Annotated in this window: 51 protein-coding genes (2 of these 51 cut by a window edge); 34 read left to right on the top strand and 17 right to left on the bottom strand. The window is 49.0% G+C overall.

The window, feature by feature from the left end; genetic code table 11:
- From waaF to dnaE, 4 genes are all read right to left on the bottom strand, one after another.
- On the bottom strand, nucleotides 1–305 hold the beginning of the coding sequence (waaF, locus tag H8K38_RS11970; RefSeq protein ID WP_186885067.1) for a lipopolysaccharide heptosyltransferase II. 751 nt of this gene lie to the left of the window's left edge; 305 of the gene's 1,056 nt are visible here — the first part of the coding sequence; its start codon is at nucleotides 303–305; the stop codon falls past the left edge of the window.
- Between the two features lie 158 nt (nucleotides 306–463).
- Entirely contained in the window at nucleotides 464–2,209 is a 1,746-nt protein-coding gene (gene msbA / locus H8K38_RS11965; RefSeq protein WP_186885066.1) for a lipid A export permease/ATP-binding protein MsbA, read from the bottom strand.
- Between the two features lie 169 nt (nucleotides 2,210–2,378).
- On the bottom strand, nucleotides 2,379–3,764 hold the full coding sequence (locus tag H8K38_RS11960; protein ID WP_222610837.1) for an O-antigen ligase: 1,386 nt from the start codon (nucleotides 3,762–3,764) through the stop codon (nucleotides 2,379–2,381).
- The gene (gene dnaE, locus H8K38_RS11955; RefSeq protein ID WP_186885064.1) at nucleotides 3,742–7,260 is read right to left on the bottom strand and encodes a DNA polymerase III subunit alpha; all 3,519 of its coding nucleotides are present in this window, start codon (nucleotides 7,258–7,260) and stop codon (nucleotides 3,742–3,744) included. Before dnaE ends, H8K38_RS11960 begins: the two co-directional genes overlap by 23 nt.
- Before the next feature lie 261 nt (nucleotides 7,261–7,521).
- Between dnaE and H8K38_RS11950 the strand changes: the two genes are divergently transcribed.
- The 7 genes from H8K38_RS11950 (at nucleotide 7,522) to H8K38_RS11925 (ending at nucleotide 16,073) form a co-directional block, all read left to right on the top strand.
- Nucleotides 7,522–9,567 carry a TonB-dependent siderophore receptor gene (locus tag H8K38_RS11950; protein ID WP_186885063.1) on the top strand — a complete coding sequence of 682 codons (2,046 nt, stop codon included), beginning with the start codon at nucleotides 7,522–7,524 and terminating at the stop codon, nucleotides 9,565–9,567.
- Between the two features lie 78 nt (nucleotides 9,568–9,645).
- Entirely contained in the window at nucleotides 9,646–10,554 is a 909-nt protein-coding gene (locus H8K38_RS11945; RefSeq protein ID WP_186885062.1) for an ABC transporter substrate-binding protein, read from the top strand.
- Nucleotides 10,551–11,876 (top strand): GGDEF domain-containing protein, encoded by a 1,326-nt coding sequence (locus H8K38_RS11940; protein WP_186885061.1) that lies wholly within the window; start codon nucleotides 10,551–10,553, stop codon nucleotides 11,874–11,876. Before H8K38_RS11945 ends, H8K38_RS11940 begins: the two co-directional genes overlap by 4 nt.
- A 389-nt stretch (nucleotides 11,877–12,265) precedes the next feature.
- A complete protein-coding gene (locus H8K38_RS11935; RefSeq protein ID WP_186885060.1) occupies nucleotides 12,266–14,011 on the top strand; it encodes a glutamine--tRNA ligase/YqeY domain fusion protein in 1,746 nt (581 codons plus the stop codon).
- The gene (gene dgt / locus H8K38_RS11930) at nucleotides 14,011–15,018 is read left to right on the top strand and encodes a dGTP triphosphohydrolase (protein ID WP_255422944.1); all 1,008 of its coding nucleotides are present in this window, start codon (nucleotides 14,011–14,013) and stop codon (nucleotides 15,016–15,018) included. The genes H8K38_RS11935 and dgt overlap by 1 nt, the downstream gene beginning before the upstream one ends.
- A gap of 39 nt (nucleotides 15,019–15,057) precedes the next feature.
- Nucleotides 15,058–15,507, top strand: a complete 450-nt coding sequence (locus H8K38_RS18470; RefSeq protein ID WP_255422943.1) for a hypothetical protein — start codon at nucleotides 15,058–15,060, stop codon at nucleotides 15,505–15,507.
- Entirely contained in the window at nucleotides 15,504–16,073 is a 570-nt protein-coding gene (locus H8K38_RS11925; protein ID WP_186885059.1) for a hypothetical protein, read from the top strand. Before H8K38_RS18470 ends, H8K38_RS11925 begins: the two co-directional genes overlap by 4 nt.
- A 391-nt stretch (nucleotides 16,074–16,464) precedes the next feature.
- Here the strand turns inward: H8K38_RS11925 and H8K38_RS18700 are convergent, their stop codons facing one another.
- Nucleotides 16,465–17,412, bottom strand: a complete 948-nt coding sequence (locus H8K38_RS18700; protein ID WP_186885058.1) for a M23 family metallopeptidase — start codon at nucleotides 17,410–17,412, stop codon at nucleotides 16,465–16,467.
- Between the two features lie 310 nt (nucleotides 17,413–17,722).
- Here H8K38_RS18700 and H8K38_RS11915 point away from each other — a divergent pair, with 310 nt between their 5' ends.
- The 5 genes from H8K38_RS11915 (at nucleotide 17,723) to H8K38_RS18455 (ending at nucleotide 25,973) form a co-directional block, all read left to right on the top strand.
- Nucleotides 17,723–18,808 (top strand): GGDEF domain-containing protein, encoded by a 1,086-nt coding sequence (locus H8K38_RS11915; RefSeq protein WP_186885057.1) that lies wholly within the window; start codon nucleotides 17,723–17,725, stop codon nucleotides 18,806–18,808.
- A gap of 388 nt (nucleotides 18,809–19,196) precedes the next feature.
- Entirely contained in the window at nucleotides 19,197–20,648 is a 1,452-nt protein-coding gene (locus H8K38_RS18460) for a DUF4157 domain-containing protein (RefSeq protein ID WP_255422942.1), read from the top strand.
- Between the two features lie 4 nt (nucleotides 20,649–20,652).
- On the top strand, nucleotides 20,653–21,132 hold the full coding sequence (locus H8K38_RS11905) for a transposase (RefSeq protein ID WP_186885056.1): 480 nt from the start codon (nucleotides 20,653–20,655) through the stop codon (nucleotides 21,130–21,132).
- Between the two features lie 141 nt (nucleotides 21,133–21,273).
- Nucleotides 21,274–22,869, top strand: coding sequence for a hypothetical protein (locus tag H8K38_RS11900; protein WP_186885055.1), 1,596 nt, complete (start codon nucleotides 21,274–21,276; stop codon nucleotides 22,867–22,869).
- Between the two features lie 407 nt (nucleotides 22,870–23,276).
- On the top strand, nucleotides 23,277–25,973 hold the full coding sequence (locus H8K38_RS18455; RefSeq protein WP_186885054.1) for a DUF4157 domain-containing protein: 2,697 nt from the start codon (nucleotides 23,277–23,279) through the stop codon (nucleotides 25,971–25,973).
- A gap of 44 nt (nucleotides 25,974–26,017) precedes the next feature.
- Here the strand turns inward: H8K38_RS18455 and H8K38_RS11890 are convergent, their stop codons facing one another.
- The gene (locus H8K38_RS11890; protein ID WP_186885053.1) at nucleotides 26,018–28,216 is read right to left on the bottom strand and encodes an OsmC domain/YcaO domain-containing protein; all 2,199 of its coding nucleotides are present in this window, start codon (nucleotides 28,214–28,216) and stop codon (nucleotides 26,018–26,020) included.
- Nucleotides 28,217–28,409: 193 nt separating this feature from the next.
- On the opposite strand from H8K38_RS11890, the gene H8K38_RS11885 reads away from it, so the two are divergent.
- On the top strand, nucleotides 28,410–28,844 hold the full coding sequence (locus H8K38_RS11885) for a hypothetical protein (protein ID WP_186885052.1): 435 nt from the start codon (nucleotides 28,410–28,412) through the stop codon (nucleotides 28,842–28,844).
- 140 nt (nucleotides 28,845–28,984) lie between these two features.
- Here H8K38_RS11885 and H8K38_RS11880 read toward each other — a convergent pair whose 3' ends face one another.
- From H8K38_RS11880 to H8K38_RS11870, 3 genes are all read right to left on the bottom strand, one after another.
- A complete protein-coding gene (locus tag H8K38_RS11880) occupies nucleotides 28,985–29,449 on the bottom strand; it encodes a cache domain-containing protein (RefSeq protein ID WP_255422941.1) in 465 nt (154 codons plus the stop codon).
- A 341-nt stretch (nucleotides 29,450–29,790) separates the two neighbouring features.
- Nucleotides 29,791–30,432, bottom strand: a complete 642-nt coding sequence (locus H8K38_RS11875; RefSeq protein WP_186885051.1) for a hypothetical protein — start codon at nucleotides 30,430–30,432, stop codon at nucleotides 29,791–29,793.
- Between the two features lie 138 nt (nucleotides 30,433–30,570).
- Complete coding sequence (locus H8K38_RS11870; protein WP_186885050.1) at nucleotides 30,571–31,752, bottom strand: GGDEF domain-containing protein; 1,182 nt, start codon at nucleotides 31,750–31,752, stop codon at nucleotides 30,571–30,573.
- 298 nt (nucleotides 31,753–32,050) lie between these two features.
- Here H8K38_RS11870 and H8K38_RS11865 point away from each other — a divergent pair, with 298 nt between their 5' ends.
- Both H8K38_RS11865 and H8K38_RS11860 read left to right on the top strand, forming a co-directional pair.
- Nucleotides 32,051–32,986 carry a phytanoyl-CoA dioxygenase family protein gene (locus H8K38_RS11865; RefSeq protein WP_186885049.1) on the top strand — a complete coding sequence of 312 codons (936 nt, stop codon included), beginning with the start codon at nucleotides 32,051–32,053 and terminating at the stop codon, nucleotides 32,984–32,986.
- A gap of 225 nt (nucleotides 32,987–33,211) precedes the next feature.
- The gene (locus tag H8K38_RS11860) at nucleotides 33,212–35,020 is read left to right on the top strand and encodes an HNH endonuclease (protein WP_186885048.1); all 1,809 of its coding nucleotides are present in this window, start codon (nucleotides 33,212–33,214) and stop codon (nucleotides 35,018–35,020) included.
- A gap of 153 nt (nucleotides 35,021–35,173) precedes the next feature.
- On the opposite strand, the gene H8K38_RS11855 is transcribed toward H8K38_RS11860, so the two are convergent.
- Nucleotides 35,174–35,890: a TonB family protein gene (locus H8K38_RS11855; RefSeq protein WP_186885047.1), complete on the bottom strand. Its 717-nt coding sequence runs from the start codon at nucleotides 35,888–35,890 to the stop codon at nucleotides 35,174–35,176.
- Between the two features lie 245 nt (nucleotides 35,891–36,135).
- Between H8K38_RS11855 and H8K38_RS11850 the strand changes: the two genes are divergently transcribed.
- The 3 genes from H8K38_RS11850 (at nucleotide 36,136) to H8K38_RS11840 (ending at nucleotide 38,765) form a co-directional block, all read left to right on the top strand.
- A complete protein-coding gene (locus H8K38_RS11850; protein WP_186885046.1) occupies nucleotides 36,136–36,828 on the top strand; it encodes an energy transducer TonB in 693 nt (230 codons plus the stop codon).
- Nucleotides 36,829–36,865: 37 nt separating this feature from the next.
- Nucleotides 36,866–37,840 carry a PHB depolymerase family esterase gene (locus H8K38_RS11845; RefSeq protein WP_186885045.1) on the top strand — a complete coding sequence of 325 codons (975 nt, stop codon included), beginning with the start codon at nucleotides 36,866–36,868 and terminating at the stop codon, nucleotides 37,838–37,840.
- A 76-nt stretch (nucleotides 37,841–37,916) separates the two neighbouring features.
- Entirely contained in the window at nucleotides 37,917–38,765 is an 849-nt protein-coding gene (locus tag H8K38_RS11840) for an alpha/beta fold hydrolase (protein WP_186885044.1), read from the top strand.
- 105 nt (nucleotides 38,766–38,870) lie between these two features.
- Here H8K38_RS11840 and H8K38_RS11835 read toward each other — a convergent pair whose 3' ends face one another.
- Entirely contained in the window at nucleotides 38,871–39,473 is a 603-nt protein-coding gene (locus H8K38_RS11835; protein WP_186885043.1) for a LysE/ArgO family amino acid transporter, read from the bottom strand.
- Nucleotides 39,474–39,577: 104 nt separating this feature from the next.
- Here H8K38_RS11835 and argP point away from each other — a divergent pair, with 104 nt between their 5' ends.
- The 6 genes from argP to H8K38_RS11805 all read left to right on the top strand — a co-directional run bounded on the left by argP (nucleotide 39,578) and on the right by H8K38_RS11805 (nucleotide 44,397).
- Nucleotides 39,578–40,465 (top strand): HTH-type transcriptional regulator ArgP, encoded by an 888-nt coding sequence (gene argP / locus H8K38_RS11830; RefSeq protein ID WP_186885042.1) that lies wholly within the window; start codon nucleotides 39,578–39,580, stop codon nucleotides 40,463–40,465.
- Between the two features lie 94 nt (nucleotides 40,466–40,559).
- Entirely contained in the window at nucleotides 40,560–42,020 is a 1,461-nt protein-coding gene (locus H8K38_RS11825; RefSeq protein ID WP_186885041.1) for an aminoacyl-histidine dipeptidase, read from the top strand.
- Nucleotides 42,021–42,420: 400 nt separating this feature from the next.
- Nucleotides 42,421–42,774: a FlxA-like family protein gene (locus tag H8K38_RS11820; protein ID WP_186885040.1), complete on the top strand. Its 354-nt coding sequence runs from the start codon at nucleotides 42,421–42,423 to the stop codon at nucleotides 42,772–42,774.
- Between the two features lie 254 nt (nucleotides 42,775–43,028).
- Entirely contained in the window at nucleotides 43,029–43,403 is a 375-nt protein-coding gene (locus tag H8K38_RS11815) for a glutathione S-transferase N-terminal domain-containing protein (protein ID WP_186885039.1), read from the top strand.
- Between the two features lie 126 nt (nucleotides 43,404–43,529).
- Nucleotides 43,530–43,958, top strand: a complete 429-nt coding sequence (locus H8K38_RS11810) for a YeeE/YedE family protein (RefSeq protein ID WP_186885281.1) — start codon at nucleotides 43,530–43,532, stop codon at nucleotides 43,956–43,958.
- Between the two features lie 13 nt (nucleotides 43,959–43,971).
- Nucleotides 43,972–44,397: a DUF6691 family protein gene (locus H8K38_RS11805; protein WP_186885038.1), complete on the top strand. Its 426-nt coding sequence runs from the start codon at nucleotides 43,972–43,974 to the stop codon at nucleotides 44,395–44,397.
- A 158-nt stretch (nucleotides 44,398–44,555) separates the two neighbouring features.
- Here the strand turns inward: H8K38_RS11805 and H8K38_RS11800 are convergent, their stop codons facing one another.
- Nucleotides 44,556–44,990 (bottom strand): Hsp20/alpha crystallin family protein, encoded by a 435-nt coding sequence (locus tag H8K38_RS11800; protein ID WP_186885037.1) that lies wholly within the window; start codon nucleotides 44,988–44,990, stop codon nucleotides 44,556–44,558.
- A 344-nt stretch (nucleotides 44,991–45,334) separates the two neighbouring features.
- Between H8K38_RS11800 and H8K38_RS11795 the strand changes: the two genes are divergently transcribed.
- Nucleotides 45,335–45,808, top strand: a complete 474-nt coding sequence (locus tag H8K38_RS11795; protein WP_186885036.1) for a hypothetical protein — start codon at nucleotides 45,335–45,337, stop codon at nucleotides 45,806–45,808.
- Nucleotides 45,809–46,057: 249 nt separating this feature from the next.
- Here H8K38_RS11795 and H8K38_RS11790 read toward each other — a convergent pair whose 3' ends face one another.
- Nucleotides 46,058–46,690: a glycine zipper 2TM domain-containing protein gene (locus H8K38_RS11790; protein ID WP_186885035.1), complete on the bottom strand. Its 633-nt coding sequence runs from the start codon at nucleotides 46,688–46,690 to the stop codon at nucleotides 46,058–46,060.
- Between the two features lie 240 nt (nucleotides 46,691–46,930).
- The gene (locus tag H8K38_RS11785) at nucleotides 46,931–47,509 is read right to left on the bottom strand and encodes an outer membrane beta-barrel protein (protein ID WP_186885034.1); all 579 of its coding nucleotides are present in this window, start codon (nucleotides 47,507–47,509) and stop codon (nucleotides 46,931–46,933) included.
- Nucleotides 47,510–47,745: 236 nt separating this feature from the next.
- Here H8K38_RS11785 and H8K38_RS11780 point away from each other — a divergent pair, with 236 nt between their 5' ends.
- Both H8K38_RS11780 and H8K38_RS11775 read left to right on the top strand, forming a co-directional pair.
- Nucleotides 47,746–49,164 carry an MFS transporter gene (locus H8K38_RS11780; protein ID WP_186885033.1) on the top strand — a complete coding sequence of 473 codons (1,419 nt, stop codon included), beginning with the start codon at nucleotides 47,746–47,748 and terminating at the stop codon, nucleotides 49,162–49,164.
- Nucleotides 49,165–49,295: 131 nt separating this feature from the next.
- The gene (locus tag H8K38_RS11775) at nucleotides 49,296–49,766 is read left to right on the top strand and encodes a hypothetical protein (protein ID WP_186885032.1); all 471 of its coding nucleotides are present in this window, start codon (nucleotides 49,296–49,298) and stop codon (nucleotides 49,764–49,766) included.
- A gap of 29 nt (nucleotides 49,767–49,795) precedes the next feature.
- Here the strand turns inward: H8K38_RS11775 and H8K38_RS11770 are convergent, their stop codons facing one another.
- Complete coding sequence (locus H8K38_RS11770) at nucleotides 49,796–50,167, bottom strand: nucleotide pyrophosphohydrolase (protein ID WP_186885031.1); 372 nt, start codon at nucleotides 50,165–50,167, stop codon at nucleotides 49,796–49,798.
- Nucleotides 50,168–50,458: 291 nt separating this feature from the next.
- On the opposite strand from H8K38_RS11770, the gene phaP reads away from it, so the two are divergent.
- The gene (gene phaP / locus H8K38_RS11765) at nucleotides 50,459–51,466 is read left to right on the top strand and encodes a phasin family protein (RefSeq protein WP_186885030.1); all 1,008 of its coding nucleotides are present in this window, start codon (nucleotides 50,459–50,461) and stop codon (nucleotides 51,464–51,466) included.
- Nucleotides 51,467–51,597: 131 nt separating this feature from the next.
- Here phaP and H8K38_RS11760 read toward each other — a convergent pair whose 3' ends face one another.
- On the bottom strand, nucleotides 51,598–52,443 hold the full coding sequence (locus H8K38_RS11760; protein ID WP_186885029.1) for a PA4780 family RIO1-like protein kinase: 846 nt from the start codon (nucleotides 52,441–52,443) through the stop codon (nucleotides 51,598–51,600).
- 16 nt (nucleotides 52,444–52,459) lie between these two features.
- The gene (locus H8K38_RS11755) at nucleotides 52,460–52,705 is read right to left on the bottom strand and encodes a hypothetical protein (RefSeq protein WP_186885280.1); all 246 of its coding nucleotides are present in this window, start codon (nucleotides 52,703–52,705) and stop codon (nucleotides 52,460–52,462) included.
- A 313-nt stretch (nucleotides 52,706–53,018) separates the two neighbouring features.
- Here H8K38_RS11755 and H8K38_RS11750 point away from each other — a divergent pair, with 313 nt between their 5' ends.
- The 6 genes from H8K38_RS11750 to H8K38_RS11725 form a co-directional block, all read left to right on the top strand.
- Entirely contained in the window at nucleotides 53,019–53,864 is an 846-nt protein-coding gene (locus H8K38_RS11750; RefSeq protein ID WP_186885028.1) for a hypothetical protein, read from the top strand.
- Between the two features lie 22 nt (nucleotides 53,865–53,886).
- Nucleotides 53,887–54,816, top strand: coding sequence for a transferase spermidine synthase (locus H8K38_RS11745; RefSeq protein ID WP_186885027.1), 930 nt, complete (start codon nucleotides 53,887–53,889; stop codon nucleotides 54,814–54,816).
- Nucleotides 54,817–54,992: 176 nt separating this feature from the next.
- Nucleotides 54,993–55,364, top strand: a complete 372-nt coding sequence (locus H8K38_RS11740) for a hypothetical protein (protein ID WP_186885026.1) — start codon at nucleotides 54,993–54,995, stop codon at nucleotides 55,362–55,364.
- Nucleotides 55,365–55,647: 283 nt separating this feature from the next.
- Nucleotides 55,648–56,001: a hypothetical protein gene (locus tag H8K38_RS11735; protein WP_186885025.1), complete on the top strand. Its 354-nt coding sequence runs from the start codon at nucleotides 55,648–55,650 to the stop codon at nucleotides 55,999–56,001.
- 33 nt (nucleotides 56,002–56,034) lie between these two features.
- The gene (locus H8K38_RS11730) at nucleotides 56,035–56,730 is read left to right on the top strand and encodes a LiaI-LiaF-like domain-containing protein (RefSeq protein ID WP_186885024.1); all 696 of its coding nucleotides are present in this window, start codon (nucleotides 56,035–56,037) and stop codon (nucleotides 56,728–56,730) included.
- 15 nt (nucleotides 56,731–56,745) lie between these two features.
- Nucleotides 56,746–57,671, top strand: partial view of a sensor histidine kinase gene (locus tag H8K38_RS11725; RefSeq protein ID WP_186885023.1) — the 5' portion only. It continues 148 nt past the right edge of the window; 926 of the gene's 1,074 nt are visible here — the first part of the coding sequence; it begins with the start codon at nucleotides 56,746–56,748; its stop codon lies beyond the right edge, outside the window.

Genomic DNA, 57,671 nt, shown 5'->3' with positions numbered 1-57,671 from the left:
AATTTCAGGGTATTTGGTAACACATAGGCCGCATCATAGCCACGCCTGCACAGTAAGCGGGCAAAACGCCATCGCTCACGTAATTGCAATGCGCCATGTTTAAACGGCGTTTCCAATATAGTGTCAACCTCAGTCATCGCCCGCAGAACCGGTGCCACCCATGTCGGTGCCAACACATCGATTGCATGCTGAGGATATTGCTGCCGGAGTAGTTGCAACAATGGCTGCGCCATTACTGCATCACCTATCCAGTTCGGAGCGATCACCAGTAATCGCGGCGTTGGTGGTGAAACTGATTGCATCATCGTGCTACTTGTTCCATGAAAAAGAGCTCATCATCCGGATTAAAAAAGTTCTACAGCATAGTACACAGTACTGATCGGGTTTACGCAAAACTGATGCCAGCAATACGCAAATACCTTCAGACGCTCAGAATGCTGCTGCAGCAACCGTGTCATCTGGTTTAATCTGCAAATTGCAAACGATACAGGTTTGCATACACGCCGTCTCTGGTCAACAGTTCTGTATGCGTACCGGTCTCGGCAATCCGTCCGTCCACCAGCACCACAATCCGGCTCGCGCGCTCAATTGTGGAAAGCCGGTGTGCAATCACCAGCGTCGTCCGCCCTTGCATCAGTTCATCCAGTGCTTCCTGCACAGCACGCTCGGATTCGCTGTCGAGTGCAGAAGTCGCTTCATCAAGAATCAGGATAGGCGCATCTTTATAGATTGCCCTGGCAATTGCGAGACGCTGACGCTGACCGCCGGATAAGCGATTGCCGTTATCACCGATAGTGGTGTTCAAGCCATCCGGCAAATCACGCACGACATCATTCAGATGTGCCGCCTGTACCGCAGCAGCAATGCGCGCCGGATCGGGCTGCGGATCACCATACGCAATATTGGCAGCGACAGTATCATCAAACAGCACCACATTCTGACTCACCATCGCTATTTGCTGGCGCAGGCTGGTGAGCGAGATTGCGCTCAGTGAACGTCCATCCAGCAAAATATCGCCACTCACAGGCGTATAAAAACGCGGCACCAGATTCACGAGCGAAGTCTTGCCACCGCCCGACATGCCAACCAGCGCAATGGTTTCGCCCGGTTGTATGCTGAGGTTGATATCGTTCAAGGCGCGCTGTTCTTGTCCGGGGTAAGCAAAACTGGTCGCCACGAATTCCAGTTTTCCTTGCGCGCGCGCCATCAGGTTTTCACCACTGTCTGTTTCCGGCGGAGTATCAATCAGACCAAACACCGATTCAGATGCGGCAAGCCCGCGCTGCATGGGACCATTCAAATCCGCCAGACGTTTCAGTGGCGTCAGTAACAGCAGCATCAGGGTGAAAAATTCTGCAAAATTACCAGCCGTGGTCTGATTTGCAGCAGCCTGCGACACCGCGATCATAATCACCACAGCGACAGCAAAAGCAGCTGCCAACTGCGTCAACGGCGTGGTGGAAGCCACCGCCACCGTGGTACGCATCGCATAACCACGGAGTTTTTCATTTTTATCTTCAAAACGCTGTTGCTCGTATTGCTGACCGCCAAAAATGCGGATCACCTGATTCGCACGGGTCGCCTCTTCTATCACTTGCGTCAGTTCATTATTCACACTCAGCTGATTCTGATTCAGCTTACGCAAGCGCTTGCTGACGCCGCGTACCAGTACCGCCATAACCGGGATCAGCACCAACGCGACGATAGTCAGTTGCCAGTTGCGCCACAATAAGGCCAGCAACAGCACCAGCACCGTCAACGAATCGCGGAACAGTGTCGTCATCGAGACTTTCAGCATTTCCACAATCTGTTGCGCTTCAAACATGATAGTGTTGATGATGCGGCTACTGGATTCTGCCTGATAAAAACTGACCGGCACGTTCAGTATGCGATCAAAAATTTTGGCGCGTAATTCGTTCAGCAATTTGGTGGAAATCCAGCTCATCAGATAACTGGTCGTAAAGGTACACAAGCCGCGCACCAGAAAAATACCGATAATCGCGACCGGAATTTTCCATAAAGCCATATGCGATTGTTCACCTTTAAAGCCGTGATCGAGCAGATAACCCAGCACTTTCGGAAACATGACCTCGGTCGCCGCGGTGCCCAGCATCGTCAGCAATGCCAGCAAAATCCGCGAGCGATATGCCTGTACCGATATCCATAGCCGCTGAAATACTGTGATCGTTTCTTTATTAATCAAACTCATATTTTTATAATGTCTTATATTTTATGCGGGTCTTCAGGCATTTTTGACCTGTCAGGCGCAGCAGATATAGGGGATTGTTTTTTAATTCTGAAATATTCCCCATAAAAACTATTCCTGCACAACTTGTGCATTCAAGCCTATCGCCACAATGCAACCGCCACCATTTGCTTCAGGCCTGATTCGCTTTATCTCTGAGCATATTCTGACGCAAACCGGCAAGTGGAATCGCCAGCAGAATCATGAATGCCATACCGAACACCGCATCGCGCAATATCGCATTGAACATCGCCCCTGTCATCATCGCCAAGGTTAACATGCTCAGCAGCATAGCTTTGTCTTTCGTTGAATTATCTTTACTGAGCGCCATTCTTCTGGCGATTCCGAACTGACTGAACCAGATCCACAGCAAGGCCGCGACGCCCGCCATGCCTAACTCTGTTGCATACAGCAAGTAGTCATTATGCGGCGTCGTCATACCGTTACTGCTCAAACCTTGTGAGCGCTGCCGGTAATTCGGCATCCACGATGCAATGCCGTGTCCACTCCACGGTTTTTCCGCAATCATGCCTGTGGTAATCCGGTAAATCTCAGCACGCATGCCGTCATCATCTGATGATTTTTTTCCATGCGCAAAATCGTTCGCTTGTTGTATTGTGCAAACGGCACGTAATTTGGCGATATCCCATGGTGGCAGTTGCACCTGACTCACAACGCAACTCGCCGGACGCGGCAAGTCTGCAACATATTTCAAGCAAGCTGCGATGGTGACTAACAACACCAACGGTAACAACAGGCTGCGTAAATTCCATCGTAGATTGCGCAACAAGATCAGGCCGCCCATCAGGAAAAACATCAGGCTCGCGGTGCGCGTCTTTGACAGCAACACCAAGGCCGCCACCACATACAGCAACGCCAGAATGCGCAACAGATAATGATTTTGTCGCAAACGCAGTTCATGCAGCATCCACCCCGCCGCGATCGCTAACAAGACGCCGAGCAAAATGGATTTATTTCCCTGATACAAAACATAGCTATGGAACAGCGTGTTATCCGGCAAGACATGAAAGAAATTCGCAACGAATAAGGTCGAAGCCATCACGGCACCGGCAAAAAAAACTGATACCGCTTTACGCTGCCAGTCTCCCGCATCAAGCGCCAGAAACGGCAGCAGCAACAGATAAGTCTGGTAATGCATCAGCGCGGGCCAGAACTCTTTTCCCATCTCGGCTGGCCGCTGTTGCGTCAGTGCGATGACGACACTGACTGCCGTCAGCAGCAGCACCGGCATCAACAGTGGGCTCTGCCGGATGTTATCCAGTTTGCGTGATGCTTGTCCCGACAGGATCAGTGCGAGATAGAAAAAAAAGATACCGGCATACATCACACCGACCGGAAAAAACAGAGTCAGCGGCAGACACATCAGTATCTGCTCAGGCAATCGCTGACGCCATTGTCGTTCCAGCGGCACGCTCAGATGTGCGGCTGGAATGACACTGGCAGCAGCGGTAAGGAGATTATCAGTCGGCATGAAATCAGGCGTATTCGATCGTGACATTTTTCGGAGACAACCATTCACCCAGACTCAGACGTAAATTATCGTCAGGATTCACGCGCCATTGATCGGATAAATACAATTCGGCACTCGCCTCCGCATTCTGATAGCTGATCAATACCGGGCAGCCATCCGCGTTCAGATGCGGCTTCAACAATTCCTGCAGTTTTTTGGTATCGGTACTGGCTTGTAAAGTCAGACGTAAGCCCTGAGAAAACTGCACCCTTGCCCGACCGATATCCATGACTTTTTCTGCCGAAATCCGCAAGCCACCTGAGAAGCGATCTTCCGAGACTTTGCCCAGCACAGCCAGAAATTCATCTTCCTTAAACAAGGATTTGAACTCTTCCATGATCTCGCTGTAGACAGTGACTTCGACCACGGCTGTACTGTCATCCAGCGTCACGATCAGCAACTTGCCACGCTGCGTCATCTGCGTGCGGACACCGGTAATGATGCCGCAGATCAGGCGTAAATCACGCGAAGGCTCAACTTTCGCTAACGTCGTCTTGATGAACTGACGCACTTCCGGCGCATACGAATCGAACAAATGGCCGGATAAATAAAATCCCAGTGCCAGTTTTTCTTCTGTTAAACGCTTTTTGTCAGACCAGACAGGAACATCAATGTATTCCGGTGGTGGAATCAGATCATCATCGTCACCGAACAGGCTGACCTGATTTGCCGCAGCCTCTGCCTGATCCGCGGCCTCTATCGCCAGTGATACCGTGGCTAACAACACGGCTCTATCTTTTCCCAGACAGTCCATCGCACCGGCACGAATCAACGACTCTATCGTACGGCGATTCACCTGTCGTTTATCGACCCGCTTACAGAAATCGAACAAATCTTTGAACGGACCACCGGCAGCGCGTACCGCCATGATGTTCTCTATCGCATTCTGCCCCGAGCCTTTGACCGCGCCCAGACCGTAACGTATCTGCGTCGATTTCTTGCCGGGTTCACCGACTGGCATAAAACGGTAATCCGATTGATTGATATCCGGTGGCAGCATTTTCAGCTTACAGATATCCATCGCGTCTTCGACTAAGATTTTCACCTTGTCTGTATCGTCCATGGCGAGCGACATATTGGCTGCCATAAACGCAGCCGGGTGATGAGCCTTCAGGTAAGCGGTGTGATACGACAACAGCGCATAGGCGGCAGCATGGGATTTATTAAAACCATAGCCCGCGAATTTTTCCATCAAGTCGAAGATTTCGTCGGCTTTTTCTTGCGGCAAGCCATCTTTAGCTGCGCCATCGCGGAAAATCTGGCGATGTTCGGCCATCTCTTCAGCTTTCTTTTTACCCATCGCACGGCGCAGCAAATCCGCACCGCCGAGTGAATAACCACCGACCACCTGCGCCATCTGCATCACCTGCTCCTGATACACCATAATGCCGTAGGTTTCAGACAAAATGCCTTCGGTACGCGGATCGGGATAGTCAAACTTCTCGCCGTGCTTACGCTTACAGAAGTCCGGAATCAGATCCATAGGACCCGGACGATACAAAGCCACCAGCGCGATAATGTCTTCAAAGCGATCGGGACGTGCGTCTTTCAACATGCCTTGCATGCCACGGCTTTCCAACTGGAACACGGCGACGGTTTTCGCTTTGGTCAGTAACTCATATGATGCTCTGTCATCCAGCGGCAATTTCGCCAGATCAAAATCTGCCATCGAAGGATCCAGCATTTTGATATAGCGCACCGCCCGATCAAGAATTGTCAGCGTCGTCAAACCCAAAAAGTCGAATTTCACCAAGCCAACGGCTTCAACGTCATCTTTATCGTATTGCGACACCACGCCGGAATCCCCTCCCTGAGTGTAAAGCGGACAGAAATCCGTCAGCTTACCGGGAGCAATCAACACACCACCGGCATGCATACCGATATTGCGGGTAATGCCTTCGACTTGCTGCGCCAGATCGAGCAGAGTTTTGACTTCTTCTTCGTTTTCCTGACGCTCGGCCAGTAAAGGTTCTTCGATAATCGCTTCCGCAATCGTCACCTGCTTACCTGGCTTGAACGGAATCAGTTTCGATACACCATCGCAAAACATATAGCCAAAATCGAGTACACGCCCCACGTCGCGAATTGCTCCTTTTGCCGCCATCGTTCCGAAGGTAGCGATCTGCGACACCGCTTCTTTGCCGTAACGGTCTTTCACGTATTGAATGACGCGGTCTCGGCCTTCCTGACAAAAGTCAATATCAAAGTCGGGCATCGATACCCGCTCAGGATTTAAGAAACGCTCGAACAGCAAATTGTATTGGAGCGGATCAAGATCGGTAATCAGCAGTGAATATGCGACCAGCGAACCGGCACCGGAACCGCGACCAGGGCCAACGGGAACGCCATTATTTTTTGCCCACTGAATAAAGTCGGCAACAATCAGGAAGTAGCCCGGAAAACCCATCTTGACGATGGTATCGGTCTCAAATTTGAGGCGGGCTTCGTAACGGGCACGCTCTTTCTCGCGTTTTTCTTCATTTGGAAACAGATGCTGAAGGCGGAATTCCAGCCCGCGCTTCGCCTCATGCACCAGAAACTCATTAATATCCATACCATCAGGGGTAGGGAAATCTGGCAATTTAGGTTTACCTAGTTCCAGCGTCAGATTGCAGCGTTTGGCAATTTCCACGGAATTTTGCAAAACCGCCGGCATATCGGCAAACAGCGCCTGCATTTCAGCCTGCGTCTTAAAGCATTGCTGGTCGTTGAAGCGACGCACACGCTTACCATTCGCAAGCATGTCTCCTTCCGCGATGCAGACCCGCGCTTCATGCGCCATGTAATCATCTTTGCTCAGGAACTGCACCGGATGCGTCGCCACCACCGGCAGTCGTAATTTCTTTGCCAGAGCCACCGCTTGCCGCACATGATTTTCCATGTTGGCCTGGCCAGCACGTTGTATTTCGATATAGAAATGGTCAGGAAAAATACTTTCCCATCGACGTGCATGCTCCTCGGCCAATGTCAGATTGCCGTTGTCAATGGCGACGCCCACATCACCAAAATGAGCCCCGGACAAGGCGATCAAGCCTCCGCCCTGCCCCTGCTCATGCAATTTCTGCAGCCACTCAAAGCGAATTTCAGCCCGCCCTTTGTTCTGATTCGTCAGCCAGGCCTGCGCCAACAGTTCGCACAGTTGCAAATAACCTTTACGATTTTTGACCAGCAACATCAGACGTGTCGGCTTGTCACGGTCAATTTCATTGGTAATCCAGGCATCACAACCAGCAATCGGTTTAATTCCCTTACCTCGCGCTGCCTTATAAAATTTAACCATGGCAAATAAGTTTGCCAGATCGGTAATTGCCATCGCTGGCTGCATGTCTTTGGCTGCGGCCTTAATCACGTCATCGATACGTACCAGACCATCCACAATCGAATATTCAGAGTGGATACGTAAATGGACAAATTTTGGATCAGATGGCGCAGCGGATGTTGCTTGAGCGTTCGCTTCTGGAGAAAGTGTTAATTCTGTAGTCATCCCGCTATTCTACCGCGAGCCCAGTTCTGTACATCAACTTTACGACAAACCGGAATCAGCTCACTGATGACGATGACGAAACAACATCAGATCAGGCACTCTTTCATCGACCAGGCAAAGAAATTTTCCAGCAAGAAAGACCATTGCATAGTTTTACGAAAAAACACCCCCAGATTGTTCGCAAAGTTGCATTGGTACGACAGCCGTTCGTAAGTGCTGTGTTAAGCTCAAAACAAGTATTGACGCCTTCCGGAGCCTATTTTGCCAACCGTTTTTAGCATGCCGAATGCGGTATTTTCGCGTCGAGTATCAACCCGCAAATACAGACGTTTATTTGCTGTACTGCTTCTTTTTCCTCACCTGAACGCGCACGCCGCATTTTTAGAGGAATCGGCAGAAAGAGGGGAATCTCTTTTTCTGGACGATATTCCCGTCGTTTTGTCAGCATCACGTTTGTCGCAGCCTATCAACGAAGCACCCGCAGCAGTCACAGTCATTGATAAGCAAATGATCAAAGACTCCGGCGCGTGGGATCTGTCCGAAATCTTCCGGCTGGTTCCTGGCATGTATGTGGCCTACCATGCTGATCCGTATTTCTCTGCAGACAGCACCGTTGCCTATCACGGCATGGTGACAACAACAACATCTGATCGCATGCAGGTGCTGATTGATGGCCGCTCAGTCTACTCGGGCTTGTTTGGCGGGGTTAACTGGAGCGATTTACCTATCGTTCTGGCCGATATTGAGCGCATAGAGGTGATACGCGGCCCGGATTCAGCAAGCTATGGTGCAAACTCTTATCTAGGTGTTATTAATATCATTACTCAGCATGCGGCAGAATCCCGCGGAGCATCCGCCTCTTTCTCGTATGGCAACAGCCGCTCGGAAGGCGTATTTCGCTATGGAGCAAAAAGTGGTGATCTCAGCTACCGGCTGACGGCAAGCATACGCAAGGATGACGGGGAAAACACATTTATCCAGCATCCGACCTCGCAGGATAAATACTGGACACTGAATAAATACGATAATAAAACGATGCAGATTTTTAATCTGCGTACGGATTACCAGATCAATGCCAGCGACACGCTGGAATTTCAGTTTGGCTACAATGGCGGCCCGCGCGAGGTCGGCGAATATGACAACGTCTCCGCCGTCACGCGCCGGGCTGAAAATCATTTTGAAATGCTCTACTGGCGCCGCGCTCTTGAATCGGGCGGAGAATTAAGTCTGAAAGCATTTCATACCCAGGAAAGAGTCAACGCCAGGCTGATCGATTCCGATGGTATCAGTGATGGCGACGCGAGATTCAGCCGCTTTGATCTGGAAGCGCAACACACATTTTCACCGTTTAAAAATACCCGCCTGGTATGGGGCGGCAGTGTACGCTACGACAGTACCTATGCTCCGTATTATCTGGGAGTCGGTGACAATCGCTATCTTTACGGTGATTTTCCTTACCATCTGCAAAGATTATTCGGCAATCTGGAATGGCGAATCCGTCCTGATCTGGTGCTGAATGCGGGGGCGATGGCGGAACACAATACCTACACCGGTAGCGACGTCACACCGAGGATTGCACTCAACTGGCATGTCACGCCGGAACACACATTCAGAATCAGTCATTCGCGCGCAACCCGTTCACCATCGGTATATGAAAAGGTCTATGAGAGCTACTGGCGCGGTGCAGATATGTACCCCAGCTTGCCACCATTGCAAACAGAACGCGTCCAATCAACCGAAATTGGCTACATGGGGAAAATCGCTAAAGCCGATGTCGATTTCCGCATTTTTTACGACGACTACAATGAGCTGATCGACGTCCGCAAAGAAAAATCTGCGATAAGCGGCGATCTGAATGCCGGTCGCGCATTAATGCGTGGCTATGAGTTGCAGGTCAAAGCGCCGCTGGGTGACGCCACCCGTATTATTTACGGATTATCCGGCGGCACCGTCAAAAGTGACAACGTCAACGGCGTTATTTACAGCGATTCGTTACCAAAATACAGTCACAGTCTGTTAATCAGCCATAAATTTAATGAGCAATGGCAAGGCAGCCTGGTTGCTTATCAGGTGGCAAAGACAAAATTCAATGCGACCGATTTCAATCCCGTGATGAATCGTGGTTATTACGTTGATGGCAATCGCCGTTTTGACGGACGTCTGGCCTATCAGTTCAAAATGGCGGGGAATCAGGCCGAGCTCGCCTTGATTGTCCAGAACATTGCGAATGCACATTATTTTGAATATCGTCACGACAACGAGTTTCCTGGCCGCTTAACCAGACTGAAACTGAAGGTCGACTTTTAAATCATGGGACACCTACGCCGACTGATCAGCAGAGATTTGCGCCACAAGTGCTACGCCTGCCTGCTCGGGTGGGCACTCATGCTGTTCTCCGGCCTCACCGCCTCCGCCTACACGCTTGACAACATTACTATCGTCCTGAGTGATGAAGGTGGCGCATACGAAGAATTCGCAAATCACCTCAACAGTCTTTTACAGCCGTCAAATAAAACCACAGTCAGGCTGCTCTTGCTGAAAAATATGGCAAATGATGAATTCAGTCGTGTCACTGCCAACCAGCTCGTGATTGCCGTTGGCACACCAGCGATGGTGGCAATGGCGCAAAAACCAGCCACGAACCCAGTGCTGAACGTCCTGGTACCGAGAGCAACCTTCATCAAAACAGCAAAGCAATACAACCGTAACCAAGATCAGCGCCGGTTTTCAGCGGTCTATATGGATCAGTCATGGAGCAGACAATTACGGCTGATACGCGCCACCATGCCGCCGCGCTCCAAAATCGGCATTCTGCTCGGCAGAGAATCGAGCGACTACATTTCCGCCCTGCAAAGCGCAGCAAAAGAAGCCGATCTGGCGGTGAATATCGAATCTGTCACCGATGATGCAGAACTGCTGAACGCATTGCGCCGGCTGTTAAGCAACAGCAATGCAATACTGGCAGTGCCCGACGCGCAGATCTATAACCGTAATAATATTTCCAGCATTTTATTGACCAGCTACCGGCAGCAAGTACCTTTATTCGGTTTTTCCTCTTCTTACGTGAAGGCTGGCGCACTGGCCGCCGTGTATAGCACTCCAGCCCAGATCAGCCAACAGGTTGCAGAAATCATCAGCAACCTGTCCTCGGGCAGCAGCCTGCCAGCACCGCAATATCCACGCTATTTTTCAGTGAATACGAATCCGCAAGTCGCCCGCTCGCTGGGTCTCAGCATCGATTCCGACATTGAAATCCAACGCCATCTCAGGCAAACGTCGGAGCAGGCGCAATGAAAAACTGGCAGCTATCAAAACGCATACTGTTTATCGCCCTGGTGCCGGTATGGGCCATCATGATCTTGCTGACGGTGCTGGTCGTCGTGGTCGGTATTACTGAAATCGATGGTGCGCTCAAAGCACGCGGCGCGCTGATTACACGTCATCTCGCTCCCGCCTGCGAATACGGCGTGTTTTCAGGTAATCGCGAAGTCTTGCAATCAATGGCGCAGGCGATCATGAAAGAAGATGATTCGCAAGCCGTGATTATTACCGACACTGAAAGGCATATCCTTGCCATCAGCGGCAAACCCGATGTGCTCACCGCAGAACACCAGCGAGCAGCCATGGAAGGCCGCATTTCGAAAGGAAAAGGCAGCCTGATTTTCGGCGCGCCGATATATCAGGGCAATACCGAAGGTGACGCATTTGATTTATTCGACAGCACGACCAAAGAAAGGGCAGAAAAATCCAAGCTGCTGGGCTACGTCTATCTGGAACTCAGTACCGCATCCAGCCAGCGCAGCAAAAACCTGTTTGCGATTGTCAGCCTGCTGATCGGCGTCATCGGTACTGCGTTTGCGTCCGTACTGGCGCTGCGTATGAGTAATGATCTGACTCGCCCGCTGTCACGCCTGATTGACGGCGTACATCGCATGGCACAGGGCGAATTCAGCACCCGCATCCTAGCCAATTCCGGTGGGGAGATTCAGGAACTCGAAGATGGCTTTAATAAAATGGCGTCTGAGATTCAGCGCAGTCACGATGAAATGCTGGAGGTCAATGCCAATCTGGAAAAACTGGTCGGTGAACGTACCCGCCAGCTCGAACTGAAAAATCAGGACCTCGAATATCTGTCCAATACCGACCGCCTGACAGGTTTATACAACCGCTTCAAGTTAGAAACCATCCTTGACGAAGAACATTTGCGCAGCCAGCGTTATGGCAGCAATTTTGCGCTGGCCATTATCGACGTTGATAAATTCAAATCCGTCAACGATACGTATGGCCATCAGGTCGGTGATCAGGTGCTGATCGGCATCGGTAAAATCCTGCAAAAAAACGTGCGCAGCAGCGACGCCGTAGGACGCTGGGGAGGCGAAGAATTCATCGTGATCTTCCGCGAAACCACCGCAGAAGACGCGATTGCGGTTGCAGAAGAGCTGCGTGCTGCGATCGAAGCCTACGAATTCGAGACCATAGGCAAACGCACCGCCAGCTTTGGCGTTGCCGCTCACCGCCATCCCGACAACATTTCAGAAATGATACGGCGCGCCGATAACGCTCTGTATACCGCGAAACACAATGGCAGAAACCGCGTCGAATACAAAGAAAACTGATACATCATTGTTGCCAGCAAAGCCAACACAACGCGCCCCGGCCCGGCTCTGTTTCTGCACCCAACCTGCATCCACCCTGCATCAGCCATTTATAAGTGGTGCGCCATACAATGGCGCTCACGCTTGGCACCAGCATTAGCGCCAGCATCCGCACAACAAACCGCCCTCAAACAAATGCGCTTTCTGTGCTGCGCTACGGTAAAATGCTTGTCATCCCATTATGGAAGCACTGAAGCGCACGTTCGCTCACGGGCACAGATGAGGTTGGGCGTCCCTTGCGCATCGCCTGCGCAAAGCAATTCTCCAAAAACCACCTACCATCTGCCTGCCTGACAACGAACCAGCGCGCCGGTCTCGTATCCAATATTTCATTTTTATCGGTTTAATTTATGAGCAACGACAACAAAAATAAGGCAGCAGCAGAAACCGCAGCACCCGTTTCCAATTTTTTACGCGCCATTATCGATAACGACAACGCCGCAGGCACTTACAAGCGCGACGGCATGCCAACCGTCATCACCCGCTTTCCGCCAGAACCAAATGGCTACCTGCACATCGGCCATGCCAAATCGATCTGCCTGAATTTCGGTTTAGCCCGCGATTACAACGGCGTTTGCCATCTGCGCTTTGACGATACCAATCCAGAAAAAGAAGATCAGGAATACGTCGATACCATCATGGACAGCGTTAAATGGCTGGGGTTCGACTGGCAAGCCTCTGCACAAAACGGCGGCGGCAATCACCTGTATTACGCCAGCAATTATTTCGACACTTTCTACGCGATTGCCGAATACCTGATCAATGCCGGTCATGCCTACGTCGATAGCCAAAGCCCTGAAGACATGGCGGCGAATCGTGGTGATTTCTCACGGCCAGGAGTGAACTCGCCTTTCCGCGATCGTACAGCCAGCGAATCGCTGGATTTATTCCGCCGCATGAAAGCCGGTGAATTTGCCGATGGCGCCCACATCCTGCGCGCCAAAATCGACATGGCGTCACCGAATATGAATATGCGCGACCCGGCGATCTACCGCATCCGTCACGCCCATCACCACAACACCGGCGACAAATGGTGCATCTACCCGATGTACGATTACGCACACCCGCTCGAAGACGCAATCGAAAACATCACGCACTCGATTTGTACTTTGGAATTCCAGGATCACCGTCCGTTCTACGACTGGATCATCGCCCGCGCAGCCGAAGGCGGCTTCTTCAAACAACCCGTACCACGCCAATACGAATTCGCGCGCCTGAACTTAACCTACGTCGTCACCAGCAAACGCAAACTGCGCCAACTGGTAGAGCAAAACATCGTCAGCGGTTGGGACGACCCACGCATGCCCACCATCGTCGGCATCCGTCGTCGCGGCTACACACCCGAAGCGATCCAACTGTTCTGCGACCGCATCGGCGTCTCCAAGTCTGATGGCTGGATCGACTACAGCACCTTAGAAGGCGCCCTGCGTGACGACCTCGACCCGAAAGCACCACGCGCCACCGCCGTCTTGCGTCCACTCAAACTGATCATCGACAACTTCCCCGAAGGCGAAAATATTGCCTGCAGCGCCCCCGTTCACCCGCACCACCCGGAACGCGGAAACCGCGAATTCACCATCGGCAAAGAACTGTGGATAGAACAAGAAGACTTCATGGAAGAACCCGTCAAAGGCTACTTCCGCCTGTTCCCCGGCAACAAAGTGCGCCTGCGTTACGGCTACGTCGTTGAATGCACCGGTTGCGATAAAGATGAAAACGGTAACGTGATTGCTGTGCATTGCAACTACTTCGCCGACAGCAAATCCGGCACCGAAGGCAGCGCCAATTACAAAGTCAAAGGCAATATCCACTGGGTCAACGCCGCCGATGCCTTAGAAGCCGAAGTCCGCCTGTACGACCGCCTGTTCACCGATGCGAATCCAGATGCGGGCGGCAAAGACTTCATGGCACTGCTCAATCCCAACGCATTAGAAATCGTCAAAGCCTATGTAGAACCAGACATGAAAGACGTGACACCCGATACGCGTTTGCAGTTTGAACGCCACGGCTATTTTGTCGCGGATCGCGTGGATTCTGTAGTCGGAAAACCAGTGTTTAATCGAGTGACTACTTTGAAGGATAGTTGGGGCAAATAATGTCAGAGCAAACTAATTACTCAACTTTATTGAGCACAAAGCGCTTTAGAGAAAGCGAAATTTCCAATCGTAAAATCATTCTCGAATCTGAAAGTGACAGATCCCGTCTTGTCTTTTCGGCACCATTCCGGCGTTTACAACAAAAAGCACAAGTATTCTCACTGGAATCAAATGCAGCTGTTCGGAGTAGGTTAACTCACTCGCTTGAAGTCGCTCAAGTCGGTCGTTTTTTATCTGAACAAATTGCGATTTGGCTCAAAAATGAGAACAAGGCAACTGACGAAGAATGCAGAGCATTTGTAAACTTTGTAGAAACCGCTTGCCTTATGCATGACCTTGGAAACCCACCATTTGGGCATTTTGGTGAGGCTGCGATTCAAGAGTGGTTTTCACAGAATGGTAGAAATTTGTTAGTTGTTTCGCTCGGCTTACAAAAAGATCCTGAGAACTCACACATTGCAAGCGCACTGGGCGATTTTTTGGAGTTTGACGGTAACTGCCAAGGACTAAGAATTGCAACAAAATTGCAATGGAATCGGGATGAGTTTGGCTTAAACTTAACACATACTACGCTCGCAGCATTTTTGAAGTATCTAAGAAGTCCAAAAGACTCGAATGAAGAAACCAAAGCTAAGCTTTTTCACAAGAAACCCGGTTTTTTTGATACAGAGGCTAACTTAGTAAAGGAAATTTGGAGCACGTTCAATTATACGGAAGGTCCACATCGTTTCCCATTAGCGTATGTTATGGAGGCTGCGGACGATATTGCCTATTGCATCAGTGATTTAGAAGACTCAATTGAAAAAGAATTGATTAGCGAACGATTTCTTTTCCTAGATATTTACACTAAGTGGTCTAAGCAACATATCGAAAACCGTGATTCATGCGATATTACCAAATTACTTTCCGAAGCCAACACCGAAGGCTGTGGAGATAGTTTCACTTTCGTAGATTTTAGAACACGCCTATCTCGATTATTGACTGATCAAGCCGTAAAACATTACTAAGAAAATCACGAAGAAATACTTTCGGGCAAAAGTAAGTCTTTGCTATCTGAAGAATCCAATGGTGGAAAAATATTAGAGGTTCTAAAAAATTATTGCAGAAAAAACGTGTATAGCCATTATACGGTTCAACAAATCGAGCTTTCCGGATACGCAGCCATTCGAGGCTTATTAGAACATTTTGGAATATTACTTTCATGCAGCGAAGAAAGATTCACTGCAGCTTTAAATGATACAAGCAGAAAAGATGCTAACGGAAAGGCAATAATCATTGAAAATAAATTGCTTTCCCTATTCCCACCTAAGCACATAAAAGTATACAAGCATGCAATCAAAGAATTGAAAGATAATCAGACTAACAATAGTGACGAATATCAGTTCATTGAATGGAATCTAAGGGCTCATCTAATAACAGATTTTATTTCAGGAATGACTGATGATTTTGCCATGCAAACCTTTCAAAACTTATCTGGTATCAAAACTCAATTATGATTTTCTCGAAAGATCATCCCTATCAATTTCTAAAGAGTTTTATTGAACGAGAATTCAACATTACTCACATTACTGCTAGTTATTATTTTTATCGGCAGCAGTCTTTGGTCGATGAACGAGTAACTTATTTAGTAGACCGAGAAACATTCTTAGACGAACATGAATTTTCAAAATTTATAGATCAATGCCCTGTTGATTTCGAGGTTGCAATACACTCAGATGTATTAACATCGGATAGTGTCCGGCTACATTTCCCGATGATAGATATGTCGACAAGTGCAACAGCACAATTAAATAAGCTAGAAAATTATATTGGTTCAGAGATATTCAACCAACTTGCATTTTATGATAGTGGTCGATCTTTTCATGTTTATGGTCAAAAACTCCTTAGTGAAAAGGAATGGATTGCTTTCATGGGAACACTACTATTGAGTAATCAAAAAGACTTAAAGCCTTTAGTTGATCCGAGATGGATAGGCCACAGACTGATCGCGGGCTATTCTTCACTTCGATGGACAAAAAATACTTCCCAATACCTCAGCTTTCCAAAACGAGCAAATCCTTAGTAATGAATATATTTCGTTGAATGTTGCATACACTCAGCAAGCGACAAGCGTAGGATGGATACATCCCGAGGGTGCAACATTTCACCGGATATCCTCGATTTTTAAACCATTCGTTTTCCCATCACTGGTACGCACGGCGCACCCTACGCAATATCTGTGCGGCTCGTGGCATGTTTTCGGCCTGCAAGCCACATTTTTATTAGGAGTTCGTTTTTAGGATATTGACGAGTTATCGCATCAAAAGCGTGCTGTGATTTTATTTCTCGCACCGTTCTCATTCCTAAAACCAACGTTCAAATATCGCTGGCGGCACGTATTTTTTCCGTAAATAGCTTTTAGCGCAGACCTATTCTGACCGCCGTATCATTGCCTACAGCCTTATTTCACAAAATTAAGCTTGCTTCATACATTTCAACACCGCGTCGTCAATGATCGCTTCTTTTCTTACACATTCCTTTAATTTTTTTGTAGGCACGATTGTCGTTGAAGTATTTTTTTCAGGGACAAGCCAAGTGTGATAACGGGGTATTATCTTGCCCTTGATTGAATGCCAGAATTCTATTGGCAGAGAAACGATGGTGCCATTTGCATTTTTTTGTAAGTGGAAATGCAAATGTGGTTCCGTAGAAAAGCCGCTATTCCCCGATAGCCCAATGACCATGCCAGCTTCGATTCTTTGCCCCGGAGAGACGTGAGACGAATATTGTTTCAGGTGCGCATAGTCTGCCCAAGTGCCATCGTCATGAAGAATCCGCACAAGGTTTGCCTTGTCCATAAACTCAGGCTTTGCCTGGCCGTTATCTGTGAAATGTTTTATGTTTTCCACGATGTAACCAGATCTGGCCGCAACAATCGGCGTACCAATAGGCATAACGAGATCAATGGCATTTTTATTTGAAACTGCATTGTGAGAAAAAATCGGGCCATCTGGTGCCTGACCGACGAAGACGGGCTGCTCTGAAATAAAAGGCAATCTGTATTTCGCAGTCGGATCATGCTGTGCAACTGGCGAGCCAATCACATAATTAAATTTATAAAAAAACTCGTATCTCTGCTGCTTATTGAAAGCGGAAATTTCGACTAACTCCAGCGTTTGTCCGGGTGCAATATAGCGCACTATCGGCCAGCTCGCGCTGGAAGCGATGTTGCTGGAACGAACTAAATTCAGGCTTAAGGTCAGAGGAATACGACTTCGGTTATTCGCAATCACCAGTGTCGAATTCGCTTTTTTGACACTCTCTACTGACACCAGTGTCGTTTGTGACAAGCAGCAAGAAGACCACAGCCAGGCGACCAACAGCAAGGCTAATTGAAAGTGCAAATTCCGAACTTTTTCCACATTAAGGATTTCCGTTAAAAAAAATCTTGCTGCACGTATTTATTCACTGTGAACAGCTTTCAGCGCAGACCAATTTTTAATGCCGAATTAACACGCGCTGTCTTACCGCAAGCGTAGCATACGCCCTCCTTCCGCAACCCTTTTTTCTACTTGCCACTCTGTTTTTTTTCGCTGGTATTTCGTCAGAAAATGGCAACCAGATGTTGTTGCCAAACACTCCCACTACGCACAGAAATCTGCGCAGTTTGGTCTGTGTCAGGCGTATCATTGACAGTGGTTACTCCTTCAAAATACGGATCACGCAACGTCAATGCATGCACTGAATCATCTTTTATACGGCAATATTGATTTCCTTAAAAATGAGGAATACCGGGCGTTTCAATTCCGGTTTTTATGCATTTTATTGCTGGCAGGTGCCGGGGTGACCGCGCTGTTGCTGGCGGGCGTCGCCAGCGGGGTAAATCATATCGATGCCATCCATGTTGTTTCGATGACGTGTTTTACGCTCATCAGTCTGGTGATCTGGCTGGTCTTGCGCGGGCAACCGCAACGCTTTGTGGCGGTGGCGTGGATATACGAGTGCTTATGCCTGCTGGAGTTTGTTTCTGCGCTGTATTTTGTTTCGGAAGATGAAATGCGGGTGATCTGGTTTTTTACCAATATTCCGGGCATCTATATTTTGCTTGGTCAGCGTGCGGGCATGTTGATTACCATAGGTACGATCGTTGGTCTGGCAGTGGGCAATGCATTTTTGCCGCAGCCTTATTCAACAAATGCGATCGCCACCTTGCTCGCAGCGTTGATGTATCTGGGCGCTTTTTTTCATGTCTATGGTGCGCGCTCGGTGTCTTACTTCATCCGTATGCGCGAGTCTAACCGTCAGTTGCGTCATATCGCCAGCCACGACCCACTAACCGATCTGCTGAACGCGGGCGCATATTATGCGACCTGCGATCAGTTGATTCATCTGGCAAACCGCCACCAGCAGCCGTTCGCGGTGCTGTTTGTCGATCTCGACCACTTCAAAAAAATTAACGATACCTTTGGCCATGAAGCTGGTGACATCGTGCTGAAAACTGTCGCTAAACAACTGCAGGAATCAGTCCGGCAAAGTGATGCGGTTGGCCGTATCGGTGGCGAAGAATTTTCCGTTTTTCTGCCGGACACCGATTTAAGCGGCGCAGCCAAACTGGCCGAAAACATGCGCAGCGGCATTGAAGCCCTGATGCCGCAAATCGGCCAGCAACGCATCAAAGTCACCGCCAGCATCGGTGTCGCCAGCGGCGAACGCAGCGAAACCAATATCGCAGCCATTCAGCGCCGCGCCGATCAGGCAATGTACGACGCCAAACAGCAAGGCCGCAATCGGGTATCTTGTTTTACGCAAGCCGCCTGAGCAACCTTTGCCATTTTCCACGCGCATCGCATCTGCAAGCCAGTGTACGCAGCTACCGCTGCTGGCACCATCCACTACACATCACCAGCACTTCAAAATGTTAAGCAGAGCGTTTTCATTATTTGCTCATAGCCCCCTTAATATGTATGCGGCTTGTGGCGTGTTTTCATTCCACGGGGCGCATGTTGATTGGGTGGTATTTTTTTTGTGAGTGTTGCGACTGATCAGCTCGCTTCGTCTGTCAATTCATAGCTCAATCTGCGCCTTCCCGTCAGCACCTTTATTTTTTTGACATTGTTAAATTTTCACCAAAATAAGAAAAGGTCATCCGTTTTGCCGTTAGAATAGTCCTTCCTTCTGATGGCATTTCACTTACGCGAGGCGAGTCATGAGTTCATCCGCAACGATGCAGCATGCGAAGACCGACGCAACACAACCTGCGCAACGCAGCAGCCAATTGGCAACGCAACACCAGCAAAGAAATTCGAGTGCCGCTCAAAGCGAATGGTCTGACCTTCGCCCGCAAGTCACCGCACAACGCCAGCTACAAGACGCGGCCAACAACAGCCCGCAAAGCCATCAGCTCAACACCTTTCAACAGATGGCACAAAACAGCACGCGTTCCACACAACTCAAAGCCATGAGCGCGATGATGAATACGTCTGCTGTGCAACGGGTGGAAGAAGATGATGAGCCGCTGCAAGCCAAATCAGTAACCGAAACAGCTCAGCGTGAAGCCGCAGACGCCGCCGAAACGCCTAAGCCAAATAACACTGGCCTGCCCGACAATCTCAAATCCGGTATCGAATCGCTGTCAGGCATGAGCATGGATCACGTCAAGGTCCACTACAATTCCGCACAACCCGCCCAATTGAATGCCCACGCTTACGCACAAGGCAGCGAGATTCATGTCGCTCCAGGGCAAGAGCGCCATTTGCCGCACGAGGCCTGGCACGTCGTGCAGCAGGCGCAGGGACGCGTGCAACCGACGATGCAGATGAAGGCTGGAGTGCCAGTAAATGATGATGCGGGGTTGGAGAGCGAAGCGGATGTGATGGGGGCGAAGGCACTTCAGTTAAAAAAACATAACAATCCGATTCAATTCATAAAGAATGCAGGGTCCGCGTTTCATCTAAGCAGTCAAACTGTGGCTCAAAGAGCAGCTACCAAAATCAATTATACAACCGGTAATTTTACATACACTGATACCAATGGGGATGAACAAGAACAGGAAGTGGGGATTGGCATGACCGCACACCTTAACCCTGCACAGGCACGCGAGGGTACTTCTCCGGGCGGCATGGACGACCTGATGACAGCGTTGGGTGATGAATATTCACACCAGAGAATGATACGGGGTCACTTGCTCAATGGAAATCTGGGAGGCTTAGGAATTCCAGAAAATTTATTTCCGATAACGAATAGGGCAAACCGCCTACATGAAACACAGGTAGAAAATCATGTCAAGAAGGAAATTGAAGACGGTAACGAAACCGATTATCGTGTAACCGTTATTAACGCTGCGATGACACAAGATGATCCCGATGCCACATTTCATTGCGAAGCATGGCAGGCAGATGGCACTAAAATTATTGACAAAGAAATAAATTCCATCCCGTCAGCCAATCGAAGAAATAGTGCCAGCGTTGACGATAACCAAGAAGATGAAATGGACAATAAAGCCGGAGGAATCAGATATAGAAACGTCGACCTCCCGCAAGGATGGGGAGAAAGAGGAAGCGGCAGGCGTGGAGAAATAGACTATGAACATGTAACAGGAAACAAATACAACCTGCAAGACAATACAGATAACTCCCTTAACGCAACCATTAACAAATAAAAAAATGGGGTCAAGTCTTGACATAACGCATTTCCAAACTAGGCTATTCCCCGTGTCCAGACCACTACGCCTAAGTTTTCTTGGAGCTATTTATCACCTCACCTCGTGCGGTAATGAGCGGGCGGCGATTTATCTTGATGATGAGGATAAGCAGTTGTTTCTCAATTTACTGACAAGCTGCATAGAAAAATTCCATTGGCTTTGTCATGCTTACTGCCCGATGGACAATCATTATCACCTTCTGATTAAAACGCCGGATGCGAATTTGCAGGCAGCGATGCGGCAACTCAATAGCGTATGTACCCGGCAATTTATCGCATGCACAGCAGAGTCTTACGTGTTTTTTGAGGGTGCTACAAAGCGATTTTGGTCGACAAAGAAAGTGATTTACTTCTTCCGAATTACTAAAAACTCCACTAGCATACGCAAATCAATCAGCGCTATTTGCCAGACGATTTTACGGTTTCAACGTGGAAATTCCTAACTGCTCTATGCCAATCACATCATGCGATATTTACCCTTTTAATATTCTTTGCATTTATTTTAAGTTTTATCGCTAGTATAGTTACTTCTTCTCTGATGGCATTTCCCACACGCGAGGCGAGTCATGAGTTCAGCCGCAACGATGCAGCAAGCGAAAACTGAGGTAGCACAACCTGCGCAACGCAGCAGCCAATTGGCAACGCAACACCAGCAAAGAAATTCGAGTGCTGCTCAAAGCGAATTGTCTGACCTTCGCCTGCAAGCCACCGCACAGCGCCAGCTACAAGACACCGCCAACAACAGCCCGCAAAGCCATCAGCTCAACACCTTTCATCAGATGGCACAAAACAGCGCGCGTTCCACACAACTCAAAGCCATGAGCGCGATAATGAATGCGCCTGCCGTGCAACGGGTGGAAGAAGACGAGCCGCTTAGCAGCGCTCCTGAAAAAAAAGATGACAATATTGCCGATGGCATCGGCAAGCGACAAGGCGAGCAATTCGAAGCTCGCGGTGAGCAGCATACGTTGTGGGTGGAGTCAGTCGGCGGGATGCGTTTGATCATGATTGCCAGCAACCCGGTGCCGGTCGTAACTCGTTTGCGCAAATGGCAGTCCGCCGCGAAGAAGGTGAAGGACGTGGCTTTAAAAAACAGCATGGATCGTCTGCTGGATTTGGCTTGGAAAAAATACGGTGCCTTACAAAACGCGTCTGCGATCGAGGACGGTGACGAGCGCGCACGGGCAATTCGGCTGGCACAACAACAATTAAGCTCCGATTTGGGTCAATTATTCCGCGTTTTCGGTGAATTGTTCGAAGCGCCGCCGGGTGCGGTCGCAGTGTATCGAGGACTGCATTTCACCACCGACTGGAACGCCAAGCGCGGCCACACAGTGGGTCAGGAAAATGCGCGCTCCTTCGAAGATGTCAAAGCCGAAGGTAGTTATTCCACCGCCTCTTGGGAACTTGCCACCACGGCAGCAAAGGGCGGCAAAATTACCCCGGAACTATTGGAAGCGGCGAACAAAATCGTAATGGAAACCATGGAAGGCTGGAAATCCAACACCGACTTCACCCGAACTGACAGCTCCGATCCGGGCAAGAAAGCCAAGCAAAGTCGCGAAGGCCTTCCGGGGCAAATCATCCATGCCCACGGCCAAGGCAATGTGCCCTTGGAAACCGCCTTGACATCTCGACTGGAGGGGTTGAAAAATTCGTTCACCCAAGGTGGCCATGTCTATGGCAACCAATACAATGCGGCCTTGTCACGATATATCGACAGCCAGAAAATTTTCGAGAAAGAAATGGGGAAAGGGTCAAAAGGCGGATATCAAAATATTTCGTTTAAATCTATTCCATTTATTTCAACATCTAAAAATGCAAAAGAAGCGGTCAAATACGGTATGGGAAAATTGGCGAAGGATGACGTCAAAAATACCGCCGGGATAGTCGGACGAGTACTGGTGTATGTGGCACCGCTGACTGCCATGCTGGAGGCTGGCGGGATCGATGTGTGGGATGGTTTGCGCAACGGCACGCTTAACTTCACAAATTACCGGAAAAACGAAAACGAAATCACTTTCCCCGGCTCGATACCGGACAATTTCTTGCGTGCGATGACTCCTATCGATGCAGCCAAGAGCGAGGGCGACAACGCCCAACCTCCCGAGCAAGAAGCCGCCAAGGAAGCTGTGCCGATGGGTGGATTGAATCCGCTACCGATGAATGAAGACCTCTGAGCCCTTAGAATCGTCCTACCGCCTTCGGGTGGTACAGGCTCACTTCAGTGTCTTGCACCACACACAAGCTCGACGGAATCGCCAGCTACGTACTGACGGATTTGGTGCATGCATTTTTGTTATGAGCACATTTGCGATAACAGAATGGACAATACCTATGTGGCTTGTGGCGTGTTTTCGTGCCACGAGGCTCATTTTTATTGGGGATATCTTTTCCGGATGTTGCGATTTGTGGCCTCACTTGCCCTGTTCACTCATCACTCATCACTCAGCCTGAACCTTTCAGTCGTCTTCTTTCTTTGCATTTTCAGACGTTATTAAATTTTCACGTCATCAAGAAAAGCCGTCGATTTTGCCATTAAAATGATCTCTTCTTCTGATGGCATTTCCCGTAAACGAGACGATTCATGAGTTCAGCAGCACCGATGCAGCACGAGAAAACTGACGCAACACCAACTGCGCAACGCAGTAACCAACCAAGCAGCCAATTGGCAACGCAACGTCAGCAAAGCGATACTACTATTCAAAGTGAATTTATAGACCAGCGCCCGCAAGCTACCACACAACGCCAACTGCAAAACGCTGCCAACAACAGCCCACAAAGTCGCCAACTCCATGCTTTTCAGCAAATGGCACAAAACAGCGCTCGCGCCACTCAGTTCAAAGCTATGAGCGCGATAATGAATGCGCCTGCCGTGCAACGGCAAGAAGAAGGTGATGAGCCGCTGCAAGTCAAATCGGCGGGAGAACCCCTCCAGCGTGAAGCCACGGCAGACGCAGCTGACGCGCCTAAGCAAAATAACACCGGGCTGCCCGACCATCTTAAATCAGGCATTGAATCGCTTTCCGGCATGAGCATGGATCGTGTGAAAGTGCACTATAACTCTTCACAACCAGCGCAATTGAACGCCCATGCCTATGCGCAGGGTAGCGAGATTCATGTGGGTCCGGGACAGGAGCAGCATTTGCCACACGAAGCCTGGCACGTCGTGCAGCAAGCGCAGGGGCGAGTGCAACCGACGATGCAGATGAAGGCTGGGGTGCCGGTAAATGATGATGTGGGGTTGGAGGCTGAGGCAGATGTGATGGGAGAGATAGCGATGCATTCACTCCCCAAAAATACTGATCTGCTGCAAGTTAAATCTAAATTTCCATCAAATTCCGTCGTACCTTTAACCATTCAAAGAAGGGGCTTTTCATACGAAGGCGGGACTGAAACTACAGAGGCTTATCCGCCAAAGTCGCTGAAAGATGGTGATCGCACCGATGGAACAAATAAGTTCACTACTGTCGATTATGAGGCAAATTTACCTACGCCAAGGGAGGTTTTATTAAAGGCATACAAAGATAATTTCATTCAGAATTCGTTGTCAGTTAAGGAAATGAATTTTGACAGACCCAAAAAAGTAGAGGCTGTAATTAATAGCAAGGGAAGTGAAAGAAAAAATGACCCAATAGAGACAAAAATAGGTCATCTCGGTGGCGATGAATGGAAAATCCGGGGAACAAAAACTACAGTTGCTAAATTTGTGGGGGGACATCTAATCGGCAATCAGATTATCGGCGGGGGGGTGGCTGATAAGGCATGGAATATTGCTCCGCAAGATGAAAAAAATAATAGCCCTTCATATAATCACACTATTGAGCAAATGGTACGCGGCGCTAATATCGAGAGCGGCGGGTTCATTAATTATGAAGTAGAGCTTTTTTATAAACTGGAAAATTATCAAGTCAACACACAAACCTTAATTGACCGAAAATTTGTAAAAAACTCCGGGCTTAAAACGTCCATGCCTGCGGCTGTTCAGATACCAACCAGAATTCCAAGTCATTGGAAAGCCAAGGCGTCAGTTAATAGAAAAGCTAAATTTGCTGCGCCGACCAAAAAAAAGAATCCTGGAAATAACGAAGATGAAGGAAAAACATACTTGCAGTATGTTGATGAAGATCCATTTAAAAAATCGATGTCAGAGAGTAATAACAACGACAAAGAATATTCGAACGCAAACTTTCATTTGAATTTTAAAATTTCGGATTCTAAGGATGTATCGTTGGACGCTGAAGAGCTAAATGCCGCCGATATTCAAGAAGTCAGCTACCACATGGTACAAGAGCATATTTCCACTTTTGAAGATACAGATACGGTACTCGCGAGCGGTACATTCGGTTCTGCTACGAACTATGCTACTGCTGAGAGCTCGAAAGGCAAATTGCCTTCCGAAATAGATTACGAAGAAGAGTTTGAAAAACTAAAAGAGAAATTCAATGGAATAGAATTAGCCAATATTCAGAGTAAATACGAAAAGTGCAAAATAAATCTTGATCGACTGGAAAACAATCAACTTTACAACGAATGGTCTGAGTTTTGGGAGCGAGCAATCAAGAGCGTTAAGTCCGAAAATTCTGGCGCGTCCAATTCTTCAGGAACAAATTATAAGAAAAAGAATACTAGCGCTCAAAAAACAAAGGGTGATTCTGTTGATTTGAAGAAGCGTAAGCGAGCTGACACATTAGAATCATCAGAATCAAAAGTTAAAAAAGTAAAACACGACGAAACTCTACTCTTTGATCCAACTGTACATAGAGATAAAAAGGATGAGGTAGAAAATTTTAAAACGCAGTTAAATACTTTCGTAGACAAAAGCAAAAAAAACAAACAATCAGATCCAGATATTACGCCCCAAGCGCTAAATGAATATTTAAAATGCATTTCAATGACAGAAAGCATGACCCGTAACGGCATCGATATACGTGGATTAAAAAAATATATCGAAGCTATAGACCAACTTCAGGATTATGAAAATGTCAAAATTGCTGTAACACTTGAAATGAAAAAACTGTCTGAGTCTGAGCCAAATATAGAGACAATCAATACCCTTGATAAATTATATAAGCAATGGCAGAATTTTTCGGCTCATATTGAGAACGCGACCAAATTGTGGAGCGTTAACTTTGAACATTTTTTTCAAGGTCCAAGCATTACAGCATTTGTAATAAACAAAAGCGCCCCCTCCAAAAACAAAAGAGCTGCTTCATTACCATTTACAACATTCCAAAAATATTATGAAGAAAATTTTGACAATCAAAATCGAAGTCAAAAATAACAACATTACCAAGGCGCACTAGCATCTCCGATGCGTCGCACATACTATTCTTGCTGAGATTTCGTCCGAGCCACGTGTAATTTTTTGTAGCTGTCAATCAAACGCTGGTGTCTGTCCAATCCCTCCAGTTTCATGCTCGTCGGCGTTAAACCGTAGAAGCGTACGCTGCCATTGACCGATCCGATGGCCGCATCCATGCGCTCGTTGCCAAACATACGGCGGAAATTGGCTTCGTAATCGTTCAACTCTAATTCATCGTCCAGTGTGACTTCCAGCACTACGTTGAGCGCTTGATAAAACAAGCCGCGTTCGACGCTGTTGTCGTTGTATTGCAGGAAGGCTTGCGTTAAATCCTGTGCATCGTCGAGTTGCGCTAAGGCGAGATGAATCAGCAGTTTTAATTCCAGCACGGTGAGTTGTCCCCACACTGTATTTTCATCAAACTCAATGCCGATCAGGGTGGCGATATCGCTGTAATCATCGAGCTCGTTGTTATCTAAACGATCCAGCAAGTCTTCCAGTGCATCATCATCCAGCTGATGCAGATTCAGAATATCGTTACGGAACAATAAGGCTTTGTTGGTGTTATCCCAGATCAGATCTTCGACTGGATACACTTCTGAATAACCCGGCACCAGGATGCGGCAAGCCGTCGCGCCTAACTGGTCGTACACCGCCAAGTAGGATTCTTTGCCCATATCTGCGAGGATGCCGAATAAGGTGGCAGCTTCGTCGGCATTGGAGTTTTCACCTTGACCAGAGAAATCCCATTCCACAAATTCGTAGTCAGATTTGGCACTGAAAAAACGCCATGACACAACGCCGCTGGAATCGATGAAATGCTCAACGAAATTATTCGGTTCAGTCACAGCCTGACTGACGAAAGTTGGTTGCGGTAAATCATTCAGGCCTTCAAAGCTACGGCCTTGCAGCAATTCTGTCAGGCTGCGTTCCAACGCCACTTCAAAGCTTGGGTGTGCACCAAACGAAGCGAACACGCCACCAGTGCGCGGGTTCATCAGGGTGACGCACATGACCGGATATTGTCCACCTAGCGAAGCATCTTTGACCAGCACCGGAAAGCCTTGTTCTTCCAAGCCCTGTATGCCAGCCAGGATGCCGGGATACTTTGCCAGCACGTCTTGCGGCACATCAGGCAAGGCGATTTCGCCTTCGAGAATTTCGCGTTTGACTGCGCGTTCAAAAATCTCGGACAGACATTGCACCTGCGCTTCGACCAGCGTATTACCGGCGCTCATGCCATTGCTGGCAAACAGGTTTTCAATCAGGTTCGATGGGAAATAAACGGTCGCGCCATCGGATTCGCGTACGAATGGTAATGAGCAGATACCACGTTCTGCGTTACCAGAATTGGTGTCGATCAGATGCGAGCCGCGCAGCTCTTTATCGGGGTTGTAAATCGCCAGGCTATATGCATCCAGTATCTCTTTTGGCAGCGCATCTTTTTTACCCGGCTTGAACCATTTTTCATTCGGGTAATGCACAAACTCTGCATTGGCGATGTCTTCACCCCAAAACGAACCAGCGTAAAAATGATTATTACTCAGGCGCTCAATGTACTCGCCCAGCGCCGACGCCAAAGCGCTTTCTTTGGTCGCGCCTTTGCCATTGGTAAAGCACATCGGTGAATGCGCATCGCGGATATGCAGCGACCACACATTCGGAATGATATTGCGCCACGATGCAATTTCGATTTTGATGCCAAGACCCGCGAGTAAGCCTGACATATTCGCGATGGTTTGCTCTAACGGTAAGTCTTTACCGAGGATATAGGTCGCTGCATCCGCATCTGGATTCAGGGTCAGCAAGGCTTGCGCATCGGCATCGAGACTTTCGACTTCTTCGATCACAAATTGCGGGCCTTCCTGCACGACTTTTTTGACCGTGCAACGTTCAATCGAGCGCAAAATACCCTGGCGATCTTTATCGGAAATATCGGCAGGCAATTCGACCTGAATCTTGAAAATTTGCGCGTAACGGTTTTCCGGGTCAACAATATTGTTTTGCGACAGACGGATATTCTCAGTAGGAATATCGCGCGTATTGCAATACAACTTCACGAAGTACGCCGCGCACAATGCCGATGAAGCCAGGAAGTAATCGAAAGGCCCGGGCGCTGAGCCGTCGCCCTTATAGCGTATAGGCTGATCAGCGATCACAGTGAAATCATCGAACTTGGCTTCGAGGCGAAGCTTATCGAGAAAGTTGACTTTAATTTCCATGAGGAGTGTTCCAAAAAAGCGGCCAAAAGCGCGTTAAAAGTAAATCAGGTGCCATTATCCGTTCTTTTAGGTGTGTGCGCACTGTGTACGCATCAATCGCTTTGCACCTCTGATGCATGAAAGCAAACGATATGTGCACACAGGTTTCCCGGTGCTGAAAAATTCACAAGTAAAATAGGCCAACTTATTCGGCATGCGTACCGCTATTAATCCCTTTAAAACCTATGTTCAGGTAGTTCACAATATGAAGTTAATTCTTAGCCTGCTTCTCAGTTACTGCCTGACAGCACCGGCGTTAGCGGCGGACGTTGAAACAATGCGGGCGCAGTTGAACGATAGTGAAAGCATGACGGCGAGGACGCCGCTACTTACGCAGGTGAGTCAAATAAGAAATGTCTTGATTGTCGATGCTGTACGAGAAAATGATCGATGGTTCAATCCAGAAAAAAAGATGAAAGAATCGTCTCTCGCAAAAGCAATTGCGGATGCGCACAAAAAAAACGTCGCTGAGAATACGATCCAAGCTTATACCAAAGTATTAAGGCAATGCCAGCGTGAAACCTCACAACTACAGACAGTGCCGTTTATGCGCAGTGAGAGTCAGCAAGCACATTGCTACCGTTACTGATGCTGCTGTCATCAGGTAACTAAGTAAGAAACGAGCATCGTTCCGCTCGATTCTCACTGTTTTAATAACCGTCAGAAATACAGTAAGCAGAGTGGTAGTCTCTTTTATCGCAGGACAGCGAAAAAGGGACTAGCGATTTTTTATTTTTTGTAAATGCCAACACCAAGCAGGTAGTTGTCGACTTTTTCTATGTACGTCGTTTTTTGATCCAGCAATTTAGTGATGGGATTAGGCCAGCGATATTCGACCCAGCCTGAGCCCTTCGTTTTTGCGACCTGCAGCATTTCTTTGGTCACCAGTTTGCCGTCGCCATCTTTAAAATCCATCAACGGTTTTCCGACCAGTTTGGTATTCGCCGATGCGAGCATGGTGCCTTCCATATCGAATGCGATGACATACAGATCGCGATCATGGAATTGTTTGTTGGAAGGATCGTTGAAATCTGCCAGCGCCTTGTCTTTGCCATTGGCTTTAAAGTGGGCAATCGCTTTTTTTACCATTGCTGTCGCCTGTTCAGCAGTGCCATGATCCTCTGCTGCTGAAGACACGCCGCATACGGCAACAGTCATCAGAAATGCCAGTATCAGTGATCCGATTTTTTTCATGTCAGTCTCCCTATTTTTGGTATACATATTGGCTCCCGCTGCTGTCGAGTCGTGACGAGTACGATCATGACAGGCCGGATTGCTGCCCAGTATAGGGTTAGTGAAAAATTCTTATTGCAAGAAATTGTTGAATCGGTTTAAGCAAGATCAGAACAGCGGTAAGCTGCAACCCTTGCCCTGCACCACGCTGCCGCACATGTGTCTTAGCACGATGTATATAAACAACGGAATCGCACGGCACTGAAATCGGAAAGCCCGGTTTACCTCACGCATGCGCAAGCGCAGCGAAACAAAGTAATACACCGGGGATGGCATCTGTTGACGCTGCTTATAGATGACGCTTATTGATGGCGGAGAATTTGATAATCGGTGCGTAATTTGAGACTGATTTCTTTTCCCATCACCGAGACATCGGTTTCTACCATTTCGGACTTCACCAGATTATCCCCGTTTACCTGTTTTTCATATTCAGTGACGGCAACAATGCGGTTCATTTTGAGGATGATCTTGACGCGAAAGGCTTCAGTATTACTGTATTCCACTCTTTGCAAATCGCCCTTTTCGTTGAGTGTGATAATGCCTGCAATTTTGTCAGGAGGCACTCCTCGTAAATCAGCGTCTTTACGCATGTGAAAACGCCAGCGTCTGAGATTATTGCCAGCGTCTATCGCCTGCAAGGATTTCTCATCGACCTGTGCGCTCAGCATTTCCTGCTCGGCACTTTCCATTTTTTCGAGAAATTTTCTGGTTTCTTTTTCTGTCGGCGCTCTTCCTTCAAATGACTCCAACAACCATTGCTGCTTTTTCTCTTTGGCCGGATCAAACACACCTACGCTTTTGAGCTTATCATTTTCATGGGATGTCACACGATAATGCCATGTGCTGGCTTTACTCTGATCTGCAACTTTCAGCGCATCCATGACAACATGCGCACTGGCGCTTGAGGAAAACGCCAGACACATCAGTAATCCACGTAACAACATTCTTTTCCTTTCTGCTTTCGTTCGGAATGACGCAAAAAAGTGATGGCTATTTCGGACATATCTTCCCTATGTTTTTGCTTTGCGTTTTCGTCCTTGCCCCGCCTCTGATAAGGTCAGATGCAACAGCACATTCTGGGTTTATTTAGCGACAGGTGTCTCACTGCCTGACTGTGTTGCATGATCTGTTTCGATACCGTTACGCCCGTTATTCTTTGCACGATATAAAGCAGCATCGGCTCGCTGCAGCAAATGATCAAAATCGTCATCCGCGCTGGCATTACTGGCAATGCCAACGCTGAGAGTACAGAGCGGTAAATCCGTTTGCGCATTTTTCAGCGATGCCTGAATCCTGGCGGCGACCAATCGCGCTTCTGCCACCGTTGTTCCAGGCAACACCACAACAAACTCTTCACCGCCGAAACGTGCGATCTGATCACATTCACGTAACAACTGACGGATTTTTTTCGCTACGAATACAAGCACTTGATCCCCTACTGCATGACCATGCAGATCATTGACACATTTAAAGTGATCCAGATCTATCGCCAGCAGCGCCAGCGGAAAATCAGCCTGGCGGGCATGCAATTGCAGTCGTTCATAGTAAGCGCCACAACCTCGGCGATTGAGCACACCAGTCAGAGGATCCTCAACCGCACGCTGCTCAAGCACAGCCTTTAAGCGACGCGATGCCATCACCAGGAAAACGACGCTTAACAACTGCACCAGTATTGTCGATGTTGCGAGATAGGTTGTGGCCAGATTATTGCCCTTCGCCAGATTCACACTCGTTTCATCCAACGTCAGTGCAACGCCGCCGCGCAACAAATTCAGGCCAGCGTGCACTAATAACAGCACCATGAAAAAATAACTGCTGAAATGTTTCTCGCCATGACGCCAGACCAAGCGGATCAGCGCACAATACATCCCAAAAGTGGTCAGTGAATAAATCGCCACGCGCATGCTGAAATCAGGAGTCACCACCAGCCACCACATCAAACCAGCGATGGTAAGACCCCAGATAAACAAAAACAAACGCCAGCTCGGCTTCTGCCCATAAAACAATTGGGTGCCGATCAGAGTCATGCCCTGCCCCCACAACATCGCGCCATTAAATCCGGGAATCGCAACGTATTCACTCAATATTCCTTGCGTCGCGAGTATGGGCAACGCCAGCAATGTCATTAACTGCGCCCATGCCCAATGCCCCACACCCTTCACTTCTGACTTAAAAGTGCGATGCACCGAAAACATGATGACGCTCATGCCGATACAAATAAATGCATTCATGAAGACTAAGGTGTAGATATCAAGTGGCTTCATCGTGCTTTTATAATGGAAACAGGCTCGGGTTTTCGTGCGTGCAATTATAGTGGATTACACTCTGAAATTTCCTCAATGCAATTTTCATGATAATGAAAGATGGTGTGCTTACGCACCGATACCATCAGCTTGGATGCACGAACATCAGATTGATCATTTCGTAGCTCTCCTGAAATAAGCTGCTGATCCATCAGCGTTTTTTGCACAGTCGTCCATAGCGACTTACACTACGTTCTGCGGCATCCATGACATACGAAAGCTACGTTAAAACAGCAAAAAATCACGATAGAGGAAATCCATGCAAGACTGGCCTGTTTTAAAAACGCTATGGCAGCGTCATTGTGACCCGGCTTATCAAGCCTGTGCACGCGCATCGAAGGAATGGGAACAACAGATACAAGCCTTGTATGCCAATCAAATTGCGCACCCTGCCGCACTCAGATTTTTGCTACAAAAACGCCCGACTCTGGAAGAATTTCAAGACTGGATCGCGAGTACCAGCGCACAGTATGTGGTAGCTGAGCACGAGCCGGAGACCGATGATGACAGCTATCGTCTTTCGGCGGAACAAATCGCCTTCTGGCAAGAAAATGGCTATCTTGTTTTGCATAATGTTATTGATGCCGCTACATGTGCGGCCAGTTGCGATGCGATCTGGCAATACACTGGCGCAACGCTGCAAGAGCCATCGAGCTGGTATCAGCCACAGTGTATTCAGCACGGTCTGATGCTGCCTTTGTACAATCATCCGCAATTGAACAGCAACCGTGCATCAAGACGTATTCGCGCTGCCTATGCGCAGCTCTACGGTAGTGAGGCAATTTACAAGACGATCGATCACGTCAGTTTCAACCCACCGGAAACGGCCCATTTTTCTTTTCGCGGCAGTGCCCTTCACTGGGATGTCAGCATCGCGCAACCGATACCGGAACGCTACCAGGGTTTGCTGTATTTAACTGACTGCGCCGACAGCGATGGCACCTTTCATTGCGTCCCCGGTTTCCATCGCCAGATCGCCGACTGGCTCAAGCAATTCAAGCCAGAAGACAACATCCGGCACATTGCAGCAGAAACACTGGCAACGCGCGCCGTACCGGGCAATGCAGGTGACTTTATCATCTGGCATCAGGCACTGCCCCACTGCGCAACTCCGAATCACGGTCAGACCCCGCGCATGGTGCAGTATCTGACTTATATTCCGACGAATCATGTGGAACACAGCGTGTGGATCTGAGGTTGGGCGATTTTTAATTTTGTTCAGCCTCTAGTTCTTCGAAGACCGATTACAGCATGCGCCCAAGCTAATCGGAACATTCAGGCGCAATGGCTTTGATGCACTATCCATTCGAAGTGCAATGTAGCCTGAATTAGCGAACAACCGAAAGTATTTACAATTAAGCCAACTTTTTCGCTAATATGATTACTTTCCGCATAGCCTTTCCACTACGCGAGGTCGATCATGAGTTCAGCAGCGCCATTGCAGCAAGCGACAGCCAATTCACACTCCGAAGCAAGGAATACCCCTCGCCAACTCAGGCAAAACTCTGCGCGATCTGCCAGCGAAAAGCAAAATAGCTTTGCTGACTCACGGCCACAAACGACTATACAACGTCGCCTGCGAGAAACAGCAGCCGATAGTCCGCAAACTACTCAATTACTAGCCTTGCAGCGCATGGCGGCGGCAAGTGAACACGCTAACCAACTCAAGGCAATGAAAGCAACAGCGAGCGCCGCTGCACTGCAAAGAGTCGAAGACGAAGAACCGTTGCAAGCGAAGTTCTCCGCCATACAGCGGGTAGAGGACGAAGAACCTCTGCAAGGCAAGTTCAGCACCGCACAGCGGGTGGAAGAAGACGAGCCCCTGCAAAATAAGCTGATGACCGCGCAAAGAACCGAAGACGAAGAACTGTTGCAGGGGAAATTCGCGCCTGTGCAACGCGTGGAGGAAGACGAACTGCTGCAAGGAAAATTCGATACTGTACAAAGACAAGAACAAATCGCCGCCAGGCCCAATAATACCGGTCTGCCAAATCAACTCAAATCCGGTATCGAATCCCTTTCCGGCATGAGCATGGATCATGTGAAGGTGCATTACAACTCATCCCAACCGGCACAACTCAACGCACTCGCTTACGCACAAGGCAGCGATATTCACGTCGCGCCGGGACAAGAACAACACTTACCGCATGAGGCCTGGCATGTTGTTCAGCAAGCGCAGGGGCGAGTGAAGCCGACAATGCAGATGAAAGGCGGCGTGCCGGTCAATGATGATGCGTGGCTGGAGACGGAAGCGGATGTGATGGGGGAAAAGTCTTTGAGACAAGGCGCTGTGCAAATGCAAAATTTCCAAAAAACAAAGGTCCTCGGAAAAGCCATTACGCAACGTTCTGAACGCCAATCCCCTGTTTTACAACGTCAGGCTGAAACACGGATACTCTATGACTCATTCAAGCGTATTTGTCTTGACGAGGGGTACATTGCTGGTGCCATCTACTTACTCGATCATGCCGAGATAGAGTACGCCAGCGACAACCTGACAACCGCTACATTACTTACCAAAAAATTTCCAATATGTGCTGAATTTGCCGCGACCCAAATTGGTATTGGATTATTTATTGGAAATATATGTACTGCGCTATATAAGTTAAATCCAGGAAATGAAGAGTCTGGAGAAGAATTCGCACCCGAAGACCTGGATGTAATTGAGGATGGAGCAGATTATGACAACATTGATCATGGATCTGAAGGTGGTGATTTTGAAGATTTAGACTCAGAGGCACAAAGCAGAGTCGATTCCCACAGTGGTTATGGCATGATCGAGCGCTTCGAGGATGCAGGCGGTAGTGTTCAGCTTCAGGCAGCAAGCAACAAATTAGGCGATAAAAAGAAACATGGAAAATATACCGTTTCCTACAAGACTACGGCAGCGGGCTCGATCAATTTTAATTCGCCACAAACGCTGACTCCACAAAGTGGCTTTAACTCTTGGATTCATAAAACTGGTAGTACGGTAAATATCTTAAAGGGAAAAGCCATAAACTATGTTGCACAAGGTGGGAAAGTTTATAAATGGAATGAAAAGAAAAATGATCGAGGCCTGCATTTTGCTGCAGCAAATTACATTTATAACGGAAGCAAAGCGCGACGTTCTCCAGACGGATGGACTTGGCACCATCTCGAAAGCCCTGTCGGGGGCATGGTTCTAGTGCGTAGAGAAGTGCATTCGAAACATCACCACAATGGAGGAGTCTTTCTGTGGAACCCTTAAAACTTTACATTCCTTGATTTGTTAATTTTCCATGGTTGATACAAATTCCCCCAATAAAACCGCGGCTCCCGGCACATTTTCATGCCAGCAGCCGCATTTTCATTAGGGGTTGCGGTGACGTACTCGTCTTCAAAATGCGTCACCTGAATTGCACTACTTCGCAACGAAGCGCAGTGACCCAGCGTTACGAATACGCTTGCCGCTGCGTTCGGCAGGCATGAATTCACATGATCGGGCGATGCGCAGGCTTTCCTGATCGAGTTGTTCATCATCGCTGCCCCACTGCACTTTGGCATCCAGCACTTTTCCTGTCTCAGACGTATAAATACCGACGACGATACCCGCATCTTTATTTTTATTATCTCTGTCATCGGCGATGCGCAATTTGTCAGAGGACTTGCAAGTCTTCGCTTCCAGCACTGCCGGGCTGGTGTAGCCCTGATCAAACTTCCACCTATAGGCGGTATAAGTTTCACTCGGCACCCAGCGCCCCTCGGGCAATATCTGGCAGCCAATGATGGCGTTCATCACGGTCAGATCAAGCATTTTCCAGCCGCTGCTGCGGACTAACTGAAACGCCTTGATTTTGCCGCTCTCATCAATCATCAGCTTCAGCACAGTGTCGCCTTGCATACCATAGCGAAGGGCAGCTTCGGGATACGTGGGAATCGCGCACGCAGTGGCAATATCAATTTTCATATCATTGATTTTCGGCGTCACAGAATCTGCGTTGACGCTGGTCGCGGACGCTGCAACTGGTGCCGACACTACGGACGGTTCTGCCGGTACCGCATCTCTGGCTATCGCGGCAGGCGACATCAGAGTTTGCAACAGCATCCACAACAAAACTGCTCCGGAAAATTGACGCATGCGATACCTTTTCAAAAAGAAGTAGATGAGTGGCGCAACATCTCTACAGCGTCGTTGCTGTCGCGGTGTGAACCAAATGTGCGGACATTAAAAACACAAATCGTGTCGCGAGATTGTAATTAGATTAATATCTTTCAATCAAGCAATTTAGATAAATATTGAATACAATCGTAGCGCTTGATGCGTATCACAACCAAGACGGCACATATTTGCCCCATCCCCTTTTCTGACAGGTCTGTACTGATATGAAAAAAATCGCGCTGCTTTTTAGTCTGCTGCTGACATTCGCAAGCCTGTCTTTCGCTACGCCACCTGCGCAGGAAAACCCGATCAGTGCTTCGCCGGCGGACACCCCCCCTGACAGCCAGTCTTACCCGCTGCTGTTTCTTCGTTGCGGACCAATCAACTATCCCAAATATGCGCTGCGCTATGAGTTGCAGGGCGACACCACGATTTCCGCTATTGCCGATGCCGATGGCAAAGTCATCTCTGCAGAAATCGCCCACAGCAGCGGCTGGCGCATACTGGATGACGCCGTGCTGCAAGCCGTACAGAACTGCAAGGTATTGGATCAGCCTGATATGGAAAAAACGCCTCTGAAAGGCACATTCAAATGGCGTATCAGTGGCATTGATTACCAGCAGCCGCAATTGATTGCCGCCAGTTGTGCGACCTCGGATGCGGTACATATTGCCTCTGACGAAGAAAAAGAACGCGGCATAGTAATCGGTGTTTATCTGGATAAAAAAGGAGTGGTCAAAAAAATGACTCTGGAATGGAGCAGCGGTACCGCTTCGGATATGGAGGCAATCCGTCTGCTCAAGAGCTGTCAGTTCTTACCCGCACAGGACGCAAAAAAGACGCTGGAATCTGCGATTTCCATACGCCTGATCGCTGATGTGAAGTCCAAAATACATCGCGACTATTCACAATTCTGAGGCGAATTGAGAACATCACCACCGGATATAGTGAAGTATGTCAAACGAAAACAAATCGCTGCAAATGCGACAGCGTCCCGGGCAAGCAGTGATCACCGCTCACACGATTGCCACTGCCGACGGTCCGCGTCATTACCTGATGGCGACACCGCGGAAACAAAATGCGAACTTGCGTCCACTGGTGATTATTCTGCATGGAGCGGGGGCTTCTGCGGCACAAGTAATGGGACTGGCATTTCCGGTATCGCCCTTATCCGTCTGGTTAGAAATTGCTGAACGCGAACAATTGTTGGTTGTTGCACCGGATGGCAGCAAAAAAGGCTGGAATGATAGCTTTGCCCATGTCAGAAATAAGCCAGAGACCGATGATACGGGCATGATTCGTAACCTCATCGCACACATGATACAAACGCATCAGGCCGACCCGCAGCGCATTTATGTGATTGGCGTTTCCAAAGGCGGCATGATGGCTTACCGTTTGGCGACGGAGTTGGGATCGATGTTGGCGGCGTTTGCCAGCGTCCTGGCTAATATGCCGCAGCAAAGCGTGTGCGCGGCTCCCGTGACGCCGATATCCGCTCTGATCGTCGCCAGCACCCGCGATCCGCTGGTACCTTATGGCGGTGGTAAATATTTTTACACGCCGCTGCTAAGCCCGATGAAAAGCATCAACGACACCGTCGATATCTGGCGCACGCTGGCGAACCTGCCCGCAACCGGAAAGAGCGTTGATATTCCGAAATCTACCGCAAGCAATCCGACCTCATGCACACGAATCACCTGGGGCGACAATCCAGAACAACTTCAAGTCGTTTTACTCAGAATCAATGGCGGCGGCCATGCGGAACCCAGCCAGAGTCAGTTTTACCCGTGGTTTCTGAGCAGACTGGTCGGCGCACAAAATACAGATATTGATATTGCCGAGGAAGCATGGGCGTTTTTCAAAGACAAACGCTGCAAAGATGCTGGCGGCAACAGCTTGCCTGAAACAGCATCCGGTAAAAACAAATGAATTCATTTCGCAAAACCAACTCTGCCATCTGCAACACAACTCCTACTAACAGATGTACTCGATGATGAAAGATCGCATGAATAAATATAGCCTCACCACACCGCGTTTGCTATTACTTGCGTCGGCGCTGTTTCTCAGCGCCTGCACGACGGTCAATTACACCGCACAGCAATTCGTGCCGAAAGACCCGGGGAAAATCAGCTTGTTGCCCAGTGTTGCGCCTGCGTACCAGCTTGAGAATCTCGAATACAAGCAAGCCGATGGTGCGATCAGCCGTGGCGTTTACATCCACAAACCTGGCGCTGATTTTACGGTGCTGTATTTCATGGGCAGCGGTGTCCGCGTGGATGCCAACGGTACGAGTTTTGCAAAAGCATTTACCGAACTGAACGCCAATGTGATCAGCTTTGATTATCGTGGTTTTGGTCGCAGTGATTCAAACGGCAAGCCGCATAGTCTGATCGAGCTGGAGAGTGATGCGCTCGCGCTGTATGACTATGCCCGCAAAATGGTACCTGGCCGACTGGTCGTACACGGTCATTCTTTTGGCAGCTTTGTCGCAGCAAGACTGGCGAGCAAACGCGCCGTCGATGCGCTGGTACTGGAAGGCACAGGCACCACCGCTCTCGCCTATTCCGACAATATGGTGCCGTGGTTTGCAAAACCTTTCGTCAAAATCAATCTTGATGAAGAGTTGACTGCCGTCGATAATCGCGCTGCCTTGCGTAACTACGCTGGCCCGGTGCTGATCATTAACGGTGTCAACGATGTACAGACCCCGGCAGCCACCGCGCGCGAATTATTTGCCAGTATTCCGCGCAGCAATAAGCGTTATGAAGAAGTTGCCAATGCCGGTCATATGAATGCGATGAGTAAACCGGAAACACTGAAAGCGTATCGTGATTTCTTAAACGGTCAGTTCTGATCTGACTAGCAAGCACCGCCGTCAGGTATTCGCATAGTCTGCGGCGGTGATCAACTCAAACTGACATCCCCGTCAAGCCAACACGGCCTCAGCGAATTCTCTTCATCACATCAGCAATTGAATCGCCAATGCCCACATCATGACGGCAATGGCGGCATCGAGAATACGCCATGCCAGAGGACGGGCAAATAAGGGAGCGAGCAATCTGGCGCCGTAGCCGAGCAAGCCGTACCACAGCGCGGCATTACATAAAGCGCCGAGCCCGAACCAGAATTTTCCTTGTCCAGGTTGCTGCGCCCCCACAGCGCCCAGCAACACCAGTAAATCCAGATAGACGTGCGGGTTGAGCAGCGTCACCGCCAGCACTGCCGCCAGCGCAGGTCGCCAATTCATGGCTTGTTCGCCGCCGCTCACCCGCATACTGTGTGACTGCATCGCCCAACGCATGGCTCGCACGCCATACCAGAACAGAAAAGCAGCGCCGCCCCAACTGGCGATACGCATCCACAGCGGATTATTGCTGAGCAAAGTTCCCATACCCAGAATGCCAATGGCGATCAGCACCGCTTCACAGACCACGCAAGCCAGCACCGTCAAAGCGACATGTTCGCGCCGCAAGCCCATGCGCAGCACATGTGCATTTTGCGAGCCAATGGCCATAATCAGGCTGGCACTGAGCCCCATGCCTTTCAAGAAAAACGTGAACATCTTTAGCGCTCCTGCTGCAATGAATAAGCTTGCATAATGCGGCGCTTCACGGCTAAGCTGAAGTAAATTTAATTTATTTACGATTACATTAAAATTTCTTCATAATGAAATTCGATACCCGCCAATGTGCAGCGCTGATGAGTGTGATCGACAACGGTAGTTTTGAAGCCGCAGCGCAACAGCTGAGCCTGACCGCATCAGCGCTGTCGCAAAGAATCCGCGCCCTCGAAACACAACTGGGAACCACACTGATTATTCGTAGCCGCCCTTGCCGTGCCACGCCTGCCGGACAGCGATTCTTGCAGCACCTGCGGCGCGTCGCGGAAATGGAGCAGGATTTATCCGATACGTTTTCCGATCCGCCGCATGCCCCCGTCAGCATTGCGCTGGCGGTCAACGCGGATAGTCTGGACAGTTGGGTTTTACCTGCGCTGGCGGATTTTCTGATCAAAGAAAATATCTTGCTGGATCTGTGCATTGACGATCAGGAGCACACCCATACGTTGCTGGAAAGCGGCATGGTGCTTGGTTGTATATCGGCACAGCAAGCAGCGATGCGGGGTTGCGAGGCAGAAGTGCTGGGCAACATGCGTTATCAGGCGGTTGCCAGCAAAGCGTTTTGCACACGCTGGTTTCCACAGGGAATGCAACGTGACAGCGCCCGCCTCGCCCCTGTGCTGACATTCAATCGTAAAGATCAATTGCAATCGCAGTTTTTGCTTGAACATTTCGGTTTATCTGACAACGCGTTTCCCCGTCACTACATTCCCGCCACCTCGCCGTATAACCATGCCATTGTGCTGGGACTGGGCTGGGGTATGATTCCCGAGCTGATGTTGAAACAAATGCCGGGCGAATCCGGACTCGTCAGGCTGGCACCGGCCCACCCGGTTGATGTCACCCTGTACTGGCATCGCTGGAAAGTACAATCGCCACGTCTGGCGCGCTTGTCTGCGAAGCTGGTCGAAACAGCACGACATGCCTTGCGCTGAAGAACATAACGCCGGTATCGGGTCGGAATGATGCCTGTGTTAAACTTTTGCCCTCAGCCGCGCTTACCAGCGCACATGGCTACACAGGACAATCATGACAACCGCAATTCATCAACTTTTCCCTCAGCCTTTATGGCAATGGTTTGAACAAATCTGTGCAATTCCGCACCCATCCAAGCACGAAGCAGCACTCAGCGAATTTATCCAGCAATGGGCAAAACAGCGCGCTCTGCCAGTGGTCGTCGATCATGTCGGCAACCTCATCATCCGCAAACCAGCCACCGCTGGTATGGAAGACCGTAAAACGGTCGTGATACAAGCGCATCTGGATATGGTGCCGCAGAAGAATGCCGATAAAGTGCATGACTTCACGACCGATCCTATCCAGCCATGGATCGATGGCGAATGGGTCAAAGCGACTGGCACCACACTGGGTGCCGACAACGGTATCGGTATGTCATCCGCGTTGGCGATTCTGGGTTCTGACGATATTCGCCACGGCCCGCTGGAAGTGTTGCTGACAGTCGATGAAGAAGCTGGCATGACAGGCGCGTTCGGTTTGCAGGCAGGCATGTTGGATGCTGAAATCCTGATCAATACCGACTCCGAACAGGAAGGCGAAATCTACATGGGTTGCGCCGGTGGTGTCGATGCCGAAATCAGCGTCGCTTTGCAATGGCAGCCAGCGCCAGCAGATCAGCAAGCGTTTACGCTCAGCATCGCAGGTCTGAAAGGTGGCCACTCCGGTGTGAATATTCATCTGGGACGCGGCAATGCTAACAAGCTGATTGCCCGCTTCCTTGCCGGGCATGCGCAAGAACTCGGATTATCGTTATCCGACATCAAAGGCGGCTCGCTGCGTAATGCGATTCCACGCGAAGCGCAGTGCAGCTTTACGATCGCCGCTGCACAAACTGCATTGTTAGCGCAACGCATCGCGCAATATCAGGCGATATTGCAAACCGAGCTGGCCGTCGTGGAACCCGCGTTAACACTGAGTCTGCAAAGTACGCCATTGCCTGCGCAGGTGTTGCAGGCAGCAACGCAGACCACATTGATCAATCTGATCAACAGTTGTCCGAACGGCGTGATCCGCATGAGTGATGAAATCACCGGCGTCACCGAAAGTTCGCTGAATGTCGGCGTCGTCAATACCTCGCAAGACAAAGTGAGCATCCTGTGCCTGATCCGTTCGCTGATCGATACTGGTCGTGAAAACATCGAAAGCACGCTGCAATCGCTGAGCGACCTGGCAGGTGCACAGATCGCGTTTTCCGGTTGCTATCCGGGCTGGAAGCCGGACACCAGCTCTGCGGTGATGGCGATCGTCAAAGATACCTATCAAAGTATTTATCACAAAGAACCGGTGATCATGGTGATTCATGCGGGGTTGGAATGTGGTCTGTTCAAAAAGCATTATCCTGAACTGGATATGGTCTCCATCGGTCCGACCATCCGTTATCCGCACGGCCCTGACGAAATGGTGAATATCGAAACTGTCGGTCAATACTGGACGTTGTTGCTGGCGGTACTGGAACGCATCCCGGCAAAATAATCTGCCGCAAATCTGCCGCAACAGACGCATGCGATCCACCCGGCATGCGTCTGCGTTAACTGGCATCGGATCGTTTTTCTCACCTCCTTATTGATTGTGGCTTGCAGCCGGTTTTCAGGCCAGAAGCCGCATCAAATATCGAAGACGGAGACATATCCCATCGCTATGCCACATATATCCCGCTTATCTCCCACAGACCAACCTTCCACGATCCCGCAAATCAGCCAAGCTGTTCGCCTGCGGTGTTGTTTTTTTGATTATTTTTCTCTTTCCCCTGAGGTTGAGGCTTTTTGTGCCGTTAATGTCATTAAGCGGATAGCCGATGGTTTGCGAACCGACTCTGCAATCAACCAGCAACGCGCGTAAATCGAAATACAGTTCAATCTCGCCGGAGGGATATATGCCTGTCAATCCAGTCGATGCCGCCACCGCCGTCGGCAGCACCTCAGCCATCAGCGCAGCCAGTCATGCGCAAATCGCCGCACTGCAAAGACAACTTGCAACACTACAAAAAGAGTTGACCGACGCAGAAAAAACGGCGACGACCGAAGCCTCGCAACGACAAATGCTGCAACTCAGGCTGCAAATTGCTGAAGTTGAACAAAAAATAGCCCGTCTGAAATTGGAACAGTCGCAAGCCATCAATGAGGCGGCAAGCAACAATGCCACGGCCAATATTCAGGATAACCAGAATGCGACACCTGCCGTACATCCGACGGAAACGCTGGGCAACCGTATCGATCAGTACATTTAATCTGCCCACAGTCGATTAAAACGATGTAGTAAGAGATCATTGCAACTACCGGCGCTGTGTCAGCGCATTTGTCTGTGCCGGATGATTCACTGCCTTAAATTTGTTGCATCGACCGCATTCCACACTGCTATTCCCCGTAAAAGTCAGTATCCAACTCACTCTTTCAGCCTGTAAGCGTCAGCAGATACCTGCCGTTCTGACATACAATGGCGCTCTTCTTGCTGCATGCCAGCAAACCGTCACGGAAAGAACTAATGAAGCTTTTTTTCAGATTATTGCGGGCCATACTCGGCCCTTTCATGCTGCTCAAAGAACATCTGAGCAGACCGCAAGGCATCGTCCGCGCTCCGGAAGATCAGGCGAAAGTCGATGCAGCCTGCCAGAAACTGGCCTTGTATCAATTCACGACCTGCCCGTTTTGTATCAAGGTTCGTCAGGAAATGCGGCGACTATCGCTCACAGTGGAATTTCGCGATGCACAAAAATCAGCACAACACCGTCAGGCTTTACTGACACAGGGCGGCAGCCCGAAAGTACCGTGTCTGCAAATCACCGATGACAAGGGCAAGGTCCGCTGGCTGTATGAATCGGGCGATATCATCCGTTATCTGCAACAGCAATTTGCCTGATTTTCCTGATGCGGCGAGCGACAGGTATAAAGTCTCAATACAGATAAGCCTTTCCAGCGATTTTGCTGCCAGCAAGCGCATAAATAAAGGGACTCCGTTTGAACCTCAGAGATGGAAAGAATAGTGATGCAGATTGCGTGGAATGAATTTACCCCGATAACGTCCTTAGCCGGCGGCGTACTGATAGGCCTGGCAGCGGTCATGCTGATGGCCGGACTGGGGCGCATTGCCGGTATCACTGGTATCGTTGCTGGCCTGTTCAGTCCGGTACGTGGCGACTGGGCATGGCGTGCCTTGTTCACGCTGGGAATGATCGCCGCACCGCTGACCTATAGCCAATTTTCGGCGCTGCCTGAAATCACCCTCGACACGGGCTGGCTCACATTGCTGATCGCCGGTCTGCTGGTCGGCATCGGTACCCGCCTCGGCTCAGGTTGTACCAGCGGTCACGGTGTCTGCGGTCTGGCACGCATGTCGCCGCGTTCTATCGTTGCGACAGTCGCATTTATGAGCAGCGGTTTTCTGACCGTGTATGTCATACGCCACCTGTTCTGAGAGAGATGACAACATGAAAAAACTGATCACCGCCGCATTCTGCGGCCTGATATTTGGTCTGGGTCTGATCGTCGCGGGAATGGCCAACCCGGCAAAGGTGCTCGCATTTCTTGATCTGGCCGGCGCCTGGAATCCTTCTCTGGCCTTCGTCATGGGCGGTGCCATCGGCATCGCCATCATCCCGTTCACGCTGTTACGCCGGCGTACTCTTTCATTGCTGGGAGAGCCCATGCAATTCCCGACGATCTCGGTGATCGATCTGCGTCTGGTCGGTGGCAGCCTGCTGTTTGGTATAGGCTGGGGCATGGCAGGTATTTGTCCGGGTCCAGCAGTTGTGTTGCTGGGAGCGGGCATCGCCAAAGGCGCTGCATTTTTACTGGCGATGATCGTTGGTATGTTACTGGTTGACCGTTTCGATAAGAATAGAAAAGCGGACTGACAGTAAGCAGTCTGCTGAACGTAGTATCACTTTTACGCTGAATATTTCATATAAAAATAAAAAGCCTGCAAATTTGTGCAGGCTTTTATGGCACTCAGGCTAACTAGCCATTACTGGTAAAAGCGTAATGCCACATACGCGTGCCACCGTTAGCGAAACTATTCGATTTTGAGTTTCTGCACACCACCTGCGGGACGCTTCTTAGGTAAAGTCAGACTCAACACGCCGTTATCATATTTTGCGCTCGCCGATGCGGTATCAATTTCGACAGGCAATTGAAAACTCCGTGACACTTCGCCGAAATAGCGTTCGCTACGCAGCACTTTGTCGTCTTTCCGGCTGCTGTCTTCTTGCTTAATTTCAGCGCGCAAGGTAACGACATTGCCGTCCAGAGCAACATGGATATCGTCCTTAGGAACGCCGGGTACTTCCGCCTGCACAGTGTAAGCGCCCTCATTTTCCTGTACGTCAATCTTGATTTGCGCCGGGCTGGGAAGTGGATCACCGTGCAGAGGTTTGACATAAAAAGCCGGACTCAGATCACGAAAAAAATCATCAAAGAAACCACTACCACGCGGTGTTAGTGCACCCATTTTTCTCTCCTTATCATGCCGTTGCAATCGTCTTTATAAACATATCTGACACGCATGCACCTGATGCAGATTCAGGCAACACGCACCCTGATTCCATTCATAAGATAGGAATAAACTGCCCAAAAAACAAGCCCGTTTTTTTCAGATTTGATCTTCGTCAAACGTCAAATCACGGCGAGATAGCATGCGCCTTTGCTCAGGTTTTTCGGCTCAGAAACGGCATCAGATCTGCCACGTTGCCGCTATGCGTGTAGGATGTCGTCTGTATTTGCTTTTACAGAGAATTTCTTTTGCAACACACTCATCTAAACACCGGCGATCACTTCGATGACATTGAAGAGACTATGCCAGAACAAGACCAACCGATTTTTGAAGCTCGCCTGTGGCGCGACAAAGGCTGGACAGCCAAAGTCATCAAAAACGATGACGATGAAGGCTGGGCAGTCGCAATGCTGAAAGATGGTGAACCTGAACCGGCATTGGTTGGCCCCTGGACGATGGGGCGGGACAAAAAAAATCCTAAACCTTTAGATGCCAACGCGTTCGGTACGCTGGTCAAAACTGCGTCAGAAGTGATCCGCCGTCATGAACAACAATTACACGCGTTGTTGCACAAGAATCTGCTGATCAGCACGGATGAGGCTGACTATAAAATCATGTTGGATATTGTGCCGGATGACGATGATCCGTATGCGTATCTGAGCGCCTGCGATGCAGATGGTGCAGAACTGGCAAAAGTGAAAGTTGCTGCGAACTATAAGCTGGACAGAAAAAACGCCTTGCGGTGGATAGAGAATGAGTTTCGCCGCCCGGATTGAACGGGGCCCCAAGGAGTCCCCCCCCAAAAAAAAGCGACGACAAGCCGATGTTGATTTTTTTGCTGCTACGCTGACGTGAATCTGCGCAGCAAATCTCTGGCCGGAATTTATACTGAAAATTTGTACTGAGAATTTCCGCAGTCAAATTCCATGCAATCTCTCATATCTGATGCGCCTGCCAGAGCATTTCTATGCTGGCAAGCGCATGTATATTGAGAGATGAAAACTGAATTCAACTGATCGATGGTCTTATGCCGACTGCAAACTACCATTGACAATTCTGACGCGATCACCGGATTGCCATCCTGGTTGAGCCGAAGGATGGAAAGTGCGTACATGGCCATTTTCCATTTTCACTCGCACCTCATAAACGGTCGTGGTACGGGTACGTTTCTCGATAGCATTACCGGCAAAACCACCGCCAACAGCGCCCGCCACGGTTGCCAGTTTGCGGCCATCGCCACCGCCAACCTGATTACCCAAGACACCACCAAGTAAAGCCCCGGCAACAGCGCCAACACCGCTGCCCTGTGAAGCCTGCTGCTCAATCGCACGCACCGATTCAACGACACCGCAATTATCGCAAACAGCCGGCTTACGTTCCGCTGTCGTTGTCGCGCCCGGATTATCGTAACCTCCAGAACGGTAACCCTGTTTAGCTGTGTTTTGCACAGGCTCATTTGATGGTGAGAAGGAAGTCTGGTTATTGACAGCGGCATCTTTCGTCGCCACGGCATTGGCGTTGTCCGGTACGGTCTTGCTATTAGAGTTAGGTAATACCCCGGTCATCGCAGCAACACCAATCAGGCTGACCAGCATTACTGATACCGCCGCACCTGCAACAAGCGGATGAATACGTTTATTTGTTTGATTATCTGACATAGCTCGGATCCATTAAAAAATTAAAACAGAAGTATGGATATCTCAACGAAACATGTGTTCATCAAGTTGACCCGACTGCCGTATTAATCGTAAGTACATGTAACAACAGCGGGTCAGTTACGTCAAAACAAAGATCAGGATAATTTCAGTTTTCCTGCTAACGGGCAGCAACATCGCAAAGAATGTACGCCCCTTTTTCCTGACAGCAGTGCATTACGGCACAGTTGTCAGGTTCAATAATTAAAACGAATATTGCAAGCCTACAGAAACGTTATTGACAGCCTCTTTGTCACCGCTGAATTTGATTTTGCGGGTTTCAAATTCACCACGTAAGGCAAGCTCTTTCGTCAGTTTGTAGCTCGCACCAAAACCAAAGACAGGTTGAGTTGATGTAGTGCTGTCGTTGTAGGCGCCCACGCCTGCAACCGCGCCGCTGCCTTCAGCCTTGATACTCGCCAGACCCAATTTAGCAAACCCGCTCAGTTCAGGGGTGAATTCATATTTATATAAACCGGAGACTTCAAAGCCCTTGCCTTTCATATCAGCAGATACGTTCGTACCGCCAACATTGCCGGTTGCAGAAATGGTTCCCAGAGAAAAATAACTCGCTTCAACTGCAAAGTTTTTGTCGATGTTATAACCGCCTAATAACTTGTAGGTGTTTGAACTGGTACTGCATGAAACGACATTTTTGCAATCGTCATTCCAATGTGCTTTACCGACAGTCGCGCCAACATACACTTGCGCAGATGCTGCCGCACTCAGCATAAAACCAGCAGTAGCAATCATTCCAACAACCAATTTTTTATTCAACATCATGTGACTCCTCAGGTTATCCAACGTCATACAATTCATTGCTACACAATGACTATGTAGCTCAGCCTCAGCACGACAAGTTGTGCTTAAAGTGTGGAAACAGTCTGGCAGTGGGAAATTCTTTTTGAAATAAAAATTCTGATAGTCTCCCGTGATGAAACAGCAGGTACCGGAATCTGCGACCTTTCAATTCGTTACAAAAGGCCGGGAGAGCGACATCATCGCGACGACTTCTGGCAATGAAATCCGGCATATTCAAGCCAGTCGCAGCGTACAATAACGGCTTTGGCGGGCATCAAAATAACCGATGCCACGCATTCCGCACTTCTGCAGATATCTGCCTCAACCCGGTAAAAAAACCATTCATCAAAGCTGCGGCTTTTAGTATGCACAACAAGAAATTTAACTCGCTGTCAAATTCATATTTGATCTACATCGGTGTTGCCATTGCTTCCGGCGGCGTCGCTTTGTACACGCCACTCATCGTCTCTGAAACAGGTAAAAATTTTTCTGGTTTCTGGGCTGCGTCTATCCTTTTCGGATTAAATCTGGGTCGCGTTATTGGTTCATTTGCAGGTAGCCGATTTTCACGTGCAGTCAATCATCCGCTCATGGTTTGCGGGAATATTTTTCTCGAAGGAATTGCGCTGTATTGCATGGCATTTCTGCAGCAGGCATGGGCGCTCGCGCTGTTTGCTGTTCTCGCTGGCTTCGGTAGCGGGTTGTCATTTCCGGGCTTAAAAAATTATCTGCTGAAACTCCGCGATCTAGATCAGTCTGCATTATTCAGTCGCCTGGCGTTTGCTATACGGATGGGGTTGGTCAGCGGTTATCTGATGGCTAGCTGGGTGCCGCATGAAAGCCTGCGCCTGGTATTTCTGATCGTCCTCGTTACCTTCATTGCGTATGGCATTTTTATGTTGATCGCCATGCGGGCAATTTCTGAACATGAAAAACAATATCTGGCCTTGCATACGACATTGGCGCAACAGGAAAAACAGACATCAACACGACAGACAAATTCAGCCAGCCAAGACATCGCTGAAACTGGACAAAGAACGACCGAATTGCCCATCCTTTTCTATCTGTCCAACGCGATGTTCTGGTGTTTTGCCATACAGCCGATGATAGGATTCAGTCTGCACATTCCTAAGTTCACACCAGATATTCCGGTATCGACACCATTCTGGATATCCGCACTGGTGATCATCTTTTTTCAGATTCCGATTTCTAAACGTGCGATCAGAATCAGAGATCATTTCCGTTTTCTACAAATCGGTTATGGCTGTCTTTTCCTGAGTTTTTTACTCATGCTTGTATTTACGCACTCTGCCACCGCCGTTATCGTTTCTGCGGTATTGCTCTCGTTCGGACAAGTATTTTATGGCCCATCCTTAGACGTGCTGACCGCGCGTTTTGCGGACAAAACTTGTGCCGATACCGGAAAACTGATGTCGAAACAAATGCTGTATCAAAGCATGGGGAATATGGTGGGCAGTCTTGCCGGCGGAATACTTTTCGATCTCTCGCAGCATTTCGACAGCCCCCGCCTCAACTGGTTGTTGTTGGCACTTGCCAGTGTCGTCATGGTGATTCTGAGTAAAAATAAAATTCCTCAACTCTATCGGCAAGCCGGAAATATGCCATCAGCACATTGAAATCACCTTGAATGTGATTGGAATAAGGGAAATGCTGTTTTTATTTTTCACATTTACCTTACTTAACGATTGTTTTCGTTCTGTGAACTCAATTCAATATTAAAATTCCAGCTGGCTTTACAGGTGAAATAATGAAGATACACGGCGAGTGGGAAGTGAGTCAGGTACGTAACGTGGTTGTACGCGCTTTTGCAGGCAATTTTAATGAACAGGGTGTCAGAGCCATGTTTGAAGACTATAAAGCAATCGCTCCGACCGGCGTGGCATGGGCAAGTCTGGCGCAAGGCGAATATTGGGAAATGGCTCCCACCGCCGCTTTAAAAGCTTATACGTCGATGCGTGACTGGGCCATTGCCCATGGCTGTCAATGCATCGCTTTCGTGTGCCCAAGCAGGTTTCATCTGGATATTGTGCAACGTAACTCCGGTGTTGTTCCAGGTGATGATTTTTATGTCTGCACGACCACAGAAGAAGCTTGCGCATGGCTGACGGCCAAAGGTTTCCCATTTTCCATACAAGATTTTCAGCACACGGCATTTTTAGAAAAAGCCAAAAGAACGCTGGAAAATGATCCACTGAGTAGCTTCTTCAGAGTTGCTTAAGTCCTACTGCACCTGACGACGCAATCGGATCACTCATACTCGTTGTACTTGCGAGCATCTCCACGAACGATATCACTCGGGTACTTCCGCGCATTCAGCTGAATTTTTTCATTCGTCGCAGCAATCAGGTCGATGTTTAACTGATCTGCCAGCATGATCAGGTATGCCATAACATCGGCCATTTCATGCCGCACCGCCTGTAATTTTTCGGCACCGAGTTCATCGGCCTTGCCATTGTTCAGCCACTGAAAAGGTTCCAGTAATTCAGCCGCTTCTACAATCAGGGCGCTCGCCAGATTTTTTGGGGTATGAAACTGTTCCCACTGGCGTTCAGCGGTAAATTGACGCAATTGCGCACGTAAATCATTCAGGCTGTCTGTCGTTGCGAATTCATTCGCCATGTCATTTTCCATAAAACGTAAAAAAGATGTTTTATTGCACTGCAATATTTTTAATGGCAGGGACGTACATCCAAGGTTAAAATGCGGATTGCGGCATTGCGCCATTTTTAAAGAACTACCGGATCAAGGGTAATGCGCAAAGCTAAGGTAAACAGAAACTGTTGTTCCTGCTGCGTTGTTAACGATCAGTTTTACCGATCATTTCAAGATTCATTTGTGCAATCACTTTACCAGGCGTTCCTGATCAAAATTAACGCTTGAAACGTCTTATCCACCTTTAAGGAGAGATTCATGCCTTTGATTCAAACACAAATTTCCGTCGTTGCGCAAGAGCAGCTGAGCAAACAGCTGGAACTTTTACAATCATTCTCAAACACCGCCTTTCAAGGTCTTGAAAAAATGATTGCGCTCAACTTCGCCACCATCAAAGACACCGTGGAGAAAGTCACCGCGAGTTCCCGTCAGGTATTAGCAAGCAGCGGACCTCAAGAATTATTAGCGTTAGCACAAACGCAGCGACAACCTCAGATCGACAGCTTGCTCGCCTATGGCAAAGAACTGGCGACCATCTCCAGCGCTACGCGCGAAGCATTTCTGCATCTTGCCAACGCAGGTAAAAATAATCTGATTTCGGTGAAAATCACAAATACCGAGGCTTTACCAGTCATCGCAGAGAAATCCCTGAACGCAAGCCCGGTCAGTAAAAAAACGGTATCTCCAGTAAAAATCAAAAGCAGCACCAGCGCTAAGCAAATTTCACTTTTACCTGAGCCGGATGTGAAAATCAGTGCCACCAAAAAGACGGTCAGCCTGCCGCCAGCAGAAACAAAAAAAACATCGGCAGCGACCAGCAAAACTAAAACGGTAGCAAAAGTGGCGGCAAAATCGGTCAGTACAAAGATCGTTCCAGCGACGCCGGCAAAAACTGCTGTTCCGGCAACAAAAGCGCCAGCTCCTAAAGCACCCAAAAAAACAGTAGCGACAAAAGTGACCACGGCTCAGGCTGAAGCAAAATCAGCCAAGGCAGAAGTACAGAAAACAAGCCCAGCCACCGCGCCTGCTGCATCTACAACGCCGGTACAAATAAAGGAAGTAGCGGCAGTAAATACGGTAAATACAGCAGCGGAGGCATCCCCAAAGACCGCAGTTCCGGAAAAAAAATCAGCGGTGAAATTTCCTTTCCCACCGACTAAAAATCTGCAAGGCGATAAACCTGCATTTCCACAAGCAGGTGGCAGACCCGCATACAAAGGTAAAGCCAGCCCTGCAACCGGCGCGAAAAAACGTGTACGCCAATAACAGCAACCTGCAACCCCTTTGAAATAAAAAAATCCCGATTTCTATCGGGATTTTTTTTATTCCATTTATTCCGCCGTTGTCAGGCGTACGGAAGCATTGTGAATCTTTGCAATCAGACTAAGCGCCTGTTTTTACATTTCAGCCAGGCGTCTTAATCTTTCCTGCTCTTCGAGGATGGCCGACTCAATTTCACGCATAACTTCCCCTACATTCACCGGACGCGTATCGGCGGCGACATGTCCTGTCAACAGCGTTTCTGGTGTCAGCTGACCTGCAACATACAACTTCCAGATTTCTTTGCCATATTGGGTGTCATTCAACTGCGGTGCAAACTGCCCGAAATACGCTGCCAGATTCGCCACGTCACGCTCCAGCATCACTGCCGCTTCGGTATTGCTGGCAGCATCAATCGCCTGCGGCAAATCGATGATGACAGGGCCATCGCCATCGACCAGAATATTGAACTCTGATAAATCACCATGAATAACACCTGCACACAGCATCAGCACCACCTGATGTAATAATTGTGCGTGATATTGCAATGCCAACTCAGCCGACAAGGCAATATCATTCAACCTTGGAGCGGCATTGCCATCAGCGTCCGTCACCAGTTCCATCAGCAACACGCCTTCAAAACAAATATAAGGCGTTGGGACTTTCACACCGGCGGCAGCTAACTTATACAGGGCATCGACTTCGGCGTTTTGCCAGACTTCTTCCTGCATCTTACGGCCATAGCGCGTGCCTTTTTCCATCGCCCTTGCCTGACGGCTGTTTTTTACCTTACGCCCTTCCTGATAAGAGGCCGCCTGTTTAAAACTGCGCTGGCTCGCCTCTTTGTAGACTTTTGCACAGCGAATATCTTCGCCGCTACGAACAACATAGACAGTGGCTTCTTTGCCACTCATCAACTGCCGCAGCACTTCATCGATCAGCCCCTCTTCGATCAGAGGCTGTAGTCTTTTTGGTGTTTTCATGCCATCGCTGTCATGTTCACTTACGCGGTTTGCCGGTACGTTGCGACGGCGTATGCGGACGTGATTTGTTGCGCTGATCGTAAATGGTCTGAGCGTCCTGTTCCGCGCGTTCCAGCGTCCGCATTTCAGGATGATCGTCGTGCAGCGTAAAAAAATCATTCGCCTGCGCGCGCATCACGTGCTTAATCGCAGCTTCATCAGTGAGATCAAATTTTTCTGTCATCAGCGTAGTGACTTCATCCAGATATTCTTCATAGGTCATCATAAGGGTACCCTTGGGAAAAGCGCTTATCGCGCGATGTATATTATTTATATTTATTGAATGTCACCCAGTGCACTGATGTACAGCGCCAGACATCAGCGTCAGCAGTGAGTCAGCACACGATCAGGATCACCGCAGGATTAACGCGCATCTGCCCGGATGCAGAGCCACATCTGAGTGGCAACTGTTTCAGACCGCATTGTACACGTGAGGCCGCACAAACATTCGCCAGAACTCGCGATCGACAAGCGGAAATCAATGCTTTTTCTCGGCTACAATGCGACCTTTCCCGAAACACTGCAAGGCTGGTTTTATGAGCATTATTATTCACGAAGGGCTGCGCGCCTATATTGACCCTCTGACTGAACACGAATATGCAGCGCTGGAACGCAGCATACTCACCGAAGGCTGCCGCGATGCACTGGTGCTTTGGGGCGAGGTTCTGATTGACGGACACAATCGTTATGCGATCTGCCAGCGCCACAACATTCCGTTCAAAACGATACAAAACGATCATTTTAAAGATATCGAAGATGTACAGTTATGGATGATCGATAATCATCTGGCTCGCCGCAGCGTTTCCGATTTTCAGCGCGGCATGTTAGCGCTGCGGAAAAAAGAAATTATTTCTATGCGCATCAAAGCACAAGATGAAAGCGACACATCAGGAAATGAAGAAACAGACGTCGCTATTCCCGTAGTTAAACCTACGCAAAGTCGTCAGGAAATCGCGCGGGTCGCCGGTATCAGCAGCAACGCTGTTTTACAAATAGAAAAAATTCAGCGTGCGGCAGCGCCGGAACTGGTCCAGGCTGTGCGCGATGGCACTATCTCCATCAGCGCTGCGGCTGCCGTCGCGACACTGCCAAGCGATGAGCAAGCTGCCGCGGTCGCCGGGGGACGTAAAGAATTACAACAAGCCGCCAAACAGGTCCGCGAAAAAATACGCGAGCAAAAATCGCCGGCAAAAATGAACAAGGTTCCTGAATCTCAAGAGATGGAAAATCCGCCTGATACCGCTAACGGAGCGATGGATCAAGTCAGCGAATCTGTCATTCTTCAGCAAAGGATTAAAGCACTCCAAGCCGAAAACGCGGCGCTCATAGAAAAGATTACACAGTTGAATGCAGCCTTGTCGGCAGCGACAACGACGAACTAATACAGAGAGTTTCAGGATAATCATGTCGAAGCCTCGTCAGAGCTTGTCCCGCCTTTTTCTGAATAAGCCACCGGCGGATGAAGTGATCCATCGCAAGCGTTTGCAAGCACTTTCAGATCAGCATCAAGGTAAACCGTTTATTCTCGATGATGACGGTCTGCGCATGATGTATCTGACACCGACGTGTATGCAAAGCGCGATGAAGCTGAATGAACCGCATCGCTTACTCTGTGCTTATTCCCGAATCATGATGGGGTTTCTGCTGTTCAATCCGGCACCGAAACATATTATTCTGATCGGTCTTGGCGGCGGCTCACTGGTCAAATACTGCTACCACCATCTGCCGGATTGCCGCATTACTGCTATCGAAATCAACGCCGACGTGATCGCGATGCGGGAACAATTTTTTGTGCCGCCCGATGATGAGCGCCTGACGGTGATTCATGCGGATGCGGCTGAATGGTTACCGCAGCAAACCGAACAGGCCGATGTGATTTTTCTGGATGCCTACGACACCGAAGGCCTGGTACCAGCCTTGAATAACGCCGCATTTTACGCACACTGTTACCGGAATTTACATGCGTGCGGTGTACTCATTGCCAATGTATGGGGAAAGCCAAGCACGCTATCGCCAATGCTGGAAATGCTGTACACCCAGTTTTCCCATCAGTTACGTTGGCTGAAATCCTACGACAGCTACAACCTGATTGTATTCGCCAGCAAACAACAGACCGGACAGGATCAACTGATCACCAACGCCAAAAAGCTGAACGGCGCGCATGAAAGTCTGAGGCTAACAAAGATTCCCCTTCACTGGCATCTGATAACGCCGTCAGCGCCTGGCTGTGAGGACATGATCGACGCCATCAAACAAAGCCTGCGCGGGATCCTGGTCACCGATCCAAATGTGCCGCAAAGCTATGCAGAATGGAAATTATCTGTGCAGGCGTGACCGCATGAACATGTCGCTTGCACCGACGATATAGACAGAGAAATAACTTCTGAGATACATCATAGGTTGCTGCTTTTTTATTCTGTGCAGATTGTAAAAACAGGGGATTTCTGGCAAGCTTTGAATATCACTTCTGAGAAGAACAAGTACAGAACATCGGTTCAGGGAGAGTTGCTATGTATGATGAAAATGATTTTTCCGCGATTTCCAAATTTCTGAAATTAGGAATTAAAATCACCTTCACCAATCCCATGGGGCAAAACCCGTCCTTTGTGACCAGTTTTCCGACGCCCAAAGGCGCCAAAGTATCGCTCAATGAGAGAAGCCTGTACGATGTCGAGCGCAAACTGCGGGCATTGCTGGGCGACGATTCTCCGGTAAAGACCAAGCTTGCTCCCTTCGCCTACTTAGGAACTAATTTTCGCGGCTTAATGTACTGTACCCGGGGATCGAACGAATACGTTGTCGAGGAAACCCACAATATATTCGGCACCGCATCCCGACGCGTCGTCAGAAAAGCCGACGACTTCAACCAACTGCTCAGTTAAGTCGCTACACCTTTCAGTATTCCCGCTCCATCTGCGTTACTTTGCCTTCTCTTTCTGGCGCTGCTCTGCGTATGGCAACCAATGAACGGCAATGACTCAGGTATTGCGCTAAGCATCAACGATAGATACTGCGCCCTCTCTACTCTGCCTGCTATTGACGATATAAAATCTGAAGATCGTCGTTCACCGACAAAGCAGCGCTATTCACCGATAAATATGCGAGAAGCATCGTTATACGGTTTATCTTTACTCTGTCTAAAGAAATATTGATCAAGGAGCTGAGATGAGCCGACAACATGAAGAGCCTCAAACGCGACACAGAAAAAACTTTTTGCTTGGTACCGTACTGGTCACGATAGGCGTTCTGTTTCTTGCAGAAAAAATGCGTGTTTCTGATCTGGCTGATTATTGGTACATCATGCCAGCACTGATGGGATGCTTTGGTCTAATTGAAATACTTAGCTCACGCCAGCCCCAGAATATTGCGAATGGTTGCTGCACCGTGATTCTGGCTTTCTGGATATACGCATCGGTAGAAAATCTGTGGGGCTGGACATTCTCCTCTAGCTGGCCAGTTGTTTTGATTGCCGTTGGTATCAAAAGTATCGTCGCCGGTCTGCTTTCGACACGTCAGTAATTTTATTATTCGTTCATCTGTGGAGTTCACATCATGAGTAAGCGACAACCGCAAACCCAGGTATTCTTTGGCGTTCTGTTATTAATTTTCGGTGCATTAGCACTAGTAGATAATTTAGACATTTTCAGTACACGTCAGTTTTTCCAATTCTGGCCCATGGTATTCATTCTGGTTGGCATGCTCAAAATTTCCCGCAGTCAGAATACCTCTGGTCGTCTTATCGGTGCAGGTTTCGTTGCCTTAGGCGCGCTGCTGACGCTGCAACATCTGGGTATCGTTTACTTCAGAATGCGTGACTGGTGGCCAGTTTTTATTATCGCTGCAGGTCTGATGATTATTTTCAAGGATAAGATGAATAGCAGTACATCTTATTCCAATCCGACTACAGGAAGCGGCAATCAGCAAGCGGAAAGCAATATCTCCGCAATTATGAGCGGCGCAAAAATGCAGAACTCAACGCCGGACTTCCGCGGTGGCGAGCTGACCGCGGTGATGGGTGGTATCGAACTTGATCTGCGTAATGCCGGTTTGCAAAACGAAGCGACCTTAAATGTCTTTGCAATGTGGGGAGGAATAGAATTAAAAATTCCTCACGACTGGACAGTCATTTCTCAGGGAGTACCCATTCTGGGTGGGTTCGAAGATAAGACCGTACCGCCGATGGTACGCGATAAAAAATTATACCTGCAAGGATATGCGATCATGGGCGGCGTCGAAGTGAAGAACTGACGTTCGAGAACTCGCATGCATCCGATTCTGTCCGATTTCCGCCGGTTTATCTGGTATGTCGCAATCTGGCTGTTAGCAGGTGCTTTATTTTCCAGGCTCCTGGTTTCCGCTGGATTGTGCCAATGGATTTATGCCCTGACTTTTGCTCTGCCAGTGTCACTGATTTTCGGTTTTGTGGCGACGTCATCGTATTACATTTGCCGGACACTTCCTTTATCCAGACGTTCTGTTTTCCTGACGTTTCTGATGTTCGGCAGCAGTGCGATGGTTTCAGGCCTCCTGCTGTTAGGAATATGCGAAATCTGGAATATGGCTCTCATTTCCGTGACTGGTCAGGAAGTGGTACTCGTTATATCGAATCAGCTCGCAGCGATTATTCTCGCCACCGGATTCGCACTGTATTTACTTGCTCTGCTGGCTTACGATGTGCTTATTAGCTTTGATAATTTACGAGCAGCGGAACGTCGTGAGGCTGCTTCCCGCCTGTTTGCCCGTGATGCAGAATTACAGCTTTTACGTACACAAATTGATCCTCACTTTTTATTCAACAGCCTCAACTCCATCAGTGCACTGACAAGCATTGATCCTGCTGGCGCCAGAAACATGGCAATTTCGCTGGCAGATTTTTTCAGAAAAACGCTGGCCTTGTCTGAGCATACAACAATCACTGTCAGAGAAGAACTTGATCTGTGCGGGCATTTTCTGGCGGTAGAAAAAATCCGTTACGGCCAGAAATTACAAGTCAATATACAAGTTGATCATACTGATCTTGCATTAATACCGCCTATGAGTTTGCAACCTTTATTTGAAAATGCGATCAAACATGGCGTACGGCAATTACCCAAAGGCGGCTTGATTAGCGTCAGCATCTGCGCCCAAGACGGATGGCTACATATCCGGGTAGAAAATCCCGTTTCAGATAAAGTCATCTCGGATAACGG

It is taken from the genome of Undibacterium sp. FT79W, assembly GCF_014284215.1.
GTDB classification, from domain to species: domain Bacteria; phylum Pseudomonadota; class Gammaproteobacteria; order Burkholderiales; family Burkholderiaceae_D; genus Undibacterium; species Undibacterium aquatile.
This window is presented reverse-complemented; position numbering and strand designations above follow the sequence as displayed.

Bases quoted from the DNA above. Each gene is read 5' to 3' on its own strand.
- msbA (WP_186885066.1), bottom strand. From the start codon at position 2,209: ATGAGTTTGATTAATAAAGAAACGATCACAGTATTTCAGCGGCTATGG.
- H8K38_RS11960 (WP_222610837.1), bottom strand. From the start codon at position 3,764: ATGTCACGATCGAATACGCCTGATTTCATGCCGACTGATAATCTCCTT.
- dnaE (WP_186885064.1), bottom strand. From the start codon at position 7,260: ATGACTACAGAATTAACACTTTCTCCAGAAGCGAACGCTCAAGCAACA.
- H8K38_RS11945 (WP_186885062.1), top strand. From the start codon at position 9,646: ATGCTGTTCTCCGGCCTCACCGCCTCCGCCTACACGCTTGACAACATT.
- H8K38_RS11940 (WP_186885061.1), top strand. From the start codon at position 10,551: ATGAAAAACTGGCAGCTATCAAAACGCATACTGTTTATCGCCCTGGTG.
- H8K38_RS11935 (WP_186885060.1), top strand. From the start codon at position 12,266: ATGAGCAACGACAACAAAAATAAGGCAGCAGCAGAAACCGCAGCACCC.
- dgt (WP_255422944.1), top strand. From the start codon at position 14,011: ATGTCAGAGCAAACTAATTACTCAACTTTATTGAGCACAAAGCGCTTT.
- H8K38_RS11925 (WP_186885059.1), top strand. From the start codon at position 15,504: ATGATTTTCTCGAAAGATCATCCCTATCAATTTCTAAAGAGTTTTATT.
- H8K38_RS11915 (WP_186885057.1), top strand. From the start codon at position 17,723: ATGCATGCACTGAATCATCTTTTATACGGCAATATTGATTTCCTTAAA.
- H8K38_RS18460 (WP_255422942.1), top strand. From the start codon at position 19,197: ATGAGTTCATCCGCAACGATGCAGCATGCGAAGACCGACGCAACACAA.
- H8K38_RS11905 (WP_186885056.1), top strand. From the start codon at position 20,653: ATGGGGTCAAGTCTTGACATAACGCATTTCCAAACTAGGCTATTCCCC.
- H8K38_RS11900 (WP_186885055.1), top strand. From the start codon at position 21,274: ATGCAGCAAGCGAAAACTGAGGTAGCACAACCTGCGCAACGCAGCAGC.
- H8K38_RS18455 (WP_186885054.1), top strand. From the start codon at position 23,277: ATGAGTTCAGCAGCACCGATGCAGCACGAGAAAACTGACGCAACACCA.
- H8K38_RS11890 (WP_186885053.1), bottom strand. From the start codon at position 28,216: ATGGAAATTAAAGTCAACTTTCTCGATAAGCTTCGCCTCGAAGCCAAG.
- H8K38_RS11885 (WP_186885052.1), top strand. From the start codon at position 28,410: ATGCGTACCGCTATTAATCCCTTTAAAACCTATGTTCAGGTAGTTCAC.
- H8K38_RS11880 (WP_255422941.1), bottom strand. From the start codon at position 29,449: ATGAAAAAAATCGGATCACTGATACTGGCATTTCTGATGACTGTTGCC.
- H8K38_RS11875 (WP_186885051.1), bottom strand. From the start codon at position 30,432: ATGTTGTTACGTGGATTACTGATGTGTCTGGCGTTTTCCTCAAGCGCC.
- H8K38_RS11870 (WP_186885050.1), bottom strand. From the start codon at position 31,752: ATGAAGCCACTTGATATCTACACCTTAGTCTTCATGAATGCATTTATT.
- H8K38_RS11865 (WP_186885049.1), top strand. From the start codon at position 32,051: ATGCAAGACTGGCCTGTTTTAAAAACGCTATGGCAGCGTCATTGTGAC.
- H8K38_RS11860 (WP_186885048.1), top strand. From the start codon at position 33,212: ATGAGTTCAGCAGCGCCATTGCAGCAAGCGACAGCCAATTCACACTCC.
- H8K38_RS11855 (WP_186885047.1), bottom strand. From the start codon at position 35,890: ATGCGTCAATTTTCCGGAGCAGTTTTGTTGTGGATGCTGTTGCAAACT.
- H8K38_RS11850 (WP_186885046.1), top strand. From the start codon at position 36,136: ATGAAAAAAATCGCGCTGCTTTTTAGTCTGCTGCTGACATTCGCAAGC.
- H8K38_RS11845 (WP_186885045.1), top strand. From the start codon at position 36,866: ATGTCAAACGAAAACAAATCGCTGCAAATGCGACAGCGTCCCGGGCAA.
- H8K38_RS11840 (WP_186885044.1), top strand. From the start codon at position 37,917: ATGAATAAATATAGCCTCACCACACCGCGTTTGCTATTACTTGCGTCG.
- H8K38_RS11835 (WP_186885043.1), bottom strand. From the start codon at position 39,473: ATGTTCACGTTTTTCTTGAAAGGCATGGGGCTCAGTGCCAGCCTGATT.
- argP (WP_186885042.1), top strand. From the start codon at position 39,578: ATGAAATTCGATACCCGCCAATGTGCAGCGCTGATGAGTGTGATCGAC.
- H8K38_RS11825 (WP_186885041.1), top strand. From the start codon at position 40,560: ATGACAACCGCAATTCATCAACTTTTCCCTCAGCCTTTATGGCAATGG.
- H8K38_RS11820 (WP_186885040.1), top strand. From the start codon at position 42,421: ATGCCTGTCAATCCAGTCGATGCCGCCACCGCCGTCGGCAGCACCTCA.
- H8K38_RS11815 (WP_186885039.1), top strand. From the start codon at position 43,029: ATGAAGCTTTTTTTCAGATTATTGCGGGCCATACTCGGCCCTTTCATG.
- H8K38_RS11810 (WP_186885281.1), top strand. From the start codon at position 43,530: ATGCAGATTGCGTGGAATGAATTTACCCCGATAACGTCCTTAGCCGGC.
- H8K38_RS11805 (WP_186885038.1), top strand. From the start codon at position 43,972: ATGAAAAAACTGATCACCGCCGCATTCTGCGGCCTGATATTTGGTCTG.
- H8K38_RS11800 (WP_186885037.1), bottom strand. From the start codon at position 44,990: ATGGGTGCACTAACACCGCGTGGTAGTGGTTTCTTTGATGATTTTTTT.
- H8K38_RS11795 (WP_186885036.1), top strand. From the start codon at position 45,335: ATGCCAGAACAAGACCAACCGATTTTTGAAGCTCGCCTGTGGCGCGAC.
- H8K38_RS11790 (WP_186885035.1), bottom strand. From the start codon at position 46,690: ATGTCAGATAATCAAACAAATAAACGTATTCATCCGCTTGTTGCAGGT.
- H8K38_RS11785 (WP_186885034.1), bottom strand. From the start codon at position 47,509: ATGATGTTGAATAAAAAATTGGTTGTTGGAATGATTGCTACTGCTGGT.
- H8K38_RS11780 (WP_186885033.1), top strand. From the start codon at position 47,746: ATGAAATCCGGCATATTCAAGCCAGTCGCAGCGTACAATAACGGCTTT.
- H8K38_RS11775 (WP_186885032.1), top strand. From the start codon at position 49,296: ATGAAGATACACGGCGAGTGGGAAGTGAGTCAGGTACGTAACGTGGTT.
- H8K38_RS11770 (WP_186885031.1), bottom strand. From the start codon at position 50,167: ATGGCGAATGAATTCGCAACGACAGACAGCCTGAATGATTTACGTGCG.
- phaP (WP_186885030.1), top strand. From the start codon at position 50,459: ATGCCTTTGATTCAAACACAAATTTCCGTCGTTGCGCAAGAGCAGCTG.
- H8K38_RS11760 (WP_186885029.1), bottom strand. From the start codon at position 52,443: ATGAAAACACCAAAAAGACTACAGCCTCTGATCGAAGAGGGGCTGATC.
- H8K38_RS11755 (WP_186885280.1), bottom strand. From the start codon at position 52,705: ATGACCTATGAAGAATATCTGGATGAAGTCACTACGCTGATGACAGAA.
- H8K38_RS11750 (WP_186885028.1), top strand. From the start codon at position 53,019: ATGAGCATTATTATTCACGAAGGGCTGCGCGCCTATATTGACCCTCTG.
- H8K38_RS11745 (WP_186885027.1), top strand. From the start codon at position 53,887: ATGTCGAAGCCTCGTCAGAGCTTGTCCCGCCTTTTTCTGAATAAGCCA.
- H8K38_RS11740 (WP_186885026.1), top strand. From the start codon at position 54,993: ATGTATGATGAAAATGATTTTTCCGCGATTTCCAAATTTCTGAAATTA.
- H8K38_RS11735 (WP_186885025.1), top strand. From the start codon at position 55,648: ATGAGCCGACAACATGAAGAGCCTCAAACGCGACACAGAAAAAACTTT.
- H8K38_RS11730 (WP_186885024.1), top strand. From the start codon at position 56,035: ATGAGTAAGCGACAACCGCAAACCCAGGTATTCTTTGGCGTTCTGTTA.